This is a genomic window from Neolewinella lacunae (genome assembly GCF_014349155.1).
In the GTDB taxonomy this organism is placed as follows: Bacteria; Bacteroidota; Bacteroidia; order Chitinophagales; family Saprospiraceae; genus Neolewinella; species Neolewinella lacunae.
The window spans coordinates 1-57,671 of sequence record NZ_JACSIT010000118.1; the positions used below are offsets into that span (position 1 = coordinate 1).

Here is a 57,671-nt window from a genome sequence, read left to right on the forward strand (position 1 = left end):
ATCCAGGCGGCAACGCCCGTTTCCATGTCGGGGTGGGTTTCCCAGAGGACGCGGGCGACGGGCAGCTTGGGCAAATCGGCCGCCGGCGGGTGGGCGGTGACGGTGTTGAGGACCAGTCGGAAGCGGTCGCCCATATCCACGACGGACGCATTGAGGGCAGGACCTGCGCCGCCGGTGAAGACCAATCGGCAGGGATCGGCCTTGCCACCGATGCCCAGGGGGTGGCACTCCAGGCGGGGCTTATCCGCAGCAATGCTCGGGCAGATCTCCAGCATATGGGACCCCAGCACCCGCTGGTTGCCGGGCTCGAAGTGGTAGGTATAGTCTTCCATAAAACTGTTGCCACCGGCGAGGCCTTCGCCCATCACCTTCATGGTGCGGACGAGCGCGGCCGTTTTCCAGTCGCCCTCCCCGCCGAAGCCGTAGCCCTGGGCCATCAGGCGTTGTACGGCCAGGCCGGGGAGTTGCGGCAAGCCGTGCAGGTCTTCGAAGGTATCGGTGAAGGCCGTGTAGCCGCCTTCGCGGAGGAAATCGCCGATGCCCAGTTCGTTGCGGGCGCTGACGAGCAGGTTGCCCCGGCGGTCTCCCCCCGGCTGCACGTTGGCGGCCAGGGTATACGTTTCTGCGTATTCTTCCAGAAGGGTTTTGACGCGGCTTTCGGAGACGGCGTTGATGCGTTCCACCAGGTCCCCTACCCCGTAGCCATCTACCTCGTAGCCGAAGGCCATCTGGGCGGCTACTTTATCGCCGTCCGTCACCGCCACCTTGCGCATGTTGTCGCCAAAACGGGCCACTTTCATTTGGCGTTCACTGGCCCGGCCGAGGGCTACGCGGGCCCAGCTTCCCACCTTACTTTGCACCTGCGGCCGCGCCCAATGGCCCACAATGACCTTACGATCCAGCCCCAGTTTGGTACAAATATGGCCGAACTCCCGACCGCCGTGGGCGCTCTGGTGCAGGTTCATATAGTCCATATTGATCTGCGCGTAGGGGATGTTTTCGAAAAACTGGGTGTGGAGGTGGCACATCGGTTTGGTGAGCACCTGCAGGCCCCGTATCCACATTTTGGCGGGCGAAAAAGTGTGCATCCAGCAGATGATGCCCACGCAGTCGTCGTCCATTTCCGCGGCGCGGATGGTCTGGTAAATCTCGTCGGAACCCGTCAGCACGGGCTGCCAGCGGACCGCCGTCGGGATCTCCGGGTTTTCACTCAGTGAGTCGGCCACTTTGCGGCTGTTTTCGGCAACTTGCTGGAGGGTCTCCGGACCATAAAGGTGTTGGCTGCCCGTAAGGAACCAGATGCTTTTCTTGGAAGTATTCATGTTGAATTTTTGCTATTTCTTGGCTGCTGTGGGAGTAGCCATTGGCGTTAGGATAGGTAACAGAATGGGGCGCGGACGCAGGTGCTCCCCCCCGACCCCCCGAAGGGGGGAGTTTGTTGGACTAATGAGCGAGTTGCTCCGCTGCTTCGCCCAACTGCCGATAGCGGGCGTAGCCTTGGTCGTAGCCCGCAACGCGGTCGGCCTGGGGATGGTATTCCGCGTCGAATCCCCCGGCCATGGCAGCCACTGCGGCGGGGATATCGGGATAAAGCCCCGCCCCCACGGCGGCGAACATGGCGGCCCCCAGCGCGCAGGTCTGTTCGGAGGTCGCAATCCGGATGGGCCGGTTGAGAACGTTGGCCATCGTCTGCATGATGAAGGGCGACTTTTTCGCTACGCCGCCCAGGCCGATGATGCCCGCGACGGGAATGCCCTCGGCGACGAAGCGTTCCACGATGGCGCGTGCCCCGTAGCAAGTGGCTTCCACGAGGGCGCGAAAAACGCGGGGGGCGTCGGCCCCCAGGTTAAGGCCAGCGATGGCGCCTTTGAGGCGTTGGTCGGCGTCGGGTGTCCGCCGGCCGTTGAACCAGTCGATGGCAATGACTTCTCCGCCCGGCGGCAGCGCGGCGGCGGCTTTGCTTAGTTCGGGGATGACGGCGGCGCGCACGTTCTGGATGAGTTGTTCGCGGAGTTCGGGGGTCAGGCTTTCGTCTTTGGCCAGGATGTTCTCCAGGGGCCAGCTGATGAGGCGGGCGAACCAGGCGTAGACGTCGCCAAAGGCGCTTTGCCCCGCTTCCATGCCCATCATCCCGGGGATGACGGAACCATCCACCTGCCCGCAGATCCCCTGCACCTGCGTCCGCGCCCCTACGTGATCAGCCGGTACAACCAGCATGTCACAGGTCGAAGTGCCCATGACTTTGGAGAGGTGGAAGGGCTCGATCTGCCCGCCGACGGCCCCCATGTGGGCATCGAAGGCACCGACGACGATGGGGATGCCCGCCGCGAGGCTCAGCTTTTCCGCCCACTCGGCGGAAAGGTGGCCAGCTACTTCGTCGGAAGTATAGGTTGCTTCAAAAAGGCGGTCGCGCAGACCCGCCAGCAGAGGGTCCAGGGCCACCAGGAATTCCTCCGGCGGCAGGCCACCCCAGTCGGGATGCCAGAGGGCTTTGTGACCAGCGGCGCAGCGGCTGCGTTTCATGCTGCCCACGTCCTTGCCCCCGCTGAGCAAAAAGGGAATCCAGTCGCAGTGTTCTACCCAGGAGTGGGCCGCAGCCGCTACCCCGGCGTCGGCGCGGGTGACGTGCAGCAACTTGGCCCAGAACCATTCCGAGCTGTAAATGCCGCCTTCGTACTGGGTGTAATCCGTCGGCCACTTTCGGCAGAGGGCGTTGATTTCTTCGGCCTCCTGGATCGCCGTGTGGTCTTTCCAGAGCACGAACATGGCGTTGGGGTTTTCGGCGAAGGCTGGCAGGAGGGCCAGGGGGGTGCCGGAGGCATCGACGGCCACGGGGGTTGAGCCGGTGGTGTCTACGGCAATGCCCATGATCTGCCCGGCCACGGACGCCGGAGCCGCCGCCAGTGCTTCCCGCACCGCCGCCACCATACTTTCGGTATAGTCGAGCGGATGCTGCCGGAACTGGTTCTCGGCGGGCAAACAGTATTCCTCCCGCTGCCAGCGCGGGTAATAACTGACGCCTACGGCCAGCTCCGCCCCGTCGGCAACAGCTACGATGAGGGCCCGGACGGAGTCGGTGCCGAAGTCAATCCCTAAGGTGTACGCTGCTTTTTCGGGTGTCTCTTCCATGTCTATCAACTTTGGGGCGAACCTGCAAGCCCCGCCTCGGCACGCTTGGCGTTTTTGCGCCAAAGGATTGCTTTTCCGTGTTTCGCGGGGTGTTCTTTCGTTAGAGGCCACAAGGTAGGTAATGCTCGGGCCTCCGCAGGATGCAAAAGCAACAAAATCTATAGGGATGGGCAGTAAAATCCCTGGGCCGCTGCGGCCGCTCGGAAAGCGACTTTGGACAGACATTTATTTTCGTGCGGGTTCCTCCTTATCTTACCCGCACCCAAACCAAGATTCCATCATGCCCATTCGTTTGCTTTTTGTTGCTGCTTTCCTCCTTGGCAGCTTAGTTGCTGATGCGCAAACGCGCTTGCTTTCCAGTCCGGCCATCAGCGCCGATCACCTGGCTTTCACCTACGCTGGCGACCTTTGGATTGCCAACCGCGACGGTTCCGCTCCCCGCCGCCTTACCATCGATGAAGGAAGAGAAGGCGCGCCCGTGTTCAGTCCAGACGGCAAAACGATCGCTTTCACCGCCCAGTACGACGGGAACTTCGATGTTTACACCGTTCCCGCTGCTGGCGGCATTCCCCAGCGATTGACCTGGCACCCGTCCGATGACGTTGTCCGGGACTTCACCCCCGACGGCAAAAACATCCTGTTTTCTTCCCAGCGGGAGGCCTTCACCAATCGCTTCAACCATGCCTTCACCATCGGCCTAGGTGGCGGCGCAGCGACACCGCTCGACATCCCGACCATCAATCACGCTGCCTACTCCGCAGATGGCAAATACCTCGCCTACACGCCGCTCGGCGATCGCTTCTCGATGTGGAAGAACTACCGGGGTGGCACCATTTCCCGCATCTGGGTAATGAACCTGGCCGATAAATCCGTCGTGGAAATCCCCAAGCCCACCGGCGGCAGCAACGACACCCAACCCCAGTGGGTCAACGGAAAAGTCTACTTCCGCAGCGACCGCAACAAGGAATTCAACCTCTTCGAATACGACCCGGCGACCAAAGCCGTAAAGCAACTCACCCAGTTCACCGACTTCCCCGTTATTAGCCTGAGCGCGGGTGCTGGAAAAATCGTCTTTGAGCAGGCGGGCTATCTCCACGAGTTGGACCCCGCGACGGGTCAGCACGCACGCATCAACGTTGACGTCCAGGCCGACATCCTCGACGTGCGGCCCTACTGGATCTCGGGCAGCGAGAACGTCCGCAGCGCCGGAGCCTCCCCTTCCGGCAAGCGACTCGTCTTTGACTTCCGGGGCGAGGTCGTTACCGCCCCAACGGAGAACGGCGACGTCATGAACCTGAGCAATACGCCCGGCGTCCACGAAACCCATCCCCGCTGGAGCCCCGATGGCAAGACCATCGCGTACTTTTCCGACGCTTCCGGGGAATACGCGCTGCACCTGTACGACAACGCAACGAAAAAAGCGCGGCCCGTTGCCCTCAACGGTACGGGCTTCTACGCCTTTCCACACTGGTCTCCCGACAGCAAAAGGATAGCTTTCGTGGACAATGGCCGCAACCTTTACGTCCTCGACGTGGCCTCCGGGAAAGTGAGCAAAGTAGACCAGGATACCCACTATTCACCGGGAGACTACCGGGATTTGTTCGGTTCCTGGTCGGCCGATGGCAACTGGCTGGCCTACTCCAAAATCACGGAGACCAACTTTGAGCGGGCCTACGTTTATAACCTTTCCAATGGCAACACGCGGGCCGTGTCCGATCCGCTGGCCAACGTAACGGAGCCGACTTTCGATCCCTCCGGAAAATACCTTTACCTCGCAGCCTCCACCGATGCCGGGCCCGTCCTCAACTGGTTCCAGCAATCGAGTAACGATATGCGCGCTACCAACGGCATTTACCTCGTAACCCTGCAGAAGGAAGTGGTCAACCCGCTCATCCACCGCAATGACCTGGAAGAGATAAAGCAGGAGGAAACGAAAAAAGACGAGGCCGAGGCCGAGAAGAAGGAAGCCGTAAAAGCCGTGCGTATAGACTTCGACGGCCTGGAAACGCGGATTGTGCACCTGCCCATCGGCCAAGGGGATTTCTCCAACCTGGCAGCGGCCAAAGAAGGGGAATTGCTCTACCTCTCCCGCACCGATGAGGGGGCTAAGATCCACCGCTACTCCCTCAAGGACCGTGAAGACAAGGAACTCCTTTCCGCCAACTGGTTTGAAGTTACGAGCAACGGCGAGAAACTTTTCGTGGGCACCAACAACAGCTGGGGGGTTACCGACATCGGCGATCCAGCGGCCAAAGACCTCAAAGCCCAGGATGCCTACGGCCTGAAAGTGAAGATTGACCCGGTGGCCGAGTGGAAAAACATCTTTTACGAAATGTGGCGCGTCAACCGGGATTACTTCTACGACCCCGGCATGCACGGCGTGGACTGGGCCGCGATGAAAAAGAAGTACGAAGTCTTTTTGCCGGAGGTAAAAACCCGCCCCGACCTCTACCGCGTCATGGAATGGATGGGTTCGGAACTGGGCGTCGGCCACCACCGCTTTGGCAGCCGGGGTACCGAGTTGAACGATCCGCCTACGGTGGGTGGTGGTCTGCTGGGAGCCGATTATGAAACGGCCAACGGGCGCTACCGCATCGCCAAGATTTACGGTGGCCTGAACTGGAACGGCGACCTGCGCAGTCCGCTCACCGAGCCCGGTGTCAACGTAAAAACGGGAGAATACCTGCTGGCCGTGGACGGTGAAGAAGTGGTGGCCACCGACAACCTCTACCGTTTCTTCGAAGCCAAAGCCGACCGGCTCGTGGAGCTGAAAGTCGGCCCCAACGCCGACGGCAGCGGTGCGCGTACGGTGATGGTCACGCCCATCAGCAACGAGTACGGCCTGCGCAACCGCGACTGGGTGGAAGGCAACATCAAAAAAGTGGATGAGGCGACCAACGGGCAGGCGGCCTACGTGTACGTTCCCAACACCGGTGGCGGCGGCTTCGAGTACTTCAAGCGTTACTTTTTCCCGCAGGTCAATAAAAAAGCCATCATCGTAGACGAGCGCTTCAACGGCGGCGGGCAGATTGCCGATTACTACATTCAGCACCTGATGCGCCCCTACCAGAATAGCTGGACCTACCGCTACGGTAAAGACCAGCACGCGCCATTGGCCTCCATTCAGGGACCGAAAGTGCTGCTGGTGGATGAAACGGCGGGCTCCGGCGGCGACCTCTTCCCCTACCTTTGGCGAAAGAACGAACTCGGGCCCATCATCGGCAAACGGACCTGGGGCGGGCTGGTTGGCGTCCTTGGCTATCCAGAGTTTATCGACGGCGGCTCCGTCACTGCGCCCAACGTCGCCTTCTGGGACGAAAATGGCTACCGGGTAGAAAACGAAGGCGTTGCGCCCGACATCGAAGTGGAGCAAAACCCCGCCGATGTGATGGCCGGCAAAGACCCCCAACTGGAACGGGCCATCGAGGAAATCATGAAGGCGTTGCAGGCCAATCCGGTGCAAACGCCGAAGCGGCCACCGTTTGAGAAGCGGGGTTCGGCGGGGTATTAGGGGACTGGCGCAAAAAACACGTTCCTTGGCAAGTGATGTAGCACCGTGCCAACCCAAATTCCAACCATTTGGTTGACTTCTCCGTTTAACTGATCAAAGCGTAGACAACATGAGCGACAAGCAGACTTCCGCAGAAGAAAACATTCTTCGCGCGGCGGAGAAGATATTTATGGAGAAAGGCTTTGCTGGCACGCGCATGCAGGAAGTTGCTGACGAGGCAGGCATCAATAAAGCGATGCTGCATTACTACTTCAGGAGTAAGGAAAAGTTGTTTCAAGTAATCCTTTCCGAGGCCATCAACGAAATATCGCCGATGCTGATGCGCAGCCTCAGTTCCGATAAAAGTGTACTGGATAAACTAGAAGATCTAGTAAGTAATTACACGGCCCTCTTGCTGAAGCGGCCCCATCTACCGCTGTTCGTCATGCACGAACTCTCGCAAAACCAGGGAAAATTCGTCGCCGACATCGCCATTAACAGCCGTACCCAACCCGTGATGCTCGCTTTTTTTCAGCAAGTCACCGAAGAATGCGCAGCTGGTAAACTGCGGAACATCCAGCCCGTCCACCTGCTGCTGCACGTCATGTCCCTCATCGTCTTCCCGTTCATCGCCCGGCCAATGGTATCGCGGGTAGCAGAACTGCCCGGAGCGCTGTTCGATGAGGTGTTAGCGCAACGCACGGAGGAGGTACTGCGGTTTCTAAGGGCGGGATTGGTGCCTTAATTAAGGGTTCGTCCAAGTTGAGCCCCTCCCAGCCCATGACCCCTTTGGCGATAACCTGCTCCGGCTACGGCTTGGCTCATTAGACGGCCTACCACTAAAAGTTAGTTGCTTTTGCCAGCGGCACTACCGTTCCGCCCGCTGCGCCCGGGTTTCAGCAGGGCATTGCAAATTTCATCAAAAGGATTAACCAAACAGTTGAACCATTTATTTAGCTGTGTCGTTCGGTGAGTATGCTGACCGTACAAGAACTAAAACAAATGGGGCAAGAGCACCTCCCGGAGTTTCGGGCGCTCGCACTACAGCTCACGGCGGACCGTGACGCGGCCGAAGACTTGTTACAGGATACCATCTTCCTGATCCTGAAGTACCGGGACCAATTTGAGGCTGGTTCGAACTTCTCTGCGTGGGTAAAAACCATCATCCGCAACACCTTCATCACGGACTACCGCAAGAAAAAGCGCCGAAAAGAGTTGCTCGACAAAGCCAAATCGCTCGAATTCTGGACGGGTGACCGGATCACGTATAACCAGGCGGAAAGCAGCTTGGGCGCAGAGGAAATTATGGGCCTGATTGAAGCATTGCCATCCATTTATCGACGGGCCTTCCAGTTGTTTTGCCAGGGCATGAAATACCAGGAGATTGCCCTCCTGACCGGCGTGCCGATAGGTACGGCCAAAAGCCGGGTATTCACCGCTCGCCAGGAACTAAAAAAACAACTCAGTCAGCGCGGCGTCCACTACTACAATTAATGCCTGATATGAATCTTTTCCAATTTTCCTGCTTCTTGGGTTGCCTGTTTTTACCTGGTATTGCTTTTTCCCAGGCTACGGTACACGTTGAGCTGGCCGATATAAAAGCAGCGGGTAAAGGGCAACTTATTGCCCTGATGTACCGCACAAGCGAGGGTTTTCCCCGTGACCATGATAAGGCTGCTTACCGGATAAGTACCACGGACTATCACAACCGGGCATCCATGACCTTTACTGGCATAGTGCCAGGGGAATATGCCATCATGGTGTATCAAGACTTGAATAATAATGGGGCGATGGACACCAACTTCATTGGAATGCCAAAGGAGCCACTGGGTTTGACCAACTTGGCTTCGATGAGCAGACCTGTTTTTAGCCGGTCCCTGGTTAAAGTGGCCCCACCATCACTGACGATAACCATAAAACTGCTTAACCAATGAGAACCATAAAGGACCAGGCTTTTTACGGAACCATATTGCTGATGGCCTTCACCTTGCTCCTCAGTCTGTTACTCAGCACCTGCGTCCGCGCCCAAGAACTTTCGCTGACGCAGGCTTACGCCCTGCTGGAGAGCAACTATCCGAACCTGCGCAACGCCGGACTGAACGACCAAATCCTTCGCGCCGACCTCGACCTGCTTGACCTGGAGCGCAAACCTGAATTGTATTTAAAAGGTGCGGCCTCGCTACAGTCAGAGACCACCAGCTTTGGCGAGGCCAGCAACTTGCCCATAAGCCTCGACCTGCCGTTGTACAACGCCCGCGCCTACGGTGAGGTGAACCATACGCTTTACGATGGCGGCCGACTGGCGGCCCGCAAAAGCATAAAAGCTGCCGAAGGACAACTCAGCAACCAGCAACTTGAAGTCGAGAAATTCAGCCTCCGCAAAAGGATTAACCAGCTTTTCCTCGGTGTCTTACTCAGCCGCGAACGGGTGGCTTTGTATGAGACTACGCTGGCCGATATCGCCGCGCGTAAAGCCGCAATAAAATCGGGAGTTGAACTGGGCGTCGTTCTAGAAAGTGAACTGCTGCAACTTAGCGTGCGGGAAGTAGAAATCACCGCCGACCGCGACGACATCAATGGCAACATCCTCCGCCTGCTCGCCAACCTAGCTACCCTCACCGGCCAGCCACTGCCAGCGGAAGTAAAACTCCGCCTCCCTACCCTTCCGTATCCTTTATCGATTCCTGAGGTCGACCGCCCTGAACTTCAGCTTTTCCAGCGGCAGCGTGCGGCAATCCTGGCCAACGAAGCGCTGATCGAAGCCGATACCAAGCCGATGGTCTCCGCTTTCATTCAAGCGGGCGTAGGCGTTCCCAATCCAGTGAATTTATTCGACACGGAAATCTCTCCGTACGCGCTCGGCGGCGTCAATTTCCAGTGGAAATTCAAAGACTGGGGTAAGGCCGACCAGCAACGGCAACTACTGCAACTGCGGTCCGCCTTAGTTGACCGGCAAAGAGAAACCTTTCTCTTCAACCTCAACGCTGAAAACGAGGCATACCTAGCTGACGTCCGACGACTTCAGCAGCGCCTGCTCAACGATCGGAAGATCGTGGAATTACAGGCAAATATCCTTACCCAGCTCGCCGCACAGCTCGATAACGGCGTCATTACGGCCACCGATTACCTCAACCAGGTTAACGTGGAACTCCGCGCCCGACAAACCCTGCGTGTAGATGAAATGCAGCTGATTGAACTGCAACTCAACTTCCTGAACGAACGGGGCGGCTTCTGATCAAAACCCACCGCTTATCATTATCGCAATTTTTTTGTTATGAAATATCCAGTGCTTTTTTTCCTGTCTCTGGCCGTAAGCGGCTGCGCGGAAGAAGCCATCCGCTCAGACGCCTACGGAAACTTTGAGGCGACGACGACGACCATCGGCGCGGAAGCAAGCGGTCGCTTGCTGCAATTTAACCTAGCGGAAGGACAAGAGCTCCGGCCCGGCCAGATCGTAGGATTGGTCGACACCACGCAACTGCATTTGCAGCGGCAGCAACTGGAGGCGCAACTCGGGACTTTCGGGTCGCAGGTCCGCTCGCCTGATGCCGATATTGCCGTGTACGAAGACCAGAAAAGCAACCTCATCCGGGAGCGCGACCGGACCAAAAGACTCGTCGACGCCAAGGCTGCTACACCCAAACAACTCGACGAACTAAACGGGCAAATCGAGGTAATCAACCAGCAGATCGTAGCGGCGCGCTCGCGGACCAACGAGGCCAACCGGGGTTTGCTGGCTGGCCGCGCCCCCGTACGGGCGCAGCTGGACTTGGTTGCTGAGCAGATCGCCAAGGCCTACGTGCGTAATCCGGTCAGGGGAACGGTACTGACCAAACTGGCGGAGGCTGATGAGATCGTCGGGATTGGCTCTCCGCTCTACCGCATCGCTGATATGGACACGTTGACCTTGCGGGCCTACGCCGGTAGCGTACAGCTCCAACGCGCACGGCTTGGCCAGCGGGTGACCGTACTGATTGATGCCGGTGAAACGGGCTACGATACCTTGCCAGGTACCATTTCCTGGATATCCGAGCGGGCGGAATTTACGCCCAAAACCATTCAGACCAAGGAGGAACGGACCAACCTGGTTTACGCCCTCAAAGTGGCCGTTGCCAATCCGGATGGTCGGCTGAAACTTGGGATGCCCGCTGAGGTCAACTTTGGTGGCGCGGACGCAGGTGCAGGGGAAAAACAGCGGAGCAATGAACGGAATTGAAATCGAAAACATCAGCAAAAGTTACGGGGCAACGCTGGCCCTTGACGCGCTGACTTTCACGGTGCAGCCCGGGGAACGCTTCGGCCTGCTGGGACCCGACGGGGCTGGCAAATCCACGTTGTTCAAAATACTGACAACCTTGTTGATCCCCGACACTGGCCGGGCGAGCGTCGCTGGCTGGGACGTAAACAAAGACTTCGCCACCATCCGTCGCCACATCGGTTACATGCCCGGCAGATTCTCGCTGTACCCCGATTTATCCGTTGCTGAAAACCTCAACTTCTTCGCTACCATCTTCGGCACGAAGGTAAAAGCCAACTACGAACTCATCCGACCGATCTACGAGCAAATTGAGCCATTCAGCAAGCGGAGAGCTGGTGCCTTATCGGGCGGAATGAAGCAGAAACTGGCGCTCTGTTGCGCCCTCATCCACCAACCCAAAGTTTTGTTCCTCGATGAGCCGACCACGGGTGTAGATGCCGTCAGCCGGGATGAATTCTGGGTGATGCTGGGCGAGCTAAAAAAAGCTGGCATTACCATTCTCGTTTCAACGCCTTACATGGATGAAGCCGCGCGCTGCGAACGTGTAGCACTGCTGCAGACCGGAAAAATCCTGGCCCTGGATACGCCCGCCAACGTAGTCAACGCTTTCAACCAACCGCTCTGGGCCGTGCGGGCTGATAACTATTACCAATTACTGCTGGACTTACGGCAAGCCTCCTTCACCGAGCGGGCGGAGGTTTTCGGTGAGTTCATTCACCTGACCACCCACACGGGCACTGACAGGGAAAGCATCGTCGCTTACGCCCAAAGCGGTGGACATGGCAACATCGTCGTCGAACCCGCCAAAGCGAGCATCGAAGATGTATTCCTTGCGCTGATGTAGAAGTCAGCAAGTCAAATCAACCATTGAACCAGCCAAATATGAACGTCATCACAGCCACCAATCTCACCAAGACCTTCGGCAATTTCACTGCCGTGGACGCTATTTCTTTTGCCGTAAAAAGGGGGGAGGTCTTCGGCTTTCTCGGGGCCAACGGCGCTGGCAAGACTACGGCCATCAAGATGCTCATCGGGCTCAGTAAACCCTCCGGGGGGTCTACTACGGTAGCGGGCTTTGACCTGACAACCCAAAGCGAAAAGATCAAGGAAAGAATCGGATACATGAGCCAGAAATTTAGTCTTTACGAAGATCTCTCGGTGCGGCAGAACATCAATTTCTACGGCGGCGTGTATGGCCTCAGCCGTAAAACGATCAGGAGCCAAACTGCCCGCATTCTTGATGAGGTCGAATTGCAGGCCAACGCCAACGACAAGGTCGGGAGCTTACCCCTGGGGTGGAAACAGCGCTTGTCCTTCGCCGTGGCCAGCGTTCACGACCCCGATATTGTCTTCCTCGATGAGCCAACGGGCGGCGTTGACCCGGCTACGCGGCGGCAGTTCTGGGAAATGATTTACGCCGCAGCGGCTGGAGGGAGGACCATCTTCGTCACTACCCACTACATGGACGAAGCCGAGTACTGCGACCGCATCTCCATCATGGTCGCTGGCAAAATTGCGGCCCTTGGCACTCCCGGCGAACTGAAACAGCAGTACCAGGCCAATTCAATGGGCGAAGTATTTCTGCGCTTGGTCCGCTGACGACGGGCAGACAAACCTTGCTTCTTGAAGCCTGATATTTTGCACCTGCGTACGCGCCCCGAAAAACAAATGGCCGCTAAAAGCCGAACAAACCAACGGCAAAACAGACTAAAATGCAATCCTACCTAGCCTTCGTCCGTAAAGAGTTTTACCACATCCTCCGGGATACGCGCACCCTGGTGATCCTGTTCGGAATGCCCATTGCGCAGGTACTTATTTTTGGCTACGCCGTAACCAACGAGTTTCGCGATGCCCCGGTTGCCGTGATCGATAACGCCCGCGACGAACTGAGCCGCGAGCTCGTGCACGAGCTGGTGTCCTCCGGGTATTTCAAGCTCGTTGACCAGCCCGCAACGGCCGACGAACTGGACGCCCTCTTCCGCGCTGGCGAGGTAAAACTGGGCGTCTTTATTCCGCCGGACTTCGAATCCGATTTCTTCCGCCGTAAACAAACTACCCTACAGTTTCTGGCCGATGGGTCGGATCCTAACTACGCCACTACCCTACTCAACTACGGGTCCCAGATCGTGGGCAATTTTCAGCAACGCCACGCCGGTGGGCCGGAGAATTACCAAGTTGGCGTGGAAATGCAATTGATGTACAACCCGGAATTGATCAGCGCCTATAATTTCATTCCGGGCGTAGTGGCCATCATCCTGCTGCTGATTTCTGCAATGATGACTAGCCTGACGATCGCCAAGGAAAAAGAGATGGGGACGATGGATTTACTTCTGGTGAGCCCACTTTCACCCCTCACCATCATTCTTGGGAAAGTAACCCCTTACGTCTTGCTTTCCATGAGTAATGCTTTGTTGATTCTCTTGCTGGGCTATTTCGTCTTCGACGTGCCCGTACTGGGCAGTTTCTGGCTGCTAACGGGTTTTTGTCTGCTCTACGTGCTCACCGCGCTTTCGCTGGGTATCCTGATTTCGACCAAAGCCAGCTCGCAGCAGGCGGCGATGATGGGTTCGCTCTTCTCGCTGCTGATGCCTTCCATGCTCCTCTCGGGGTTCATTTTCCCGATTACGAGTATGCCGTGGATGTTGCAAAAGGTGTCGGGTGTTATTCCCGCAACCTATTTCATTGAGTTGCTCAAGGGTGTGATGCTCAAGGGCTTGGGAATGCAATACCTGTGGTTTCCTACGCTTGTATTGGCCACTATGACCGTAGTATTACTGTCGTTGAGCTGGTTCAATTTTAAAATAAGAACGAAGTAATCGTAAGCGTCGAACCACTGCTAACAGACCTCAAAAAAGCCACCATGCGCCGATTGTTGTACATCGTTCAGAAAGAGTTTATCCAAATCCTGGGCAACAAAGCGATGTTGCCGTTGATGACGGTGCTGCCCATCATCCAGTTGATCCTGTTGTCGTTTGCGGCCGATAACGAAGTGAAGAACGTAAACATCAGCATTACCGACCTTGACCACTCCCAGCTTTCCCGCCAGCTCATTGGGCAAATCACTGCTTCGGAACGGTTTACGCTCATCGGTGCGCCTCCAGCCACCAGGCTTGCCGACGAAGACCTGTTGGCGGGTACGGCGGACATTGTACTGAACATACCACCCGCCTTTGAGCAGAACTTCCTGAAGGGTTGGCCAGTAAAATTACAACTGCTGGTGAATGCCATCAATGGTCAGGCCGCCACGGTTGGGGCGGGGTACCTTAATGCGATCATCCGGGATTTCAACCAAGACATTCGGCTAGAAGTCCCTCCGGGCAGGCAGTTCAAGGCTCCCCAAATTGCGATTAGTGCGGCCAATTGGTACAATCCCGAGCTGAATTACAAGCATTTCATGGTCCCGGGCATTCTGGGGGAGCTGGTCATTATTTTGGTTATTCTCCTCTCCGCGATGAACACCGTACGGGAGCGTGAAATCGGCACCATTGAGCAGATTAACGTGACGCCCATCCGGAGTTGGCAATTCATTCTGGGGAAGATGATTCCTTTCGTTTTTATCGGTATGCTATTACTGACGGTAGGCCTCACGACTGGCAAGCTCATCTTCGACGTGCCCATGGTCGGCAACCTGGGCGTAGTCTTTCTCTACTGCCTGCTTAACCTGGTCGCCGTGCTGGGCATCGGGCTGTTCATTTCCAACCTGGTCGATACCCAGCAACAGGCGATGCTGGTAGCTTTTTTCTTCGTGATGGTTTTCATCCTGATGAGTGGGCTCTTCACTCCGATTGAAAGCATGCCGGAATGGGCACAAATGCTGACCATTCCCAATCCCATTGCCCACTTCGTAGCGGTGATGCGCAAGGTCCTACTGAAGGGTAGCGGCCTGGCGGACGTCGCCTGGAATTTCCGAATAACGGCGATTTTGGCGCTAGTCTTCAACGGGCTGGCGGTGTTGAGTTATCGAAAAGTACGGTGAGCGGCTGGTGGAAGGCTGTGCTTTGAAGTGGGTTGAGTGTGGATATAATCTTGTGCATCTAAAATAACTCACAGCAAACCTCGCCCCCCCAAATCCTCCGCCACAAAATCCGCCAGTTCCTCCGCCGCGTCAAAGGGACCCACCACGTAGCCATCCTCACTGAGCTTGAACAGCGCCGGGCCTTCGATTTCCACCTGGTAATTCTGCGCCAGGAAGAGCATTTTCCCCTCGACCCGCAGGACGGGAATTTTCCGCGCCGCCAACGCTTCCAGCAAGGTCTTTTGCCCTTCCTCCATCACGCCAGGTTTTCGAAAAGTACGAAGCCGCCGTAACCCACGCACAGCAGGCCCGAGGCAATCACCAGGCCATACTGCAGGGCGGGCCGTTGCAGCACCTTACGCGAAAACGGCAGGCTCAAAGCCCCGGCGGCCAGCAACATCCCTACCACGGAACCCAGTCCGAAAACCAGCAGGTACAGCAGTCCGTTCCAGATGCCCTCCACTTGGGCCAAAACGATCAGGATCAGCGCTCCTGAACCCGCTAAACCGTGGACCAAACCCACTCCGTAAGCCAGGCCGTGGGAGTGTGAGTGATCGACCAGCGCCGCCAGTCGTGCGCGGTTCTGGTAGGCGCTGTAGAGCCGGCCCAGGCCCAGCAAAATCAGCATCAGCCCCACTACCCCTTCCAGGTAGCCAAAAACGGAATCGGGGATGGCCGCCCGCCCCAGAATTACCACCATCCCGATTAACAGAATGGTGGAAGTGTGGCCGAGACCCCAAAACGCGCCATCCTTCATGGCCATATCTATCCGGTCGCGGCGCGTAACGAGGCTGCTTACGGCCACGAGATGATCCGCTTCAAAAGCGTGGGTGAAACCAATTAATGCTGCCAAAAAAATGGTGAGTTCTTCCATCGGTATTACGCGAATTTGTGAAGGATGATGCGATGATTTCCAGTATCGGCAACGGCCAGAAGACCCTCTTCAATGGCGAGGTGAAAGGGCCAGTACATGCTCTCGGGGCTTGCCTTAATGCTATTCCGGTTTTCAATGCCGACGTTAAAAGAAGCCTGGCCGAGCAGCGCGTCGGCGGCGGGATTGTTGGCCGTGGGCAGATGGGAAAAGTGCAGCACCCGGCTATTACCCGTATCGGCCACCAGCAGGCCCCCGGCGTGAAAAGCCGTATCGTAGCACCAGTTGAGGGTATTGGCCTCGGGGAACCAGCGGAACTGGTTTTGCCCGTTCGCTTCCAAGTTTTCCTGGCCAATGACGATGGGGCGCGTACGCAGGTGCAGGGCGGAGGACCAGGAAGCATAGTACAACACGCGGTAGTACTGGGTATCGGTGATGGCCAGCTCGCCGTCGGGGCCTACCTTGACGGAGTAGGGCCAGATCGCTTGCTGGTGGTCGTAGTCCCGGTCGGCAAAGTCGGCCTTGCCAATGACGCCCCGGGCGGCGGCGAAACTTTCCGTTGGGAAGGGATCGAAGACGAGCACGCGGCGGTTGCCCGTATCGGCGACGAAGAGCCGCTCTCCGTCGGAGTCAACGCCGTAGGGCCAGTTGAGGCTTTGGGCGGAAGGGGTGCTGCCGATGCCGCTAACGTTGGGCGCATTACCCAAAAAATCGGGCTGGCCGAGGACGAGGTCCGCTGGCTGTCCATCCTCGGTAGGCAGGGTATTCCAAATCAGCACCCGGTGGTTCCAGGCATCGCAGACCACCAGCCGGGAGCCGTCACTCCAGAGGCCAGAGGGGTATATCAGCGTACTGCCGCTCACTTTGCCGCCGGCGTTCCGGTCGGTGTCTCCCTTTTCAACTTGGCCTAAAACGATGTCCGGGGCCTGGTGCAGCGTCGTGGGGACCGTATTCCAGATGAATACCCGGTTTTGGCCCGTATCGGCAACGAACAAGCGTCCGCCGACCAGGTGAACGCCCCGGGGCGCGAGCAGCGGATTATGCGCATCCCCCAGAAAAACGCGGGATTGCCCGGGAATGGCACGGGCCATGGGCTGATCCCGGGCGTTGGCGCGGGCGGGTGTATCTAGCATATCCTTGGCAGTTGTTCCCCGATGAGCATATTGACGATCCGCTGGCCGCCAATGCCGGAGGTCATGACCACTTTTTTGGGGTGTTGATCCGTGAATTCCCCGATGATGCGGGCGTGGCGGCCGGTGTCCGTCCTTTGCATTGCACCGACCATTGCACCTGCGGCCGCGCCCGAAACCACCGCTAGAAAAAGGCCCTCATTGGCTACGTAAAGCGGATCGAGGCCCAGCAATTCACAGGCCCCGGCCACCTGAGGATCGATGGGTAAGGCGCGCTGCTCCAGATGTACGCCCAGGTCCCGGTCGCGGGCCATTTCGTTGAGCGCCGTCCCTACCCCACCCCGCGTCGGGTCGCGCAGCAGTTTGATGTTGTTGCCAAATTCGTCGAGCAAGTCTTTTACCAAATGGTTCAGGGGCTGGGTGTCGCTGACGATCTGGCTCTCGAACTCCAGGCCTTCGCGTACGGACATGATGGCCATCCCGTGGGCCGCCAATTGACCGCTCACGATGATTTTATCCCCCGGCATGATGCGCCGGATATCGATCTCCGCTTTTGGGTGAACGGTACCAACGCCCGTGGTATTCACAAAAACTTTGTCTCCTTTGCCGCGTTCCACCACTTTGGTATCGCCGGTGACCACACTTACTCCCGCTGCGGCGCAGGCGTTGCGGATGCTCACCAGAATATCCCAAAACTCCGTCATCGGCAGTCCCTCTTCAAGGATGAAAGCCAGGCTGAGGTAGCGCGGGATGGCCCCGCACATGGCCAGGTCATTGACCGTGCCATTGACGGCCAATTCACCGATATCCCCCCCGGGAAAAAAGACGGGAGAGATGACAAAACTGTCCGTGGTAAACGCTGTTTTGCCGCTGAGCTCCAGGATCGCGCCGTCGTGGCGCTGATCGAGCAAGTCGTTTTTCAGCACGCTAAAAACGCCGCTGTCCAGCAGTTGATTGGTCAGCTTCCCCCCGCTGCCGTGGCCGAGGTTGATGGTGTCGAAGTCGAGCTTCGGCATGGGGCACTGTAGGTTCATTTTCGTCATGCGTCCATTTCGGCTAGTAATCCGCTGAAGTTGTAGTAGGCTGCGCAGGCTCCTTCGGAACTCACCATTGGTGCACCGAGGGGGGTTTCGGGCTTGCATTTGGTCCCGAAATTGGGGCAATCCAGGGGTTTGGCCAGGCCTTTCATGATGGCTCCGGAGATACATTCGGGGTTCTCGGGGGCTTCGGCGATGTTGACCATGAATTTGCGGGTGGCGTCGTAGGCGGCGTAGGGTTCCCTGACCCGGTAGCCGCTGGCCGGAATTTCCCCCATGCCGCGCCAACTGCGGTCGGTGATCTCAAATACCTGGAAAATGGCGTCCATCGCGTTGGCGTTGCCGGCGGGACGCACCATGCGGGTGTACTGGTTTTCCAGTTTGGCTTCGCCCGCTTCCAGTTGCTTGACGGTCATCAAAATGCCCTGTAGTAAATCGATGGGCTCGAAACCCGTGACGACCATCGGAATCCCGTACTCCTCCACAAGCGGGCCGTATTCGCCCGTCCCCATGATCGTACAAACGTGGCCAGCGGCGAGGAAGGCCTCGATGCGGCTCTCGGGGTCGTCCATCACCGCCCGGATGGCGGGGGGGACCCGGACGTGGCTGGCCAGAATGCTGTAATTGCTCAGGCCCATTTTTTCGGCGTGGAGTACGGAGAGGGCATTGGCCGGAGCGGTGGTTTCGAAGCCGACCGCGAAGAAGACTACCTCCCGGTCGGGGTGTTGCTCGGCCAGCTTTACGGCCTCCAATGGGGAGTAGAGGATGCGGATGTCGGCACCGGCCGCTTTGGCTTCCAGCAGGCTTTTCCCCGAGCCCGGCACCCGCAGCATATCCCCGAAGGAACCGAGAATGACGCCTTTTTCTTCCGCCAGGTAAATCGCTTTATCGATCAGGCTGACGGGCGTCACACAAACCGGGCAGCCTGGCCCGTGGACCATGTTGATTTCCTTCGGCAGCAGGTTGAGGATGCCGTTTTTAACCAGGCTATGGGTCTGTCCGCCGCAGACTTCCATAATCGTCCAGGGCCGCGTTACGGCCTTTTTGATTTCTTCCAGGTAACGGGCGGCAACGGTGGGGTCGCGGTATTCGGTCAGAAATTTCATCTTAATTCATTTTGGGCGAAAAGCCTGGCTGCCGACGGAGCGCGGGGCATCCACCTGGCCAGGCACTTGGTAGTCTCCCTCGCGCAATTCATCGGTTTCCCCCATCGCCTCCAGATACTCAAAAACGCGTTTGGCTTCGGCTTCGTCGACGATGGAAATGGCTACGCCGACGTGGACGAGGACGTAATCGCCCACCTCGGCCGTCGGCACCATATCGAGGGTGGCGTCTTTGATGATGCCCCCAAAGGAGATTTTGGCCATTCTAATCCGCCCGTCGTATTCGTGGCGGATGGACTGGATTTTACCCGGGATAGCTAAGCACATAATTTTCTTGGTTTTGCCCAGCTGCGCAGCGCGTTCGCTGCGTCAGCGCGTAGTGGATGATTTGGCCGTAGGCGATGTTCTCGTCGTTGGGCGATAGTTGCTGATGAAAGTAGAGCTGGTATTCCGGCAGCCTTGCGCGGAGTAAATCAAGCAGCAAGGCGTTTTGAAATACTCCCCCGCTGAAGCCAATGGCGCGGACCTTCTGCGCTTCGGCGATTTCCTTTACCCAGTCCACCAGCGTAAGGTGGAAGCGGGCTGCGATTACCGTTGGGGCACGGTACGGGAGGTCTGCCAGTAAGTTTTCCCACAATTCCGGCTGGTCATACGGGAGGAGGTTTGGTTCCCGAGCCAGCCCCTCCCGCGCGGCCTGTTCGAGCAGGGCAGCGGCTTGCCCTTCGTAAGTTTGTTGCTCCATCAGCCCCAGTAAACAAGCTACCGCATCAAAGAGACGGCCCACGCTGGAGGTACGCAGTTTTGCGCGCGCCCGCAGGTGCCAAAGATTGTTGAACGGCAAAGTGCCCAACTTCGTCCGCAGAACATCCTCTGCTGGGGGTAAGTGGCCAGCAAAGGCCAGTGCGGCGTAACGAAGGTCGCGGGACATCTGGTCGCCCCCCAGGTGCGGAACGTAGGCCAGGTGCGCCACCCGCCGAAAACCCCGTTGATCAAAACGGAAAAACTCTCCGCCCCAGACGTGACCATCGTGGCCCAGGCCCGTGCCGTCCCATACCACGCCGAGGATTTCGTGGGCGGTATCGAGCAGGTCGTGTTCCCCGAGCAAGGCGGCAAAGTGTGCCTCGTGGTGCTGGACCCGGTGGAGGTTCAAGCCGTGTTTTTCGGCGTATTCCTGCCCCAGCGCATGGCTGAAGTACGCGGGGTGTAAGTCGGTAAGCACCGCCGTGGGCCGGGCGTCCAACAAGGCCTGGCTCTGCACCAGGGTACTACTGAAGCGTTGGTGGCTGCCGAAGTCCGCCAAGTCGCCGAGGAAGGAGGTGACAAAAATGCGGCCATTGGCACGCAGGGCTACGGCGCTTTTCAGGTCGGCTCCGCAGGCGAGCAAGTCGGGGCCTACAGGCTGCGCGGCGGGGGGAGCGAGAGCCGGGGCCAATCCCCTACCCCGCCGCAGGACAATCCGCTGGCCAAAGTCTTCGGTGAAGCGGACGAGGCTGTCGTCCTGGGCCTGTGCGATGGCCAGGTCGTGGGTAAGAACAAAATCGGCCAGTTGTAAGACTTGGTCTTCCTGCCCGTCCGTCAGAATGGGCTCGCCGGAAAGGTTGGCGCTGGTCGCCACCAGCGGACCGCCAAAATCATGCGAAAGGAGGGTCAGGAGCGGACTACTGGGCAGCATCGCCCCCACGTAGGCGGAGTCTGAGCAAGGCGGGAAGGCCGCCGTGCCGAGGTGTTTGGGCAGCAGGACGATGGGTGCGGCGGGCCCCGAAAGCTCCGCCGCCGCCAGCGGGGATACGCGGGCGTAGGGCTGGACTGCTGGCAAGTCAGGAAAAAGTACGGCAAAGGGTTTGTCTGGCCGCTGCTTTCTGCGCCGCAGTTCCTCCACTGCGGGGGCGTGAAGGGCATCGCAACAGAGCAGATAGCCCGCAATGCCTTTTACGGCCACAATCCTGCCTTGCCGGAGAAGACGCGCCCCCACCACCAACACGGCATCCTGCGTCCGCGCCCCACCGGGCCCGAGTAAGGTGAGGGTGATGCCGCAGTCCGGGCAGGAGTTGGTTTGGCTGAAGTGGCGACGATTGGTGGGATCTGCGTACTCGGCCCGGCAGCTGGGGCACATGGCAAAAGGAGCAACGGTCGTCCGCTCCCGGTCGTAAGGCAAAGCCGTAGTGATCGCGTAGCGCGGGCCGCAGTTGGTGCAGGTAGTGAAGGGGTAGCGGAAGCGACGGTTCTGGGACTGGTGCAGTTCTTCGCGGCAGTCAGAACAGATCGCAAAATCGGGGGCGACCAGCAGATCGGGCTTTCCCTTAGCGGTGCTGTCGGTAATGGAAAAATCGGGAAATTCTCGCCAGGCAGTGGCTTGTAGGGTGTGGGCCGTTACCAGGGCGCGGGGCGGGAGATTGGCCAGCAGGTGGTGCTGGAATTGGCGGGCCTGGAACTCCGGGGCGTTGAAGTACACCCGTAGCCCCGCCGGGCCGTTGCTGACCTCGCCAGCGAGCCCACTGGCGCAGGCCAGGCGGTATACGGTGGGGCGGAATCCCACCCCTTGCACGCGTCCACTGATGTGTAGTTCCCAGGTTTTCACATCAAGCAGTGGTGAGGGCGTTGGCTTTTTTCTCGGCGGCCCGGGCGATGAGCCACTGGCACCATTCCTCCATCCCCTCCCCTTTCAGGCTGGAGACTTCTAGCACGGCCAGGTCGGGGTTGATGTCGCGGGCGTCTTTGATGACGGCCTCGACCGAGAAAGGGAGGTAAGGCAGTAAGTCGCATTTTGAGATCACCATCATTTCGGAGGTCAGGAACATGCGGGGGTATTTCTTGGGTTTGTCGTCCCCTTCCGTCGTGGCAATCAGCGTTACGCGGTAGTCTTCGCCCAGGTCGAAAGCCGCCGGGCAGACGAGGTTGCCAACGTTTTCGACGATCAGCACGTCGGTGCCTTCCAGGTCCAGGTTGTCCATGGCCTGCCAGACCATCTGGGCCTCCAGGTGGCAGATGCCGCCGGTGACGATCTGGAGAGCATCGAGGCCCACTTCCCGCAGGCGGTCGGCGTCGCGCTCCGTTTCCAGGTCGCCCACCAGGACTTTAATTTTCAGCCGATCGCCGATTCGGCGGGCCGTCTCCTGTAAGAGTGAGGTTTTGCCGCTACCGGGGCTGGACGTCATGTTAATGAGGAGAATATTCCGCGCCGCTACCTGTTTGCGGATTTGCTCGGCCATGAAGTCATTGGCTTTGAGCAGGTGCATGGTGGTGTTGTCGCAGTTAACGGTGCCACGGGCCATGCGGTTGGATTTTTGCGTATGGGCCATAAGTTGTTTTTTTGGTTCCCCGGTGAAGATACTCCGCAGCGAGGAGAAGTGATCAGGTAGGTAGTGGGTCGGAAAATTCGACCTGATGGATGAGTAATTCGTTACCCTGAACGACGTTACTGGTGGGGCGCGAGCAGTGGGCGCAGGCAAATTTATAGTTGTCGATCTGGCTCCGGTGCCCGCAGATTTCGCACTCGACGAGGATGGGCAGCAGTTCCACGGCCAGCGTCACGCCAGCAAACTTCCCTTCGCCCTCCTGCACGGCCCCGAAGGCATTTTGCAGCAGCACCGGCTCGACGTTGGAAAGGAGGCCGACGCGGAGCTTGATGTTGGTCAGGCGCATCAACTCCTCCGCCGAGAAGGCTTCTTCCAGCGTAGCGGCGATGCTGCGTACCAGGGATACTTCGTGCATGGTGCTTATGCGTAGGCGGCCTTGAGCAGGTCGAGTTTATCCAAATGGTTGCGCGCCTCTTCCACCAGGCTCGGATCCGGGGAAATGGCGATGATTTCTTCGGCTTTGGCCTGCATTTCGGCCACCCGCGCTGCGTCGAAAGCATCTTCGGGCATCCCGAGTTGCCACTGCCCTTCGAGGTAGTTGAGTAAGGTCAGCGAGCGCTCCCGGGGCATGGTTGCGGCCGGGCGCAACTGTAGCGCCTCCTGGTAAAAGTAGAGGGCTTTTTCAACGTTGTCGGTCAGTTTGGCGGCGGGGTACTTGATCAGGGCATTGCCGTAGTGGTTGCACACTGTGGCATACTGCTGGGGGTGCGCTTCTTTGGTCAGGATGGTCATGGCTTCCTGGAAGGCGGTACTGGAGACTGCTGCCCACATCCCCTTCTTCTTCGCTTCGTCGGGGACTTCGGCGTAGATCAAGCCCAAGTGCTGCTGAATGTCGGCGTAAATCAGGGGCGAACGCTCGCGGGTAAAGGTGCGGGCGGCCTGGTGCAGGGCCTCGGCGGCTTTACGGTAAAACTGCGGGTTGCCGCTCTGGGCCCAACTGAAGAGCAAGGTCCCTTTGCGCAAGAATGCATCGGCCAGCAACTCCGGCACTTCCAGTCCTTCCAGCAGGCCAATGGCGCGACTGAGGTAGCCGAGCCCTTCACTCCAGCTTTTGTCGTAGTGGCAGATCGTGCCGGCGTCCAGCAGGATCAGGGCGGTTTCCAGGGGGCGGTTTTGCCGTTCGTAGGTCTGGAGCACCTGCCAAAGATCTTCCTTCAAGGTCGTGAGCAAGGCCTGGTCGAAGGGCTCCGCTACGGTCTGCATCCGGGCCTGGCAAAGGGTGTGGCGCAGGGCCGTTTTGCCTTCGGGGCTTTCGGCACTGGCCAGGCCTACCTGGAGTACCCGGATGGCGTCCGCCACTTCTCCCAGGTCCATGAGCAGGGTCCCAAACTGGCGGGCGGTGTAGGCGCGGTACTCTGGCGAGGGAGCCAGTTCGAGGGCCTCCAGGTAAAAGTATTTGGTCTGTTCGTGGTCCGCTTTTTCGACACCGTAGTGGCGGACGACGGCGTGATTGTGCATCAGGCGGTATTCGTCAAAGTGTTCGAGGCTGGAGCCCAGGTCGCCGGGGTCAATGGTCAGGCCGTGTTGGAGGCGGTTGTAGACGTCGAGTTCGTGGTTGAGGGCGGGGTCGAGGTCGGCCAGGTAGTGGTATACCCGTTCGTAGTTGTTGAGGCGGGCGAAGAGTAAGGCCAGCAGGTAAGCGGGCGTCAGGGGCAGTTTTTCGGCCAGCAGGTAGGGCGGCAGCACATCGAACCAATCAAGCAGGGGGTGAATGGCGTCGTCGCGGACCACCAGGTTGAGGGCGCTGGGCACCGGCCGCTCCTCAAGGTAATCCACCAGCCGGACGAGTTCGCCCAGCCGTTCTTCGCGGGCAATGACGGCGGCCAGATCGGCGTGGTATTTAGTTGGAGAATAAATCGTCAGCATCGGAGCTATTCTTGGGGCGCGGATCCCGGGGGTCGGCGCTGATTTGTCGTTGCAAAAGGTTGGCGTGCCACTCGGCCCGCTCCCGGGTGGGGTAATCAGTGATAGGGCGGACGAGTTTGCGGAGGGCGTCGGCGGGGTCGGTATAGAGCATCACTACCCAAAAGCGGCCGCTTTTTTCGTCAATGCGGTGGGTGACGATGCTGTTGCGGAGCCAGTCAGCCTCCTGGGCCAGGAAGGTGAGGTCCTCCTTTTTACCGGGTACTTCGGGCATATCATTCGTTTGTTTTCAGGAAAACCTGGAGCATTTTCCAACCGGGCCGGGCGGAAAATGCGAGGGGGCGGTCATGCTCATCCAGTTCATTGTCAATGATGATTTCCTGGAGGGAGAGGGACTTATCCCCTCCCAGATTCCGGTCTTTGAGCATGACCAGGCTGCATTCGTGGAGTGACTTGAAGGCGGTGTCGGACATGGGCGCGAGCAGCAGTGCGCCGCGCTGTGGGTAGTAAACGGCGTAAACCTGGCGCTCGCCCCCAAAAGCGTTTTCGGCCACCTGGGCGGAGAGCCACAGATGCTGGCTTTTGAGCTGCACCTGGTCGCCATCCAGGGAGGGCGCAAGGCTGGCCGCGTCAGCGAGGTGGTCTTCGTGAAAGATTTTTTCCAAGGCAGTTGAAGTTTTAGGGCGCTGCCGCAGGTGCAACGGCGGGTTGAACGGCAAGGCCGAGGCGGTCGGCAATAATCCCAACGAGGCGTTCGGCCGCCGCCAACACCGCAGGGCTCATGCCAAGGTTTAGCTTGGTATTGGTAATGGAAATGAGGTAGACGCCAACGTCCTCGGGGTAGTCGTCCCGCAGGATTTTTTTAGCGTAGCTCAGGGCCTGGTCCCACTTGAGGCTGTGGAGGAAGACCATGGGGTCATCCTGGATGGCGGCTTCCACCTCGGCGGCGGGCAGGTGGTAGAGGGTACCGTCGGGCTCGCCGGTGTTGATGACGCCGTCGACGAGGAGGATGCGCTCATTGCCCTGCAGTTGAAAGAGGACCTCGAAGGCGGAAGTCCCCATATCCAGGATGATGAGGTCCGGGTTGGCTGGCAGTCTTCGCTGGAGTTGTTCAATGACGTAGCAGCCGACACTATCGTCGCTACGTACCGGGTTGCCAAATCCGAGAAGGGCCGTTTTTTTCATTCCGCAGTGGGATAAGAGGGCGGGGAGTGGCATTGGTTTCCCTGGGCCGCTCCCCGCTCCTTAAGCTTTACAATGCACCTGCGCTCGCGCCCCCGAAAACACTCATTTTCAGGTATTTGTAACGCCTTGATTACAATTTGAACCTAGCCAGTTCTTCGCCATTTTTGGCGTCGTGGGCGTGTACAGTGCAGACGAGACAGGAGTCAAAAGAACGGGCGACCATGCCTACCTCGACGGGGTCGTGCGGATCGGCTACTTCGATGCCTTCCAGGGCGGCTTCGATGGGGCCGGCGTTGCCCTGGTCGTCGTTGGGGCCAACGTTCCAGGTGGTGGGGGCCATCACCTGATAGTTTTTGATGACGCCGTCTTCAATCTCCACCCAGTGGGCGAGTGCCCCGCGGGCGGCTTCGGTGGCACCCCAGCCTTTGCCGTCTTGCTCGGTGGGCTTGATGTAAAACTCACCGTCGAGGTCGACCTGGCTGAGCCACTCCATGATCTGGTTGTAGAGGCGTGGCGCTTCGTGTACGCGGGCCAGGGAGCGGGTGAAGACGCTGGGGCCAAGCTCCTGCATGATGTCGAGGAAGAGCGGGTCCTTGATCTGGTGGTCAAGATTGTCGGGGTTGCCCGCCATAATGACGCGGCTCAGGGGGCCGGCTTCGGCGGCGTAGCCATCGAAACGCGGGGCCTTGCTCCAGCTGTACTTGCCGCCCCAGTCGGTATTGTGCATCGTCTGGCTTTCCAGGGGCGTGGGCAGGGGCTCATTCCAGGGGTGGGCTGCCGCTACGTCCTGGTACCAGGCGTGGCTGACGTGTTCCTGAATCTTGAGGTGATCCATAGCGTGGAAGTTCTTCCCGTCGTAAAAACCACCGGGGCTGATAACGGCACGCTGCCGCCCTTCCACCGTGGGGCGGTTGTAGAGGTCTTTGTGCAGATAGGTTCCGTAGGCGATGAACTTCCCGACGCCCTGTCCGAACTTATCAAGCCCAAACTCCAGGGAAGCGCGGATGAACAGGCCCAGGTCGGAATTCTTCTGGCTCTCGTTTTCTTCTACCCACTCCATGAGGTCCTCCCAGCTCTGGATGCGGAGGTAGCGCTCGATGGAGCAACCCAGCCAGATGGTTTCGAGCCAGTCGTTGCGGAACTGGTTCATGATGGCCACCGCACGGGTGATGTCCTTCAAGGTGGGGGCGCACATGACGCCACCCGGGACCATGTAGGAAGAGTGGGGCCACTGGCCACCGAAGAGGGCGTAGACTTCTACCGGACGGCCGGACGCTACCACACCCCGCTGGAAGGATGTGCCAACGTAGGCAGAAAAGCGTTTGACCACCTCCTGGTAAAGCGGATGATGAGCGAATTTCTTATTCGCCATATCGGTGGCGAAGATGGCGTAAAACCACCGCGGAATGCTCTGGATGGTTTCCGTGGCCTGGCCGATGGCCCGTAGCAGCAGGGCGTTGGGGGTCAGTTGCGTTTTCCAGATCGTGTCGAGTGCAGAAGAAGCGCAATAGAGGTGGCTGCCACCGCAGATGCCGCAGATGCGGGGGGTAACGATGAGGCCCGACTGGGGGTCTTTGCCCGCCATGATCTGCTCAAAGCCGCGGAACATGGCGGCCTGGGTATAAGCCTTGGTCACGACGCCGCCGTCCATGACCACCTTGACGTCCAGGTCACCTTCTACGCGACCTACCGGACTGATGTTGAGTTCTTTGATTTGTGACATAATGGATTTTCTGATCGACCACTGGTCTTTGTATGCCCGGTCCGCCAGTTTCCGGCGGGCTCAGGGCAAGCGTTGTTTACTTACTCGTTTCGAAATGTTCCTGCATCGTTCCGGTCACTCTCTCCAGCCCGCCGAGGACCTTCTCAAAGCCCGCACGGGTGTAGTAGCCGAATTTGGAGACTCCGGTAGGGACGTCTTTCGGCAAAAAGCCCAGGTGCTTCATCGTTTTGAGAACGGAGCCTTTCTTGAGGTCGTGGTGCGGAAAGCCCGGCTCTGTACATCCCAGGCAGGGGTGGTTGGCGCGGGTCTTGGAACTTTGGCGGTTCCAGAGGATGCGGTTGCAGCTGGCGCGGGTCATAGGCCCCCGGCATCCGACTTCGTAAAAGAGGCAACCGCCGCGCTTGCCGAAGTGGCCATCGACTTTTTGGGCGAAGGAAATGGCGTTGGGGCAGCCCGTTTGCACAAAGTCCGTGAAGAAAGTCTTGGGGCGGTGGTAGTCGTCGATCAAGACATCGCCAATGCGGCCAGTGCTGATGGCGACCAGGATCTGGGTTACCCAGTCGGGGTGGGCGGGGCAGCCCGGGATATTGATGACGGGCAGGCCGCCTTTGCTTTTGTAGTTCGACCCCAGGAGGCCGCCTTTGGCTTTCTTGTGGAACTGGAGCCCCGTGCTTTCGCTGGGGTTGGGCGGGACGGCGGGGATGCCGCCCCAGGTGGCGCAGTCGCCAATGGCTACGACGAAGCCAGCCACTTCACTGAGTTCCCGGACCCAGTCCATCATCGGCCGCTCTGCGAAATAGTTCATCGTCCCGGTGCCGTTGGGGCCCTGGATGATGCTTCCCTCGAAGACGAGGATGTCGAGCTGGGTTTTACCCGCCTTGATGTCGTTCATCAAGTCAGTAACCTGGTCCCCAATTTCCAAGCCGATGCTGGGGTGCCAGAGAATGTTGATGCCGAAGTCGACGACCAGTTCGGGAACGGTCGGCTCTTCGGCATTAAGGAAGGACATCGTGTTGCCACTACACGCGCCCCCTTGTAACCAAAGGAGATTTGCCATGATCAAAAATTGGACAGTTGAAAGGACTCATGAGCTTCTCCCGCGGGCAAAACCAAAACTTTCGCTGCGGAAGGAAGCAAAATAACTTGCCGCAATGTAGTAAGATTTTCTTTCGTTCAAACTCTTTTTTACCAACAAAATAATCTACTGTGCAAGGCTTTCACCGTAGAAAAGTCGGACTTTCACCCGACAGAGGCTTCGGGAAACTCGCTGACTGGAGGGTTTCTGATCGTTCCTACCCACGCCTTGGCCACCCAACTAAATCATTTAAAAACTACATTTGTAGTAAATTAGCTCTCTTCGCTTACACCCCCCCTCCATGCCTAGCCTTCTCTTGCTCCTTCTGCTCTTTACCACTGCCTTTACGCAGGCCCAAGGGACACTCTCGGGCACCGTCACCGATGCACAGACGGGTGAACCTCTCGGCTTCGCCACCGTCTACCTGGATGGAACGAGCAAGGGCGACGTAACCGACGAAGCTGGTCGGTTTACCCTCGCCAACGTCGTTTTACCGGCCAACCTGGTGATCAGCCACCTCAGCTACACCAACCAAGTGCTGGCCCTGACCGCTGACCCAGGCCCCTTGAGCATCCGCATGGAGGCCCGGGAACGGGTGTTGGCTGGGGTGGAAGTCACCGACCGCAACCTGCGGCAAAAGACCTTGGCAGAGTTTAAAACCTTGTTGCTGGGGGCCGATGAATGGGGCGAGCAATCCACTTTCCAAAACGACAACGTACTCCGCTTCGACCGCGACTACCGCCCGCAAACGATACAGGTGCACAATGAGCGGATGCGCCAACTTCTGTTAAGTGCGGAGCGGAGCGACGGCCGCTGGTCTGCCGATGGCAGTACGTACACTTTTGAAGAGGCCACGAACCTCCAGGCGGTTTCCAATGGCCCGCTCACGATCCGACTCCCTCATTTAGGTTACACCCTGCAAATGGACCTCAACCACTTCGAGGCAGATTACCGGTCGGGCAGCCGGACGCTGCTTGGCACCTTTTTCTTCGCCCCCAGTGCCAAGCAAAACGCCCAACAGCGCAAAAACCGCGAGCGGGCCTACCTCGGGTCGGCGATGCACTTTGCCCGCGCCCTACTCGCCGGAACCCTGACCGAAAACGGTTTTCGGGTGCTGGAAGTCAGCAAAGATTCCACGGGGCGCGGGGAAATCGTGCAGGACATCCTACTCCGTGATTACCTCCATCCCGGCGAAGACGGTACCTGGGAGTTGCGCGGCCTGGCGGGGCGCTCCTTGGCCATTCTGTACTACGCCGACCAACAAAAACGCCCGCTCCCGCCGGAAAAATGGCGCAAACAACAGCCGGTACAGTCCCGCTGCTTCGTCCAGGAAGACCGCTGCCTGCTGCTCGCTGGCGGCGCCTTTGGTGATGCCTCCCTGACCTTTTCAGGCGACATGGGCAGTCGCGGCCTGGCGTGGCTGCTGCCGGTGGATTACGTGTTTGGCGAGTGAAAGCAGCAGGTTGGGAGAAAGGTCTGCGGTGCTGTTCCGATGCCCTACCCTACTTCTTCAAAACCCCGATAATTTCCTGGTTCATCTTCCGCACGCGTGCGATGTCCATCTTGTCCACTTTTCGGTCGTAGGTCATGAAGCCATTGACTTCCCCCTCCACGTCCGTAGTCTGCGTGTAGATGGCCCCGGAAAAACCGGCCTTTACCAGCTTTTTGAGTTCCATCGCATACTGGAGGTACTGAGCGGTGGTCTCGTCCGAATTTTTGAATTTTACGTAGCCCCAGTTGTTGTCGGGTTTCCAGAGGTGGCCCTCCAGGGCGAGGCCGATTCCGCCGTATTCGCCCAGCACATTGGTGCGCTCGGCATCGTAGAGGTACATGGCCGGCCCCGGGTAATTGTGGAGATCGACGATGTCGCCCGTCCGGTAAAAGTTGCCTCCGCTGGCGGCGTTCACCAGGCGGCTGGGGTCGTAAGCCTTCGTCCACTCGGCAATTTCTTCGGTTTTAAACTGTCCCCAGGCCTCGTTGAAGGGCACCCAGGAGACGATGCTGGGGTGGGAATCCAGGAGGTCGATGATGCCTTTCCATTCCTTGCGGTAAATCGCTTCGGAGGCCGGACTCCGCTTCAACTCGGTACCTTCAAAGTACTGGTGGTTTTGCCACTGCGGGCTACGGTCACCGTTTGGCATATCCTGCCAGACGAGGATGCCCAGGCGATCACAGTGCGTGTACCAGCGGGCGGGTTCCACCTTGACGTGTTTGCGAATGAGGTTGAAGCCCAGTTCTTTGGTCTTCTCAATGTCGTAGCGCAGGGCTTCGTCGCTCGGCGCGGTGTACAAGCCGTCGGGCCACCAACCCTGATCCAGGGGACCAAACTGGAAATAGTCCTCGTTATTCAGCTGCATCCGGATGATCCCGAATTCGTCTTTCTTCATAGCGATTTTCCGCATGCCGAAGTAGCTTTCTACCTCGTCGACTACTTTCCCGGCCCGCAGCAGCCTCACCCGCAGGTCGTAGAGAAAGGGACGCTCCGGAGACCAAAGCCTGGCATCGGCCACGGCCAGCACGAGGTCTTGCCCGGCGGCTCCCTTTGCCGTGGCCACGGTGCGGTCGCCGTCGGTGGCGGTCACTTCCACGACGTCACCAAAGCTTGCTCCCTTGAGTTGGGTGGCCACCCGGACGCTTCCTGCGTCGATGTCGGTTTCCGTTTTCAGGTCCAGGATGTACTGCTGGGGCAGGGCTTCGAGCCAGACGGTTTGCCAGATGCCCGTCACGGCGGTGTACCAGATACCCTCGGGCTTAGTGACCTGCTTGCCGCGGGGCTGGGGACCGTCGCTGGTGGGATCCCATACCTTTACTACGAGCTTTTGGCTACCCTCGGCGCTTAAAAACGGCGTCAGGTCAAAAGAAAACGGCGTGTAGCCGCCTTCGTGGGTGCCCACTTTGATGTCGTTGATCCACACGTCCGCCCGCCAATCTACCGCACCGAAGTGCAGCAAAACGTCTTTCCCTTTCCAGGTAGTGGGTACCTCAAAACGCGTGTGGTACCAGAGTTCTTTTTCGGCCCCAACTTCCTGCATCACGCCGGAAAGGCTGGATTCTACGGCGAAGGGCACCAGGATTTTTCCCGCAAACTGCTGCGGCTCGGCTTTCCCCTTTTCCAGGATGGCGTAATCCCACAAACCGTTGAGGTTCTTCCAGTCTTTACGGACGAGCTGCGGACGGGGGTATTCGGGCAAGACCTTATCCACCGCAATCTGCTCCGCCCACTTCGTTTTGATCTTGTCTCCGGCGGGTGCCCACTGGGCGACAATGGGCACACTGAACAGGCAGAGGAGGAAGAGCGGGAAGAAAAATTTTGCTACGGATTGCATGATGAAGTTTTGCGGATAAAGGAAGGAAAGGCAAGCGGGTTAAAGCTAGCGCACGGCCGGGACGCCAGTGAAAGTCATCACCACTGGCTTGATGGTGCCATCGTCGTTGAAGGCGAGTTTGTCCATGCAGGTGACCCGGTGGTCGCGGTCTTCGTTCGGAATCGGGCGGCGGTGGTAGACGATGATCCATTCGTCCTTGCCGGGGATCTGGATGACGGAGTGGTGGCCAGCTCCGGTAGCTACGCCCTCTTGCGATTCCAGGATGGTACCCTGCCGCGTGTAAGGTCCGGTGACCGCCGGTGCCGTAGCGTAAGCCACTTTATAGCTGCCGTTGGTCCAGCCGCCTTCCGACCACATGAAATAGTAAATGCCCTTACGCTTAAACATGAAAGGGCCTTCCACGTAGCCTTCCTGGGTCACTTCGTGGAAGAGCTGTCCGTCTTCCCAGGGGATAAACCCGGTAAAATCGTTGTTCAAACGCCCCAGGTTGCAACGGCCCCAGCCGCCGTAAAAGAAGTACACGGTGCCATCGGTATCGCGGTAGACGAACTGGTCAATGGGCTGGGCCATATTGTAAAATTCGCTCAGCAGCGGCTTGCCGAGGTGGTCGCGGTAGGGGCCGCCCGGGGCATCGGCCACCGCGACCCCGATGCCGCCTTCTTTGTACTTATCGTAGCTGGCATTGTAGCCCGGCCGCGCGGGGTTCTGAATGTCATTACCGGCAAAGAAAAGGTAGTATTTGCCCCGGTGCTCCAGCACGCTGGGTGCCCACATGGCTTGCTTGACCCAGGGCACGATGCTGGTATCCAGCACGCTCGGGTGCTTGGTCCAGGTGACCAGGTCTTTGCTCGAGAAAGCGTCGAGGTGGAGCTGCTTATCGAAATCATCGGAATAGGTCGGGAAGACCCAGTAGGTGTCTCCGAAGACGATGCCTTCGGGGTCTGCGTACCAGCCCGGGAAGATGGGGTTTCCGGAGCTTTTTGCGGCCGTTCCCCGGCTTACTTTTTCACTGCACGCCCCCAAAAGCAGCGGCAAAACAACGATGATGAAGATGCGAATAGCCATGGTTTTTCCTTTCGTTTAGTCGGTGATCGGCGGCTGGCCCCTAACGTCGGAACGGGGCGCGGCCGCAGGTGCAAGGTAAGGCCACAGAAAGCAGTGGACGCCCCCGGCCTCCATGCCTATTTGGAGTCGGTAATAATCATTGGCTGCGGACTGGTTGTTGGCCCAGCAACTTCCAGTTTTCCGTTGGCATCGATGGTCATTTCATCGATGAAAACGACGCGCTCTTCGCCGGTCGATTGCGTCCGGCCGTGGTATACGCTGTACATTTTCCCTTGGTCTTCGAGGAAGAGAACACTGTTGTGGCCAGTGCCAGTCACTTCGCCGCCCTCGGCTACATTCTTCTGAAGGACGGGGTTATTGTCCGCCTTGGTGTAGGGGCCGAGCGGCGCGGTGGCGGTGGAATAGCCGACGGCGTAGTTCTCACCCGCGTAAAAATTGGCCGAATACATCATGTAGTAGGTGCCCTGGTGCTTGAAGGTGAAGGAGCCTTCCGTCCACCGCCTGTTCACTTCACCGGAGGTCACCGAGCGGCTTTCCCATTCGGCGTTGGCGTCGTCCATTTTAACCGGCGGACGGAGCAAAAGGACTGGCTCGCCGATGACGGACTTAAAGTCGGGGCTCAATTCCACGCCGTAGACCCAGCTTTCTTCGATTTCGTCAAACAGGCCCTCCGCTTTGGCCCAGTCGGCCACCTCGCTCTCCACGGGGTGTTTGTAGCAGGCGCGGGAATAGTAAAGGTAAAATTTGCCGTCATCGTCCCGGAACACATTGGCGTCGATGATGGGGTAACCCGGTTCAAATAAGGGCTTATTTTGGAGGTCCTCAAAAGGGCCTTTGGGGTCATCGGCCACGGCTACCCCGATGTGAAAGTTCTCCCCTTCGTTGGTAGGATTGTGTTTCCAGTTAGCGCTGTAGAAGAGGTAGTATTTACCATCAAAAAAGTAGCACTCCGGGGCCCAAAAGGCGCTTTCGTTCCAACTATCGGCCGTATTGCCGTGGTAAACCTGATTTTCATAATTCCAATTTACCAAATCTTTGGAGGAGTAAACGGAAAAGCCGTCCACAGCCCCGCCGCCCGTTCCGTACATGTAGTAGGTTCCGCTGCCGTCGTCGAGGATGTAGGGGTCGCCAAATTCCACGTCCAGGGGATTCTGAAAAGTAGCGGCGGTATCCTGTGCAGTTTGGTCCGCTGATTCGTTAGCCTCCTTGTTGTTCTGGCAACTGCCCAGGGCGAATACCAACAGGACGAAAAAGGAGCTAAGTGATAGGGCGCGGTAGTTTCCGTTTGCTGATCGAATGGGCATTACTTGCTGAATTTGAAATCCTGGAAAATGGGTAAAGAACTAGCTGGCAACCTCGGCACCAGAGCAGTTGGGAAGAAGGAGCGAAAGTAGAAAAAATGGGCCCTTATTCCCCCTACCCTACTCCCCGGCGGGTACGGGGATCCGCTGGCCAAGGGCGGCGGGTTGGCCCAGCAGCGGAAACCCGTTGGGGGCGTAGGTGATTTTTTGCATGCGGATGCTGCGGTCGTCGCCACACCCCATGCCCTGCCGCGGGTTAGCGTGGTAGAGAATCCAGTCTTCCGTCCCGTCGCGGGAAGTGAAGAAGGAGTTGTGCCCTGGTCCGTAGGCCTGGGCAGAGGCATTGCTGACGAACAGGGGGTTGGTATCGATGCGCGACCAGCTTTCGGCCAGCATCGGGTCGGCGTTCTTGTCCATCCACAGGGCTCCGATGCTGTACCCATCCGTCCAACAGCCGCCTGCGGAATAGAAGAGGAAAACGAAATCTCCGCGTTGCAGGAACTGAGGCCCTTCCGTTACTTCCGGAGAGACGTTGTTTTTTTCCCAGTTTTCCGTGGGTTCAAGGATTTTCACCCGGTCTCCCACCACCCGGGTGGGTGTTTCCATTTCAGCCAGGTAGATGAGTTGGCGGACGTTGACGTCGCCTTCCCAGCCCGACCAGGCGAAGTAGCGTTGGCCTCCGATCTCAACGGGCGATCCGTCGATGGCCCACTTGTCGTCGGGCAGTTCCAGTTCGCCGAGGTCTTCCCAGTTGTCCGTGAGCGGATCGAGATTGTCGTTGGCCAGGACCCACATGCGGTGGTTGCGGTTTTCGCCGTCGCTGGCCGCGTAGTACACGTACCAGACGCCATTGATGCGGTGCAGCTCCGGAGCCCAGATCTCTTTAGAGTTGAAGCCCGTAGCTGGCGGGGTCCACACCACCCGGGCCTGGGCATTGCCCGTGTTCAACTCCGACATCCGCTTGGTGGCGATGAGGGTGATGTTCCGGCCCGTCGTATAGGTGACGTAATAAGTGCTGTCGTGCTGGATGACCCAGGGGTCAGGGCCCACATTGTAGACCGGGTTGGTGAAGGTCTTAGGTTGTTCAGTGGGCGGATCCACCACTACCGTAGTTTCTTCGGGGTTGGTGCATCCCCAACTGCTCAGGCAAAACAGCAAGGCTGCGGCCCAGAAGTAGGAAGAAGGGTTCGGTTTGGTCACGGCGAAAGGGTACATTGACAAGGGAAAAAATTTTGCAGCGAAAAGCGGAGCGAGGGCTTGCGCCGTTGCACAATAACAACGGGGCAAGCCCACTCCTTTTCCGCAGGACGCTTACCAGTTGGGGTTTTGGGTCAGGTTAGGATTGATGTCCAGATCGCTCTGTGGAATGGGCAACAACTCGTGTTTGCCGATCTGGAAATTGTTGAAGGCGGGGTCCCGGTCGGCCAATTGAGGGCCGAGGTCTCCCCAGCGCTTGAGGTCGTTGAAGCGGTGGCCTTCTCCCGTCAGCTCCAGCAGGCGCTCGTGCTTGATCTGCTCCAGGAATTCCGCCTGGCTCAGGTTGGGCATTACGTCCGACAGGGCCGGCAGGTTAACGCGGGCGCGTACGCGGTCAACGTACTGGTACGCTTCCGCCGTCCGGCCCAGTTCATTGAGGCATTCGGCGTACATCAGCAGGACGTCCGCAAAGCGAATGAAGCGGTAGTTGTTCGTGGAACGGAACCCTTCCTCATTCTTGTGGTGATCGTTGAGGAATTTGCGGAAGAAGACGCGGTTGTTATCCGCCCCGTAGCGCTGCGTCCAGCTGGCACCGTAAATCTGCGTGGCATCGGGACCAGCCTCGTTCGTGAAATTGTAGAGGTAGGTGGCGGCCAGGCGGGGGTCCCGCATGTCGTCCAAAGTACGCTCTTCCTCAAATTCGGAAATGGGCCAGCGGAGGGCTTCGCCGTCGGTGAAGCCAATCCCGGGAGGGGCGTAAAACTGGGCCAGGGAGGTGCCAAAGTTGTGGTTCGGCGTCTGGGTATCCTGGTCGGTGAATTCCAGGGGGTTATCCGCGTACCACCATTCTACGACCGACTCCGCATTGTTTTCGGTGAAAATCTGGAAGTTGTCCGAGTAGTCTTCGGTAAGCTGGTACACATTGGCACCTTCCCCGCTGAAAAAGAATTCCAATGCACCTGCGGCCGCGCCATAATCACCGATTTGCATGTAGGCTTTGCCCAGCAGGGCCAGCGCACCGCCCCGGGTGATGCGCCCGGCATCCGCGCCGGAGTAACGCAGGGGAAGGTTTGGTGCGGCCAGGGTCAGGTCTTCAATGACCTGAGCCCAAACCACCGCTTCCGGTGAATTCGGGGGCAAATCCGCAGGCGTGGACGGTTCGAGTTGCAGCGGCACGTTGCCCCACAAACTGGCCAGATGGTAGTAGTGCATGGCCCGGAAAAAGTAGGCTTCCCCCAGTACCCGCTGTTTGAGCGTCTCGTCCATATCAATGCCCGGAACATTGGCAATGACCTGATTGGCCCGGAAAATGCCTACGTAATTGTCTACGTAAACATCCACGACGGGGCCAAAATTAGAATTGGGTTGAATGAAGCGGCTGATGGCGTTGGCCAGCTCGCTCCAGGGGCTGTTGCTGGTGCCTACGTCGGAGCGCAAGTCATACAGCATCGGTTGCCAGCGGGAAAAACCCGGACGGTGAAGGGTGCTGTAGCAGGCGTTGACGCCCTGTACGGCGTCTATCCCGTCCTGCCAGAAACTCTCGTTGGTGATCTGGTTGGGATTCGGGATGTCCAGCTCATCGTCGCACGAAGACAGGCAGCAGACGATCAGGAAAAGGAATAATATGGAGTACTTCATTGTTTTTTATTTGTGGTGGTTGGAGTGACGGGGCGGGTTGCCCCGTCGGCAATTAGATTGTCTAAAAGCCCAGGTTAAGACCGGCGGAAACGATGCGGCTCGATGGCCAGTTTCCGGCGTCTACGCCACGTTCCAAAATGCCGTTGCCCTGTACGTCGGGGTCCAGACCGCTGTACTTCGTGAGGGTAAATAAGTTCTGCGCACTCAGGGAAATCCGCAGGCTGCTGATGTTCATCCGCGCCAGGGGCGCGCGGGGCAGGGTGTAGCCCACCTGCAGGCTGCGCAGGCGGAAGTAAGAGCCGCTCTCCAGCCAGCGGTCGCTGTTGAAGCGGGCGTTGTCGACCAGGCCCTGGTCGTTGGTGGCCACCCCGATCCGGGGATCATCCGTGTTGGTGTTCTGTGGGGTCCAGGGACTGACGTCCGCGCGGAAGTTCGTGTTCTGGTAGGAATCGAGTTCGCGGCGGACGGAGTTGAAGAGTTGGTTGCCGAAAACGCCGACGAACTGGGCGGAGAGGTCGAAGTTATCGTAAGCCAGGCCCAGCTGCCCACCGAGTTGGAGGGTTGGCCAGGGGGATTCGCCGGTGAAGGTCCGGTCCTGGTCCGTGATTTGTCCGTCGCCGTCGACGTCCACGTAGCGGATGTCACCCGGACGGGCGAAGGGTTGGATCAGGTTGCCTTCGAGGGCGTGGGCGTCGATTTCGGCCTGGTTCTGGAAGATGCCGTCGGTTTGCAGCAGGTACCATTCGCCGAGGGATTCACCGACGCGCGAGCGGGTCAGGCCGGTCTGGATGTAGTCAATGCCTTCGCCCTGGTTGCCGACGCTTTCTACGGTGTTGTTGATGGTGGTGACGTTAACGGCAACGTTGTACTTCAGGCGCTTGGCTTGCTGGGTGTAGGCGGCTTCGAATTCGAGGCCGGTATTGCGGATGGAGCCAGCGTTGACCGGTGGGCTGCCCCCCAGGTTGCCCAGGTAAAGGGCGATGGGGAGGTTGGTCACCAGGGCATCCTCCGAAAGGATGTTGTAGTAGGCCGCCGAGACCGTTACCCGGTAGTCCAGCAAGGAAGCCTGCACCCCGTAGTTCTGGGATTTGCGGTTTTCCCAGCGTAAGTCGGGGTTAACCAGGCCCGCCTGGTAGGATCCTACGCCGATACTGCCCAGCACCGCCCGGGGGTTGTTGTTGATGGTGCCCCGCCAGTCCCAGGAGCCCAGGGTTACGATGCCCAGGGTGCCGTAGGAAGCATTGATTTTGAGGTCGTTGATCCAGGGAACGTTGAAGAAATTCTCCTTGCTGATGCGCCAGGATGCGGCGATGGAGGGAAAGACACCGGTGCGGTTGTCTTCGCTGAAGCGGCTGTCTTGATCCACCCGCCCGGTCAGGGTCAGGTAGTATTTTTCGGCGTAGTTGTAGTTGATGCGGCCGAGGAAACCGATGGTGCGGTAGTCGTCCGTAATCCCGCCTTCGGCCAGGGATTCACCCGTGGCAGCGTTGATCTGATCGAAGGGTACCCCGTTGCTTTCCACGATGTCGCTGCGGGAAGCCAGGGTGTAATTGCGGCTGGTTTGTTGGTCGGAAATACCGATGACGCTGCTGAAGTTGTGGTTGCCTGCGCTACGGTCAAAGTTCAGCGTGTGCTCCTGGAGGAGACTGCCGAAGTCTACACGGACATCCTGGACAAAGCTGGGGCGCACCGCAGCGTTGAACTGCGTCACCCCGAAGCGGCGCAGGCCCTTGGCCAGGTCGTTGCTGGATTCAATCCCGACGTTGAACTTGTAGCTGAGGCCCTTGAGCAGGTCCACTTTCACGAAGGCATTGCCGATCAGCTTAAGGAAGTTCACTTTTTCGCGGAGGAGATCGGTGACGGCCACCTGGTTTTTGGAGAAAGACACCGCATCGACGGTTCCGATGCCCCAGCCGGCGGGGTTGGTATCGGAGATGTAACGATCGCCCTGTACGGGAATGACCGGCAGCATGGTGGCCATATCGAAGAAGGGGTTGCCAGTATCGAAGCTGCCCAGCGGGCGGGTGATGTTGTTGTCGGTCACCACCAGGTTTTCACCCACCGTGATGCGGCCCAGGTTGAGGGTACTGTTGATGCGCAGGGCCGTGCGGTTGAAGTCGCGGCCAATGACGACGCCCTTGTTGCGGAAGTGGCTGGCCGAGGCAAAGAAGCTCAGGGCATCGGAACCGCCGCTGGCCGAGAAGTTGGCGTCGAGGGTATTGCCGGTGCGGAGGATTTCTTCCTGCCAGTCGGTGTTGATCGTCGGGTCAAAGTCATCGCCCACGGAAGGTGGCACGGGCAGGCCGGAGTTGGTGAAGCTGGTCCGCTGCAGTTCTGCGTAGCCATTGGCATCGGTCAGGTCCCAGCGGTTGGGGATGTTCTGGATGCCGGAAGTGATGCTGAAGGAAGGCTTGATGGGGCCTTTGCGGCCGCTCTTCGTCGTGATGATGATTACGCCGTTGGCGGCGCGGGAACCGTAGATGGCGGCGGCGGAGGCGTCCTTGAGGATCTGGACGCTTTCGATGTCGTTGTTGTTGAAGGTCACGTTGGCGTCGGCAATCATCCCGTCGATGACGTAGAGGGGATTGGTATTAACGAAGCTGGCTGCGCCGCGAATTTCGATGACGGACCCTTCGCCTGGCGCGCCACCGTTGCGGACGGTCACCCCGGAGGTAAGCCCCTGCAAAGACTCCGCCAGGGAGTTGGACACCGTTTTATTGATCTCTTCGGCTTTGACGACGGAAGTGGCCCCGGTGAGGTCCGAGCGCCGTACCGTCTGGTAGCCGATAACGACGATCTCATCGATGTCGGTCGCATCGGGCACCAACTGTACGGTGAAGTTGGTTTGGCCGGCCAGCCCGAACACTTCGGTACGGTAGCCGGTGTAGCTGATGGAGAGGGAATCGGTGGGGTCAACGTTGGCCAGGAGGAAGGCACCGTTGAGGTCGGTGACGGTGCCACTGCCCGTGCCGAGTACCATTACGGTGGCCCCGATGAGCGGCTGATCGCCTTCCATTACCGTGCCGGTAACGGAGGTTTGCCCCTGCGCATACGCAGCCAGGCTGCACAGCAGGAGCAGGGTGATGAAGACTTTTTGGATGATCGACTGACACATAATAATGAGTTTTGAATTCCGGTTTGGGAGCGCCAACTGCGCTGGCCTCCGTGCTTAACCTTGTGCCGTGCAAGGTAGCGGCAGCCCGGGCGGATGGGGGAAGCGCGACCGTTCATTGTCGGGGCTATTTCGTTCAGAATCAGCCGCTTGGGCCATTTTTATTGCCTTTGCAACAAATGGTTGTGAGGCTGGCACAAATGGTGGAGGGGAAGTAGCGGCTGGCTTGCCGTTCAATCCCCGCATTTCAACGTTCTTTGCACCTGCGGCCGCGCCCTGCTTCACTTTTTGGGACATTGGGCGCGGACGCAGGTGCTCCCCCCCGACCCCCCGAAGGGGGGAGTTAGGACAATGAGCAAAGCCCCCCAACGCCCAAAGGGGGAGAAGCAACACAACTTATGAAAAGCATTCACCCCTTCCGTTCGGGACTTCTGCTGGCACTTCTCGTGCTGACCACCGGCGTGGTGGAGGCCCAGGAATACTACTTCCGGCAGTATGAGGTGACGGACGGGCTTTCGCACAACACGATCCACTGTGCGGCGCAGGATGACGATGGCTTTCTCTGGTTCGGCACCAAAAACGGCCTGAACCGCTTCGATGGCTACCAATTCAAGTGGTACCAATCCGACGAGAACATCCCGCAGAGCATTGGCAGCAACTTCATTGAGTGCATCGACTTTGCGGAGGGGAAACTCTGGGTGGGCACCGACAGCGGCCTGTACTCCGGAGACCCGAAAAACGGCCGCTTTGCGCTGGTGGCCACCACGGCCAAGCAACCCATTCTCGACGTGGCCAACGACGCTTCCGGCCAACTCTGGTTCATTGCCGACGACACCCTGCGGCAGCTGAACAAAAGCAGCGGGGAATTGCGCAATTACGCGGCACCCGAATTGCACGCCGCGCGTAAAATTGCCCTGTCTCCCAGCAAGCGCCTCTGCCTGGCCACCGCCGGGGGGGTGTTTTTGCACCAACCCGTTACCGACGACTTCCTGCGGCTCGAGCTGCAGGCCGGTTCCAACGGCTTCCCCCTGGTGATTTCCAGCATCTATTTCCTCAACGAGAGTACGCTGGCCGTCGGTACCGTCAGCCACGGCGCTTTCCTCTACGACCTTCCGAACCGGACCTCGATGGCCATTCTGGACCAGAAAGACAACCGCTTGTACGTCCGCGACTTCCTGCTGCGCGGCAATGACCTGTGGATTGGCACGGAGAATGGCGTGTACGTCTACAACGTCTACGGCAAAACGACGGTGCACCTGCAAAAATGCAATGCCTGCCCCTTTTCGCTTTCCGACAATGCGATCTACAGCCTCTTCGAAGACAGCCGGGCGGGCGTGTGGGTGGGGACTTACTTCCGGGGCCTCAACTACTACAGCGAGGCGCTGACCAGCTTCCGTAAATTCCAGCCCGTAGCTGGGCAAAATTCGGTGGGCGGCTCGGCCGTCCGCGAATTCCAGCAAGACAAATACGGCAACCTCTGGATCGGGACGGAAGACGAAGGGCTGGACCGCTACAACCCCCGGACTGGCCAATTCGATCACTTTCCCCTGCGGACGGCCGATGAGCAAATTGTGGCCACCAACGTGCACGGCCTCTTGGTGCGTGATAACGAACTCTGGGTAGGAACCTTCCAGAACGGCCTTTTCATTCTGGACATCCAGACGGGACGGGTGAAACGGCATTTGGTGGCGGGTGCGGAGAGTGGCTTGCGGAGCAACTTCGTCTTTTCCCTCAAAACCACCATCGACAGCACGATTGTGGCCCTGACGGCTTCGGGGATCCACCGTTACCGCCAGGACCTGGGGAAATTTGAGGCGGATACCCTCTTTGCGCCCAACTATTTCTACACGTCCTTTCTGGAAGACCGCGACGGCGGGCAGTGGGCCGGGACGTACTGGGACGGGCTGTTTTACCACCACCCTGCCAAAAATACCGGCCGGATCTACAGCAAGGGCTCAGCACCCCAATTCCGCATCAGCAACGATGCCATCAATGGCATTTTTCAAAGCTCGGATGGTACGGTGTGGGTGACCACCGAAAATGGCCTGAACGCAGTTTCCCCCGACAGCGGGACCATCGCGCAGTACGGGAAAAAGGACGGATTTCCGAGCAATGTATTTTACTCGGTGCTGGAAGACAAACTGGGGAAATTCTGGCTGAGTACTGCTAACGGCTTGGTCCGTTTCGCCCCCGGCAGTAAGCAGCTGGACAAATACACGACGGAGAACGGGCTGCTGAGCAACCAATTCAACTACAGCTCTGCTTTCAGAGATGCCAACGACCGGATGTACTTCGGGGGCGTGGAGGGTTTCATCTCTTTCGACCCCTACGATACCCGCTTCAGCAAGCAGGCGCCGGGAGACCGATTGGTGCTCACTGACTTTGCGGTGCTGGCCTTCGGGGATCGGCCGGCGGAGCACCCCACGGCCGAGAAAAAGGCGGGAGAAGCGACGGCGGTGGTCCGGTTGGGCTACGACCAGTCCACTTTTAACGTCTCCTATTCCGCGCTCGACTACGTTACGCCCGGGCTGACGGAATACAGCTACCAACTGCGGGGGCTGAACGATGGCTGGATCAGCACCGGCAATACCAACAAGGTTTTCTTCACCTCCTTGCCGCCGGGGCAGTATACCCTGAGCGTTAAATCCCGCATCCACAACAGCGACTGGGGGGCACCGGAGGATTTACTGCGCATTTACATCAGCCCACCCTTCTGGAAAAGCAAGGTGGCCTATTTGCTGTACGTGGTGCTGGGTGCCTTGCTGCTGTTGTACGCCCTGCGCTTTTACCACCGCTACAACAAGGCCCGGACGCTGCAAAAGATGGAGTTGTTCGACAATGAAAAGGAAAAGGAAATCTACCGGGCCAAGATTGAGTTTTTCACCAACGTATCCCACGAGATCCTTACACCGCTGACGCTCATCAAAAACCCCGTGGAAAAACTCCTGAATGAGGCTGCGCCAGGTACGGTGTTGGCGGATAATTTATCGTTGGTCCATAAGCATACCCTTCGGCTGGTCAATCTGGTGCAACAGTTGCTGGATTTCCGGAAAACGGAAATGGAGCACACTACCCTGTCCTTTGTGCTGGTGGACATCAACCGGGCCTTGACGGACACGATTGCGCAATACACGGCAACGCTGGAGGAAAAAAATATGGAGCTTATCCATAACCTGGCCGAGGAGGCGGTGCTGGCTTACGTAGATATGGAGGCCTTTCGGAAGATAACGGGCAATCTCTACCAGAATGCCATTAAGTACGGCGAGCAGCAAGTGCGGATTACCCTTTCCGCTACCGAATCCCAGCTGACCATCCGCTTTCAGAACGACGGAATGCTCATCCCTTCCAGTGAAAAAGAGAAGATTTTCCAGCCCTTCTACCGCTTGCCCGACCACGAGGCGCTGCCCGGAACCGGTATCGGGCTTTCTCTGGCTTACTCGCTGGCGGAGTTGCACGAGGGCAGTTTGCAGCTGGACCTGAGCACTCCGCAGTACAACACCTTCGTCCTGACGCTCCCCCTTTTCCAAAAAGATAATTTTGAGCTGACGCCCTCTAAAAAATGGGTAAAGGTGGAAGACCATTCCACGCAGCACCCGGCGCTGGGGACCCAGAACCTGCGCTCCACCATCCTGCTGGTGGAGGATAACCTGGATCTGCTCGATTTCGTTGCTAAAGACCTGCTGCCCCATTACCCCGTCCTGAAGGCCACCACGGCCGAGGAGGCCCTGCAAATTCTGGAGAGCCAGAACATCCAGTTGGTCATCAGCGACGTGATGATGCCGGGCATGGACGGTTTTGAACTGTGCCGCATTATCAAAAATAACCTGGAGTGGAGCCACATCCCCATTATTCTGCTTACTTCCCGGAACAACCTTACCTCCGAAATGTCGGGCCTTGAGGCTGGTGCGGATGCTTACATCGCCAAGCCGTTTTCGATGGACTACCTGAAAACGCGGGTCAGCAACCTCCTCACGAACCGTAAGCACATCCTCGACCATTTCTCTAGTACGCCGCTGGCCCACATCCAGAGCATTGCCCACTCGCCGGTAGATGAGCAGTTCCTGCAAAAGCTCGACGTCATCATCCAGGAAAACATCACTGACCCGGAACTCAACGTGACGGACCTGGCCGAGCGCATGCACATGAGCCGTTCCACCCTCTACCGAAAAATCAAGGACGTCTCCGGCTTCAGCCCCAACGAACTCATCAACATCACCCGTCTGAAAAAAGCGGCCAGCCTCTTGCGCGGCAAGCAATACAAGATTTACGAAATCGCGGAAATGGTGGGGTATAATTCAGCGACCAGCTTCGGGAGGAGTTTTCAGAAGCAGTTTAAAATGTCGCCGACGGATTATGCTAATGGGGAAGGGGATTAAGGGGGGAAAGGAGTAAGGAATTAAAGGGGCTGCCGCATGGGGACAGGGATTGACCGCCGATAGGCAGCAGCGTGGCTAGTAATTGAATAATTAAATAATTGAATAGTCTGCTGCACGGGTTTGAGTAAAGACCGAACATCCCCGCCCATAACCACCGTTTCACCGGGGACTAACCACCTAATCTTCAGTAAAGTGGGCGGATGAGATCCGCAGCCAGGCGATTGGCCAAATACACGTTGGTGCATTGGGGCCAGGTAGAGCGTCCAAAATCATCTCCCCCCATGATTCTCATCATCGCCCGCACGGGAGATAAGCCGGAATTTTGGGGAAAGAAAATACCCTAACCATGCAGAAGATTATTGTCCCCATCGATTTCTCCGGCACTTCGGCAGACGCCCTCCGCTTTGGTTGTTACCTGGCCGACGTGACGGGGTACGACCTTGAGGCCGTCCACATCCACGATGGTTACGACGGAGATGAGGCCTTTGTCATCAAGAAAGGTAGTGCCCGCATCCGGGGCCGGGTGCGGGAGCGCCTCGAAAAATTTGTTGCTGAGCACACCGATGCGCAGACCTTCACGGGCAGCCTCGGGGCGGACGGCGACTTACCCTTCATCAAGTGCCGCGAGGAAGTGGGCAGCGCCATCGCCCAGCTCGTCAGGTTAGGCAAAGAGGAAGACACGGCCCTCATCGTAATGGGCGGCGTAGGGTCCGGCATCCCGAGCCGGGTTACGCCCGTCTTCGGTAGCGTTGCGAAGGGCGTAGCCACCCAGGCGGAGTGCCCGGTATTGCTCGTTCCCCAGAATGCGGGCGTACCGCAAATCAAACAGGCGGCCATTGCCTTCGATGAGGTGCGTAACCTCGTGGTACTGAGCGATAAGACCGCCTTCCTCCAAAAAGGACTCGCCCCGCACATGCGGTTCACCCACGTTTTGTACCACGGCGAAAGTGCCAGTGAGGTGCCGGAGCTGAACCTGCTGCGGGAAGTCCTGCGTAAGGACTTTCCCCACTACGCCGTGGACTTCGATCTCCTGCCCCCGGGAAACGTGACGGATACCCTCATTGATTATTCCCTTGAGCGGGATATTGATCTCCTGATTCTGGGCCGGCACCAACGAAGCTTTTTTGACCTTCTGATTAATGGCTCGGAAATACCCGAGATCATTGGTTCTTGCGGTATTCCTTTATTGATCGTGCCGCTAACTGGTGAAATTTAATCAGCAGGCGCAGTAGGTTTTTAACCATAAGAATCATCTGACCATAAAGAGCGGTCAAGGGGCATTTTAAATATATTGCAGTGGAACCACCTTCCGCATTTTAAATTATTCTGTTATGCAAAATTTTCCCGCTCGCTATGCTGAGCTTAAACAATCCATGGGCCGCATCGGGCAGGCCATTCCTGATACGATGCAAGGCTTCGGGGCCTTGCACCGGGCAAGTACTGCCGACGGTGCGCTGAATGCCAAAACCAAGGAACTCATTGCCTTGGGCGTTGCTATTGCCGTACGGTGCGATGGTTGCATTGCCTTTCACGTCCACGATGCACTACAGGCCGGTGCCAGCCGCGCCGAAATAATGGAAACCATCGGCGTGGCCGTATTGATGGGTGGCGGACCGGCATTAATGTACGGCTGTGAGGCCGAGGAGGCCCTTCAGCAGTTCAGCGCGGTGGAAAAAATGTAGCGCGGGCGGTTTAAATCCAGGTAGTTTCTGTACTTTTTTTGGCCATTTCATCGCTCGTTTTACCGCCATTGCTTCCTGTATTTTTCCCTGCACCTGCGGCCGCGCAAAAAAGCGGATAAAATACACCGGAATAAGGCAAGCAGGCCTGGAGGCCAAATTAAAATGTCCGCTCAGGGCCGTTCCTGGGCGCGTTCGCAGGTGCAGGCAAATCCTTGAAGGCAATGTTTGGCTTAGGGCCAGCGCTATAACTTCCCGCTCACCCTGAAATAGTCGAAATCGACGTATCCGCCCCTTTCCAAGGTGGCGTAATTAAAAAGACCGAAGCGGTAGCCCATGAAATGCGGAAGCGTATAGGGCAAGGGAAGCGGAGGGCCAAATTCGGTCCATTTTTTACCGTCGAGGCTGTAATAAAACTGCCCCGTATCCCTGCGCTCCCGAAAATCACAAGAGGCCTTCAGGAAAATAATTTTTCGGCGCAGGGGAATGCGTGCCATTTCCACCGGAACGCCCGTGGCGGCGCTGACCACGGTGAGGTATTTCTGGCCCTCTTCCGCCTTTACGCCCAACAGCCCATAATTTTTCTGTAGTAAGGCCAGTCCGGCGAAATCTCCCGGCCGCATCGCCGATACTTTAATTTTGGTGATGCCACTGGAGCTTGGGCCAAATGTCCGTTGGGTAAGCGTATTGCGGGCCATGACAAAGCTCGTATCCCTTCGGCCCGTACTGAGCCGCAGGTGGCCCTTACGGGCGGTGAGCGACCAATTTTCCGGCACGGGATTATGGTTCCATTGCCAGACGAGTCCCAATTCCTTTTCCTCAAAATCATCGGAAGCAATGATTCCGGGCACCAGCCCTTCACTGGCGGGCAACGCCAGCCGGAGCGGTACCTTGCCCTCTGTTCCCAGGACGGGCCAGCCGGCCTCCCACGTTACCGGCACGAGATAGGGGATGCGCCCCACCCCACCGCTGTCCTGAAAAAGGTAGGCAAACCAGCGTCCGTCGGGGGACTGCACCAAGCCCCCCTGGGCCACGCCCATATCCTGTAGGCCTACCCTACCCTCCCACGGCCCGGTAAGCCGATCGGCCCGGTGGATGACCACGGTGCGCATCCCACCCCGGGGCCAGGTGATGTTGAAAAGGTAATACTTCCCGTTTACCTTGTACAGCTGGGAACCCTCCGCGCCCAACATGATGTCATCGCCGGCCGGAGCACTGGCGTTGTCGATTAAGACCTGGTCCAGCCCCCCTGGCTTCACCCCGCTGAGGTCGGCCGCTAACTCCAGCAGGTGCAATTTGCCCGCGCCGTAAACCATGTATACCCTGCCATCGTCGTCGAAGAAGATGCTGTGATCGTGGTAGGCCGGGGCAAAACTTTGCTCGCGCCAGGGCCCCTTTTCAATGTCTTTGGTACTGTAGACGTGGGTTTTGCCGGAAGTCGCCGAAAAGGTGGAGGCGTAGAAAACGCCCGCGTGGTAATTCAGGCAGCTGGCCCACGAACCCCGTCCGTAGGCACTTTGCCCGTTTTCCAAATTCATGGCGTCGTTTTCCACCAGGCGTTCATAGGCATAGCCGATCAGCTGCCAATTGACCAGGTCCTGCGATTTCATGATGGGCAGCCCCGGACTTAAGTGCATCGTGGTGCTGCTCATGTAGTAGCTATCGCCCACCCGAATGATCGACATATCGGGGACATCGGCGTGGATGATCGGATTTTGGGCCTGCCCCACCAGGCGGCAAACGGCCAAGCCCATAAGAAGAAGAGAAAAAAGAGAAGGTTTCAATTAGTGAATGGGTGGATACGTGAACGAGTAATATGGTCTCAAGCCCTGGCGTCTGTTGGTGACCCTACGGCCTAAGTGTGAAGAAAACTGTGCAGCGGCTACTCTTCCCGGCACTCCTTACAACTCCCGGAAACGGCGATGTTGTAGTTGTCCGCCCGGTAGCCGGCCGGGAGCTCAACGCCCAGCGGCCCCTGCAGGCACTCTACGCGATCGCAGGAAGTGCAGCGAAAGTGAAGGTGGTTGTGGGCTGCCAGGTCGTGGGCGCAGTTTTTCGCGCAACTGGCAAAGTACTGTCGCCCATCGTCGGCCACAATCCGGTGAACGAGGCCGTCTTCCACGAAACGGTTGAGGATGCGATAGATCGTCACCCGGTCGATGGGCTCCTCCAGCTTGGCGGTGATCCCCTCGTGGCTCATAGCGTATTGCTCCTCACGCAGCAGGGTCAGGACGGCTTCCTGGGTCTTCGTATTTCGTCGGGACATACCGGGCATAATTTTATTGCAACACTGTTGCATTATTTGAAAAGGGGTGTACCTTTGCGTGACCACAAAAAACCAATCCGTATGTTTAATCCATCCAGATTCTACCCTCTTCTCCTATTGTTGCTTGTTGTTTTCGTTGCTGGTTGCGACGATGATGATGACCCCGTAATCCCCAACGAAGAAGAGGTAATTACCGACCTGACGCTGACCTTGACTCCAAACATCGGCGGTCCCGAAACGGTTGTCTTCACCTTCAAAGATGCCGACGGAGACGGCGGCCAGGCACCCCAGATTACCTCTACCGGTACGCTGGCCCCCAACACTACCTACACGGGCAGCCTCGAACTGCTCAACGCCTCTGACCCTACCAATGTGGAGAGCATCACGGCGGAAATTCAGGAAGAAGATGAGGAGCACCAGTTCTTCTTCCAGGTGGCTGGCGGCCTCAACCTGACCTTCGCCTACGCGGATGCTGACGATGACGGCAATCCCCTCGGCCTGGTTACTACCGTGAACACGGGCGCTTCTTCCAGTGGAAATTTCACCGTCATCCTCCGCCACGAGCCCAACAAAACGGCTGCTGGCATCAGCATCAACAACCCTGCCCCCGCCGGTGGAGAGACCGATATTGAAGTGACTTTCCAGGCGAGTTTTTAAAAAAAAACGAATAGCCCAAATTATTCGCAGCCCCCCGTACGGATTTTCCGTGCGGGGGGGTTGTGTTGGGAGGTGCCGCAAGGGACAAACTTGTACCTTCGTAGCCAATGGATTTCACCATATCTTTCCAAACCGCCGCCCTCCTTTTCTTCTTCGTTCAAGGCCTCCTTTTCGCAGGCCTCCTCCTGGCCCGCGGCCAGGAATACGCCCACCGGCCCAGTCGCTGGCTGAGCCTTTTTCTCCTTTTGTGTTCCTTGTACCTCGTGCCCTTCATGCTCGGGTACAGCGGCTGGTACGGGCGGGATGGCTACCGGGAATTCCTGTTTTTTGTGCCCTTCCAACACTTTTTTCTCATCGGACCGGTCATCTATTGCTACACCCGCAGTTTGTTGGACGCCGATTTCCGGATCCGCGGCCGCAGCTGGCTCCACTTTCTGCCCGGCGGACTCTATCTGCTCTACAGTTTGGTGGTTTTTGTGGTCGACGTCTGGGTGCTCCAGGGCGATTACTATTTCTACGCCGACGGGCGCGACAAAGACCTTGCCCCCTGGTACCAAATCACGGGCCTGCTGGCCATGATCGCGTATACGGGCCTGAGCCTGCGGGCCTACCAGCAGTACCGAAAGCGGATTTTTGCGGAGCTCAGTTACGCCGATAGCGTAGTGTACAGCTGGGTAAAACAGTACCTCGTTGCCCTGCTTTTCATCATGGTGCTGCGCATCGTTTTCCTGTTGCTCCTGCCCAATTTCGGCAGTTTTGGCCGCTGGTTTTGGTATTATCTCTGCTTCGGGGCGCTCTATTATTTCATCGCTTTGGCGGGCTACACCAACGTCGTTAAGGCCCTGGCGCCGCTGCACTGGCGGGGAGAAAGCAAGCTGTTGTCGTCGGAAATTCCCGCGCCAAAGTCCACCGCTGAAACGCTGGAAGACGAAGACCTCGAACCCTGGAAGCAGCGCGTGCGCGACCTCATGGAGCGGGAAAAGCTCTACGAAAACCCCACCCTGACGCTCAGCGACGTGGCCGGGCGGCTCGGCGTCACGAGCAAACAGGTCTCCGGCATCATCAACCAGGGCTTCCGGCAAAACTTCAACGACTTCGTCAACACCTACCGCGTCGCGGCCGTCCGGGAGCGTTTCGCGCGCGGGGAACACGAGCGCTTCACCATCCTCAGCATCGCGCTGGCCTGCGGTTTCAATTCCAAAACCACCTTCAATCGGGTCTTCAAGCAGTTTATGGCGCGGACGCCGGTGCAATATTTGGCCGATAGGAGCAAGGGAAGTAGTACCACATCGTGATCTGGCGCGCCGGGCGAGGGTAAAACGGACACTTTTGCCCCCCGAACCAAAGGCCATCCGCCCCTACCTTTTCCGATGAAAACTTTCTCCCTGCTTTTCCTCCTTTTCTCTTGCGCAGCTCATCTGCTGGCCCAGCCGCTGACCCCGGAACAGTCTGCCGCCATCGATCAATTGCTGCTGGCTGACATCCCCGCTGGCGGTCCCGGCGGAGCCCTCGGCATCATCCGCAACGGCGAAATCATCTACATCAGGTACGCCGGCCTGGCCGACCTAGACACCCAGCGGCCCATCGACGCCAGCACCCGCTTCAACGTCGCTTCCAACGCCAAGCAATTCACTGCCCTGGCCGTCCTCCGGCTCGTCGAAGCCGGGCAGCTTAGCCTGGAAGACGACATCCGCAAGTATTTCCCCAAGCTGTTCCCGGCCATCGAAGCACCCATCACCATCGCCCAACTCATCAACCACACCAGCGGCATCCGCGACGTCTACAACCTCTGGAGCTTCCAGGGCATCACCTGGTGGAAAAAGACGCTGGACAACGACGCAGCCCTCGCCCTCCTGCACCGCCAACGAGACCTGAACTTCGCCCCCGGCAGCCAATACCTGTACAGCAACTCCAACTACCTCTTACTCACCCACATCGTCGCGCAAGTCAGCGGCCAAAGCTTCCGCGCCTACACCGACCAGCTCTTCCAGGACCTGGGGATGACGGCCACCCGCTTCGCCGACGACCACCGCGACCTGGGCCCCAACATCGCCCGGCCCTATTTCAACTTCGACACCTGGACCACCTTCAAATGGCGCACCGACCTGCACGGCGACGGCGCACTCTTCTCTACCCTACCCGACCAACTGGCCTGGGAACTGGCCCTCCAACGCGGCGAAGCCCCCAAATTCTCCGACGCACTACTTAGCCGCAGCCAGCAAATACTAAACGCCAGCAGCGACTACGGCTTTGGCCTGGAACACGGCCGCTACCGGGGCGTGGAAGCCAGCTGGCACAACGGCAGCACGGGCCCCTGGGACGCTTCCTTCCTCCGCTTGCCGGCGCAGCAGCTCAGCATCGTTGCTTCCGACAACAGTGGCAAATTCGGCACCTCCGCGCTCGTCCGCGCCGTAGCAGATGTCGTCCTGGCCGACGTCTTTACCCAGGCGGCCTACCCTACGGCTCCCAGCGAAGTTGGCCCGGAGATCCCCGTCGAAAAACTCCTGGGGACTTACCTGACCGACAACGGCTTCGCCTTCAAATTCAAACTCGTCGATAGCAACCTGGTCCTGGAACGCAACGGCCGCAACGACGTGGTGCTGGAACTGGAAGCAGGCAACGTCTACCACCAAAAGTTCGACCCCGCCTTCAAACAGGAATTCACCTGGGATGCAGCGCAAGGTATGCAGGTCACCGCCTACTACCGGGCCCACGCCCCCTACACCCTCACCCGCGCCGACGTCGACTGGGCGGGCTACGACTACGAGGAATTGGCCGGCCGCTACCACAACGATGAGCTAAAGGTGAGCTATCAGATCAGTCACCTCGGGCAAGGGCGCTACGCCCTCAAGGCGGGCAAAAACCAGCGGGAAGGCGATCTCTACGGCCGCGATAGGTTGCTCGTCCAAGGCTACAACATCCGCTTCAGCCGCAACGCTGCGGGCGAGGTAGTGGGCTTGCTGGTGAGCGATGATCGGGTGAGGAATTTGTGGTTCGCTAAGGTGCTGCGGCGGTAGGTCCCGCATTGCTCATTTAGCTGTTCATTGCACCTGCGGCCGCGCCCCGGTTGTGCTCATTGTACCCTTAGCGCGGTGCTTTTCTGCAACGATTTCTGCCCGCGTCCGGTCATTCCGGGCGGGTTTTGCTTGTAAGGAAGTGGGAAAAGAATCTTTAATGCAATTAAGTTGCATTAGTGAAGTCTTCCGCTTACCTTTGCCCGCACATCAGATCAGAATTGCGAAAAATACCTTCAGCCATGGCCAAATCTACCCTATCCCGGCCTGATTTTATCGGTGCATTCGCCAGTAGCCTATGTATTGTGCACTGCTTATTGGCCCCCCTGTTTTTCGTTGCCCAACCCGTGGTATACCACCAGGTAGTCAGCCACCAGGGTCACCACCACGGGGAAGGGCTGTGGGGCTGTCTTGATTACGTTTTTCTTCTGGTCAGTTTATTGGCGGTCTGGTTTGCGCACAAGCCCCAACGGAGCGGGTGGGTGAGAGGTGGCCTCTGGGGAGGCTGGGCCTGTTTTGCGCTCGGTCTTTTCCTGGGAGAACGCCTGGTGGGCGGGGAAGGGATGATGTACCTCGGCTCGGGGATATTGGTGCTTACCCATCTGAGCAATCTCCGCTGGCGCAACGGCCATTTACCCACGGCTGAGCCAGAAAAAATCCCTGCATGAGCAACACCATTCCTTCAGCCGTACTTTCCGCCAGCCAGCTATCTTATCAGTACCGGGGTGGCACGCTATTGTCATTTCCAGACCTCCACCTGGACCCCGGCGAAGTACTGCTGGTGTTGGGACCTTCCGGCTGTGGCAAGACGACCTTGCTGCACCTGCTGGCCGGACTTCTCCCTCCCCGTACGGGGTCTATCGCGCTGGCTGGCCAGTCCTACAACTATACCCAGCCAGCGGTGCTGGACCAGATCCGGGGGCGGAACCTGGGGATCGTTTATCAGCAACCACACTTTATTGACACCCTGACGGCCTGGCAAAATCTCCGCCTTTCGCCCTTTGCCCAGTCTAAAGAAGAACTTTTGGAGCTGGCTCAGCAAATAGGTATTGCGCACTTGCTCAAAAAATATCCGCAGGAAATGAGTGCCGGAGAGCTCCAACGGCTGGGTATTGCCCGTGCCCTGGCCCACCGCCCGGGTTTGATTCTGGCCGATGAACCAACCAGTGCGCTCGACCGGCGACACTGCCTGGCCGTACTGGAGCGCCTGCAAACCCACGCCCGGCAATACAATGCCGCGTTGTTAATCGTCACCCACGATGATCGCCTGATGACCGCTATCCCGCAGCAGATTACCCTGGATTACCAGCCCGCTGCGGCGCAAAACCAGCAAGTATGATCACCCGCGTCGCCTGGGCTAGCGTCACCCGCCGTCCTCTCACCACCATTTTATGTGTCCTGCTGATCACTTTTGGCACCAGCATCACCTCCCTGCTCCTGCTGGTCAATCAGCAAATGGAACAAAAATTTGCCAATGATCTGGCGGGGACGGACCTCGTTTTGGGCGCTAAGGGCAGCCCTTTGCAACTCGTACTGTCGGCAGTTTATCACCTTGATGCGCCGACGGGAAATATCTCCCTTGCCGAGGCAGCGCCCTACCTGGAAAGTCCTTTGGTAAAGCAGGCCATTCCGCTTGCCTACGGGGATACTTACGCGGGCTACAGGATCCTGGGGACTACGGCAGATTTTCTGGATAAATACGGTGGCACCCTGGCCAGCGGCCGGGTATTTACGGAGCCCATGGAAGTGGTGGTTGGGGCGGAAGTTGCCCAACAGACCGGGCTAAAGGTGGGAGACACCTTGCTGGGGGCACACGGGGAAACGGCGGATGCCGACGTGCACGCCGACCACCCCTATACTGTGGTTGGCATTGTCGGGCACGCAGGAAATGCCCTGGACCGCCTCCTACTCACCCCCGTAGCCAGTGTCTGGGAGGTTCACGGAGAACACGCCCACGAACACGGGGATGAAGAGCAAGGAGAACACGCCCACGAACACGGGGACGAAGAGCATCCGGAGCACGAGGCGCACGCAAACGAACCCGAAGAAGAGATTACTGCCGTGCTTCTGACCCTGCACAGCAAACGCAGCGTCCTCACCTTACCGCGCGTCATTAATCAAAATACCCGCATGCAGGCGGTCCTCCCCGCCCTGGAAATAAACCGCTTATTTTATTTATTGGGCATCGGGACAGATGCGTTGCGCTTATTGGGGGGCGGGATTATGCTCGTGGCCAGCATCAGTATTTTCATGGCCCTATTAGACCGAATGCGCGAGCGTAAGCACGAATTGGCCATTTTACGGGTGACGGGATATTCCCGTTTCCAGTTGTTTTTATTACCCGTAATTGAGGCTGGTCTGCTGGCGCTGTTGGGTTACGTTTTCGGTTTGTTACTCAGCCGGGCCATGCTGTGGTGGGTTAACTTCCGGGCAGCGGCTGACTTTAAACTGATCTTTTCCCAAACCTGGCAAGGAAACGAGGTATTTGTCTTGCTGGGAACCATCGCCTTGGCCGTAATGGCGGCATTATTTCCGGCCTGGCGCGCAATGCGGGTTGACGTAGTAGCGGCGCTAAGGAGATGAAAAAATAATTGCGCGGCCGGAGGCGATAGTCCCGAAGTATTTCGGGGTGCAAAGCAATTTGGAAGAGCAATGGGAGTCCCTAAGCTGCCACTGCTCCCACCAAGCTAATCGCCCAAAATACCTCAGCGCCTTACTTCTGCTAATTGATCCATATGCTCCACCATTCTCCAAAACACCAAATAATTCGCAAGGCAATGAAAAGTCCGGTCTACTTCGTCGCCCTCGTCCTGCTGGCCACGGCCGCATTTATCTTCGGTACCGATCCCAAAAGTGAGACCGAAGAATATTGCCCACCTGACATAGTCAACACCAAGTTCCCGGAACCCCTCGTTGAAAAAATTATTCTTGAAGACTCCGTTTGCATCTGGGATGATGCGGTGGCGGATCTGCGCCCAGACCGGCCCTACCGCAGGGGGGAAGAATTGCCCGCGCCCAGTACCAACGTCAGCTCAGATGTTTTGGCCGACCAGGAACCCATAGCCATCAGCTGGAATTTATTGACCGATATTCGCTACGTACTCACCTACAATAAAAAAATGAAAATGGAAGTATACGCTCCCGTTTTCCCCGACACTCTAAAAAATCTCAATGGCCGCCTGGTCAGCATCCGTGGCTACGTTATTCCCTTCGAAGAGGAACAAACCAGCGTTGCCCTTTCGGCCTTCCCATTTGCTGCTTGTTTTTTCTGTGGCAAGGCCAGCCCCGCCTCCGTAATGACGGTGACGTTCGACCAGCCCGGTAAGCGCTACAAGATCGACGCCCGGCGTAACTTCTCCGGGAAGCTTCGGCTCAATTACGACGATCCCGAACAATTTTACTACGTCCTGGAAGCAGCGGCAGAGTATTAGGAGTTTCTCCGGTTTTTTTACCACCTTTTTGAAATACAATGCTATGAAAGGCGACCACGACTTTGAAGTCATCATCATCGGCGGCAGTTATTCCGGGCTTTCAGCGGCAATGGCCCTGGGCAGATCACTTCGTAAGGTGCTGATTATTGACAGCGGAAAACCCTGTAACCGCCAAACACCCCACGCCCACAACTTTCTTACCCACGACGGGAAGGCGCCCGGCGAAATAGCCAGCCTCGCCCGGCAGCAAGTGGAGCAATACCCTACGATCCTGTTTCACGAAGGCCTTGCGGTCAATGGGGTCCCAAAAGATGGGGGCTTTGCCATTACGACGGATGCCGGGGAGGAATTCCGGGGCAAGAAACTGCTCTTTGCCTCGGGCGTAAAGGATCTGATGCCCGATCTACCGGGCTTTGCCGCCTGCTGGGGCATCAGCGTGATCCATTGCCCCTACTGCCACGGCTACGAAGTAAGACAGGAAAAAACCGGCATTCTGGCCAATGGCCACGAAGCCTACCACTATGGCCAACTGCTGCGCAACTGGACGCAGGAACTGACCATTTTTACGAACGGTGTTTCCACCCTGACGGAAGAACAGCACGCGGCCCTCGCCATGCACGATATCCCCGTGGTGGAAACTGAAATTGCCGAACTCCTGCACCGCCAGGTTGCCCTGCACGACCTGCTTTTCGTGGATGGGACGACCTTCCCCCTCCGCGCACTTTACTCAAAACCAGCTTATGTCCAACATTGCCCCATTCCGGAACAACTCGGGCTGGAGTTAACGGAACAAGGCTTGTTGCAAGTCGACGCCTTCCAGGACACCACGCTGGCCAATGTACTGGCTTGTGGCGATTGTGCAAGTCCGTTCCGGGCGCTGTCTTATGCCATCGCCACGGGTACCATTGCCGGCGCAATGCTCAACCATGGCCTGGTCCTGGAGGCTTTTGACGGAGGAGGGAAAGGGTAAAGAGAGAAAGGGAAAATTTTAACGCAACTTAGTTGCATTAGATGATCCTAAGGCTTATCATTGCCAGGAATTTAACATTTGGGGTGATGATAGAAGCACAAGCACTCACTAAGGCCTACGGAGGCCACAAGGCAGTTGATAACCTTAACCTTAAGATTGCTCCGGGCGAACTCTACTGTTTGCTGGGAGCCAACGGGGCGGGAAAGACGACGACCATCAACTGCTTTTTGGGCTTTTTGCCCGTCACTTCCGGCCGGGTGTTGATTGACGGGCTGGATGTGGCCGAGAAACCCCTCGAAGTCAAGCGTCGGCTCGCCTACTTGCCGGAAGTGGTAATGCTTTACCCCACCCTCTCCGGTTTGGAGAACCTGGATTATTTCAGCCGGCTGGCGGGTTTCCGGCACCGCACCGCGCAGTTGCTGGAATACCTCGAGCGGGCTGGGTTACCTGCCGCCGATGCCCAGCGGAGGCTGGGGGATTATTCCAAGGGCATGCGGCAAAAAGTGGGCATTGCGATTGCCCTGGCCAAGGAAGCCAAATGCCTGCTGCTGGATGAACCCACCAGTGGTCTTGACCCCGGTGCGAGTAACGATTTTTCGCAGTTGCTCCGGGAATTGACGGCCCAGGGCATGGCCATCCTGATGGCCACCCACGATATTTTCCGGGCCAAAGACGTGGCTACCCACATCGGCATTATGCGCGCCGGGAGGCTGAGGGAACAGTTAGAAAACCGGGGCGATTTTGAGGCAAAGGAACTCGAAGCCCTGTATTTACAGACCGTTTAAACGAAGAAACTCATGCTTTTGACCATTGCCAGGCATACCATTCGTGGGACCGTGCGGGAGGGGCGCTTCCGGGTTCTTTCCATTGCGCTTTTGCTGTTGTTTCTGTGCGCGCTGTACGGGACCTACGATTACTACGCTTCCCTGCGGACACAGCACGCCCAGGCCTCCGAAATGGCGCGTGGGCAGTGGGAAAACCAGGGCGATAAGAACCCTCACTCTGCCGCACATTACGGCACTTACGTATTCAAGCCCATTTTCCCGCTGGCCTACTTCGATCGGGGGGTAGACAGTTATACGGGCAATACCTTGTTTTTGGAAGCCCACCGTTCCAACCAGGCTAAATATGCCCTGGCCCAAGACCAGGTAGCGACTACTCGCCTGGGCGTACTAACTCCCGCCTTCGTGCTGACGCTGCTTTTTCCCTTGTTTATCCTGACGCTTGGCTTTGGTGTAGCCGCCACTGAGCGACAAAATGGCAACCTCCGCATGATGCTTGCCCAAGGCCTCCGGCCAGCAACATTGTTCTGGGGTAATGTACTGGGCTTGTGGGCGCTGGTCCTCCTGCTCGTACTTCCATTCTTTATCCTTGGTGGCCTGGGACTGGTATTTGCGGGTGCGC

At 58.0% G+C, this 57,671-nt stretch carries 49 protein-coding genes (1 of these 49 running past the window's edge); 24 read left to right on the forward strand and 25 right to left on the reverse strand.

Annotated elements, in window-relative coordinates:
- Together araA and H9S92_RS12980 are read right to left on the reverse strand one after the other, a co-directional pair.
- A partial coding sequence (araA, locus tag H9S92_RS12975) for an L-arabinose isomerase (protein WP_187467138.1) occupies positions 1-1,322 on the reverse strand: 1,322 nt, incomplete at its 3' end.
- A 121-nt stretch (positions 1,323-1,443) separates the two neighbouring features.
- Positions 1,444-3,129: a ribulokinase gene (locus H9S92_RS12980; RefSeq protein ID WP_187467139.1), complete on the reverse strand. Its 1,686-nt coding sequence runs from the start codon at positions 3,127-3,129 to the stop codon at positions 1,444-1,446.
- 280 nt (positions 3,130-3,409) lie between these two features.
- On the opposite strand from H9S92_RS12980, the gene H9S92_RS12985 reads away from it, so the two are divergent.
- From H9S92_RS12985 to H9S92_RS13030, 10 genes are all read left to right on the forward strand, one after another.
- A complete protein-coding gene (locus H9S92_RS12985) occupies positions 3,410-6,640 on the forward strand; it encodes a S41 family peptidase (protein WP_222936094.1) in 3,231 nt (1,076 codons plus the stop codon).
- 109 nt (positions 6,641-6,749) lie between these two features.
- Positions 6,750-7,364, forward strand: coding sequence for a TetR/AcrR family transcriptional regulator (locus H9S92_RS12990; protein WP_187467140.1), 615 nt, complete (start codon positions 6,750-6,752; stop codon positions 7,362-7,364).
- A 230-nt stretch (positions 7,365-7,594) separates the two neighbouring features.
- Positions 7,595-8,113: an RNA polymerase sigma factor gene (locus H9S92_RS12995; protein WP_187467141.1), complete on the forward strand. Its 519-nt coding sequence runs from the start codon at positions 7,595-7,597 to the stop codon at positions 8,111-8,113.
- A gap of 8 nt (positions 8,114-8,121) precedes the next feature.
- Positions 8,122-8,553: a DUF2141 domain-containing protein gene (locus H9S92_RS13000; protein ID WP_187467142.1), complete on the forward strand. Its 432-nt coding sequence runs from the start codon at positions 8,122-8,124 to the stop codon at positions 8,551-8,553.
- The gene (locus H9S92_RS13005) at positions 8,550-9,854 is read left to right on the forward strand and encodes a TolC family protein (protein ID WP_187467143.1); all 1,305 of its coding nucleotides are present in this window, start codon (positions 8,550-8,552) and stop codon (positions 9,852-9,854) included. Before H9S92_RS13000 ends, H9S92_RS13005 begins: the two co-directional genes overlap by 4 nt.
- A gap of 39 nt (positions 9,855-9,893) precedes the next feature.
- Positions 9,894-10,835 carry an HlyD family secretion protein gene (locus H9S92_RS13010; protein WP_187467144.1) on the forward strand — a complete coding sequence of 314 codons (942 nt, stop codon included), beginning with the start codon at positions 9,894-9,896 and terminating at the stop codon, positions 10,833-10,835.
- Entirely contained in the window at positions 10,822-11,721 is a 900-nt protein-coding gene (locus tag H9S92_RS13015) for an ABC transporter ATP-binding protein (protein WP_187467145.1), read from the forward strand. The genes H9S92_RS13010 and H9S92_RS13015 overlap by 14 nt, the downstream gene beginning before the upstream one ends.
- A gap of 38 nt (positions 11,722-11,759) precedes the next feature.
- The gene (locus tag H9S92_RS13020) at positions 11,760-12,476 is read left to right on the forward strand and encodes an ABC transporter ATP-binding protein (protein WP_187467146.1); all 717 of its coding nucleotides are present in this window, start codon (positions 11,760-11,762) and stop codon (positions 12,474-12,476) included.
- A gap of 113 nt (positions 12,477-12,589) precedes the next feature.
- The gene (locus tag H9S92_RS13025) at positions 12,590-13,693 is read left to right on the forward strand and encodes an ABC transporter permease (protein WP_187467147.1); all 1,104 of its coding nucleotides are present in this window, start codon (positions 12,590-12,592) and stop codon (positions 13,691-13,693) included.
- A 44-nt stretch (positions 13,694-13,737) separates the two neighbouring features.
- Entirely contained in the window at positions 13,738-14,853 is a 1,116-nt protein-coding gene (locus H9S92_RS13030; protein WP_187467148.1) for an ABC transporter permease, read from the forward strand.
- 68 nt (positions 14,854-14,921) lie between these two features.
- Here the strand turns inward: H9S92_RS13030 and H9S92_RS13035 are convergent, their stop codons facing one another.
- The 15 genes from H9S92_RS13035 to H9S92_RS13105 form a co-directional block, all read right to left on the reverse strand.
- Positions 14,922-15,149: a hypothetical protein gene (locus H9S92_RS13035; RefSeq protein WP_187467149.1), complete on the reverse strand. Its 228-nt coding sequence runs from the start codon at positions 15,147-15,149 to the stop codon at positions 14,922-14,924.
- A complete protein-coding gene (locus tag H9S92_RS13040; RefSeq protein ID WP_187467150.1) occupies positions 15,149-15,766 on the reverse strand; it encodes an urease accessory protein in 618 nt (205 codons plus the stop codon). The genes H9S92_RS13035 and H9S92_RS13040 overlap by 1 nt, the downstream gene beginning before the upstream one ends.
- Before the next feature lie 5 nt (positions 15,767-15,771).
- Positions 15,772-16,896 (reverse strand): NHL repeat-containing protein, encoded by a 1,125-nt coding sequence (locus H9S92_RS13045; protein WP_222936095.1) that lies wholly within the window; start codon positions 16,894-16,896, stop codon positions 15,772-15,774.
- Positions 16,890-17,909, reverse strand: coding sequence for a hydrogenase expression/formation protein HypE (hypE, locus tag H9S92_RS13050; RefSeq protein ID WP_187467151.1), 1,020 nt, complete (start codon positions 17,907-17,909; stop codon positions 16,890-16,892). Before hypE ends, H9S92_RS13045 begins: the two co-directional genes overlap by 7 nt.
- 23 nt (positions 17,910-17,932) lie before the next feature.
- Complete coding sequence (hypD, locus tag H9S92_RS13055) at positions 17,933-19,036, reverse strand: hydrogenase formation protein HypD (RefSeq protein WP_187467152.1); 1,104 nt, start codon at positions 19,034-19,036, stop codon at positions 17,933-17,935.
- Positions 19,037-19,042: 6 nt separating this feature from the next.
- Positions 19,043-19,360, reverse strand: coding sequence for a HypC/HybG/HupF family hydrogenase formation chaperone (locus H9S92_RS13060; RefSeq protein WP_187467153.1), 318 nt, complete (start codon positions 19,358-19,360; stop codon positions 19,043-19,045).
- Positions 19,338-21,611, reverse strand: coding sequence for a carbamoyltransferase HypF (gene hypF, locus H9S92_RS13065; RefSeq protein WP_187467154.1), 2,274 nt, complete (start codon positions 21,609-21,611; stop codon positions 19,338-19,340). Before hypF ends, H9S92_RS13060 begins: the two co-directional genes overlap by 23 nt.
- Position 21,612: 1 nt before the next feature.
- A complete protein-coding gene (hypB, locus tag H9S92_RS13070; protein ID WP_187467155.1) occupies positions 21,613-22,332 on the reverse strand; it encodes a hydrogenase nickel incorporation protein HypB in 720 nt (239 codons plus the stop codon).
- A gap of 52 nt (positions 22,333-22,384) precedes the next feature.
- Positions 22,385-22,744 carry a hydrogenase maturation nickel metallochaperone HypA/HybF gene (locus H9S92_RS13075; RefSeq protein ID WP_187467156.1) on the reverse strand — a complete coding sequence of 120 codons (360 nt, stop codon included), beginning with the start codon at positions 22,742-22,744 and terminating at the stop codon, positions 22,385-22,387.
- A 5-nt stretch (positions 22,745-22,749) separates the two neighbouring features.
- The gene (locus tag H9S92_RS13080; RefSeq protein ID WP_187467157.1) at positions 22,750-24,255 is read right to left on the reverse strand and encodes a tetratricopeptide repeat protein; all 1,506 of its coding nucleotides are present in this window, start codon (positions 24,253-24,255) and stop codon (positions 22,750-22,752) included.
- On the reverse strand, positions 24,230-24,526 hold the full coding sequence (locus H9S92_RS13085) for a hypothetical protein (RefSeq protein WP_187467158.1): 297 nt from the start codon (positions 24,524-24,526) through the stop codon (positions 24,230-24,232). Before H9S92_RS13085 ends, H9S92_RS13080 begins: the two co-directional genes overlap by 26 nt.
- Before the next feature lies 1 nt (position 24,527).
- Entirely contained in the window at positions 24,528-24,917 is a 390-nt protein-coding gene (locus tag H9S92_RS13090; RefSeq protein ID WP_187467159.1) for a hypothetical protein, read from the reverse strand.
- A gap of 13 nt (positions 24,918-24,930) precedes the next feature.
- Positions 24,931-25,437, reverse strand: coding sequence for a hydrogenase maturation protease (locus H9S92_RS13095; RefSeq protein WP_187467160.1), 507 nt, complete (start codon positions 25,435-25,437; stop codon positions 24,931-24,933).
- A 130-nt stretch (positions 25,438-25,567) separates the two neighbouring features.
- Positions 25,568-27,160: a nickel-dependent hydrogenase large subunit gene (locus H9S92_RS13100; protein ID WP_187467161.1), complete on the reverse strand. Its 1,593-nt coding sequence runs from the start codon at positions 27,158-27,160 to the stop codon at positions 25,568-25,570.
- A gap of 76 nt (positions 27,161-27,236) precedes the next feature.
- Positions 27,237-28,217, reverse strand: a complete 981-nt coding sequence (locus H9S92_RS13105; RefSeq protein ID WP_187467162.1) for an NADH-quinone oxidoreductase subunit B family protein — start codon at positions 28,215-28,217, stop codon at positions 27,237-27,239.
- Between the two features lie 319 nt (positions 28,218-28,536).
- Between H9S92_RS13105 and H9S92_RS13110 the strand changes: the two genes are divergently transcribed.
- Positions 28,537-29,688, forward strand: a complete 1,152-nt coding sequence (locus H9S92_RS13110) for a carboxypeptidase-like regulatory domain-containing protein (protein ID WP_187467163.1) — start codon at positions 28,537-28,539, stop codon at positions 29,686-29,688.
- 49 nt (positions 29,689-29,737) lie between these two features.
- Here H9S92_RS13110 and H9S92_RS13115 read toward each other — a convergent pair whose 3' ends face one another.
- The 6 genes from H9S92_RS13115 to H9S92_RS13140 all read right to left on the reverse strand — a co-directional run bounded on the left by H9S92_RS13115 (position 29,738) and on the right by H9S92_RS13140 (position 39,877).
- Entirely contained in the window at positions 29,738-31,561 is a 1,824-nt protein-coding gene (locus tag H9S92_RS13115) for a glycoside hydrolase family 2 protein (protein ID WP_187467164.1), read from the reverse strand.
- A gap of 45 nt (positions 31,562-31,606) precedes the next feature.
- A complete protein-coding gene (locus H9S92_RS13120) occupies positions 31,607-32,620 on the reverse strand; it encodes a glycoside hydrolase family 43 protein (protein WP_406612183.1) in 1,014 nt (337 codons plus the stop codon).
- Positions 32,621-32,742: 122 nt separating this feature from the next.
- The gene (locus H9S92_RS13125) at positions 32,743-33,930 is read right to left on the reverse strand and encodes a glycoside hydrolase family 43 protein (RefSeq protein ID WP_187467166.1); all 1,188 of its coding nucleotides are present in this window, start codon (positions 33,928-33,930) and stop codon (positions 32,743-32,745) included.
- Between the two features lie 117 nt (positions 33,931-34,047).
- Positions 34,048-35,142, reverse strand: a complete 1,095-nt coding sequence (locus H9S92_RS13130) for a glycoside hydrolase family 43 protein (protein ID WP_222936096.1) — start codon at positions 35,140-35,142, stop codon at positions 34,048-34,050.
- Between the two features lie 96 nt (positions 35,143-35,238).
- The gene (locus H9S92_RS13135) at positions 35,239-36,762 is read right to left on the reverse strand and encodes a RagB/SusD family nutrient uptake outer membrane protein (protein ID WP_187467168.1); all 1,524 of its coding nucleotides are present in this window, start codon (positions 36,760-36,762) and stop codon (positions 35,239-35,241) included.
- Between the two features lie 61 nt (positions 36,763-36,823).
- Positions 36,824-39,877, reverse strand: a complete 3,054-nt coding sequence (locus H9S92_RS13140; protein WP_187467169.1) for a SusC/RagA family TonB-linked outer membrane protein — start codon at positions 39,875-39,877, stop codon at positions 36,824-36,826.
- 395 nt (positions 39,878-40,272) lie between these two features.
- Between H9S92_RS13140 and H9S92_RS13145 the strand changes: the two genes are divergently transcribed.
- The 3 genes from H9S92_RS13145 (at position 40,273) to H9S92_RS13155 (ending at position 45,932) form a co-directional block, all read left to right on the forward strand.
- The gene (locus H9S92_RS13145) at positions 40,273-44,250 is read left to right on the forward strand and encodes a hybrid sensor histidine kinase/response regulator transcription factor (RefSeq protein ID WP_187467170.1); all 3,978 of its coding nucleotides are present in this window, start codon (positions 40,273-40,275) and stop codon (positions 44,248-44,250) included.
- 346 nt (positions 44,251-44,596) lie between these two features.
- On the forward strand, positions 44,597-45,466 hold the full coding sequence (locus H9S92_RS13150) for a universal stress protein (RefSeq protein WP_187467171.1): 870 nt from the start codon (positions 44,597-44,599) through the stop codon (positions 45,464-45,466).
- A gap of 115 nt (positions 45,467-45,581) precedes the next feature.
- Entirely contained in the window at positions 45,582-45,932 is a 351-nt protein-coding gene (locus tag H9S92_RS13155; protein WP_222936097.1) for a carboxymuconolactone decarboxylase family protein, read from the forward strand.
- Between the two features lie 242 nt (positions 45,933-46,174).
- On the opposite strand, the gene H9S92_RS13160 is transcribed toward H9S92_RS13155, so the two are convergent.
- Together H9S92_RS13160 and H9S92_RS13165 are read right to left on the reverse strand one after the other, a co-directional pair.
- Positions 46,175-47,683: a glycoside hydrolase family 43 protein gene (locus H9S92_RS13160; RefSeq protein WP_187467241.1), complete on the reverse strand. Its 1,509-nt coding sequence runs from the start codon at positions 47,681-47,683 to the stop codon at positions 46,175-46,177.
- 128 nt (positions 47,684-47,811) lie between these two features.
- Positions 47,812-48,195 carry a Fur family transcriptional regulator gene (locus H9S92_RS13165; RefSeq protein WP_187467172.1) on the reverse strand — a complete coding sequence of 128 codons (384 nt, stop codon included), beginning with the start codon at positions 48,193-48,195 and terminating at the stop codon, positions 47,812-47,814.
- Between the two features lie 81 nt (positions 48,196-48,276).
- On the opposite strand from H9S92_RS13165, the gene H9S92_RS13170 reads away from it, so the two are divergent.
- The 10 genes from H9S92_RS13170 to H9S92_RS13215 form a co-directional block, all read left to right on the forward strand.
- The gene (locus tag H9S92_RS13170; protein WP_187467173.1) at positions 48,277-48,852 is read left to right on the forward strand and encodes a type 1 periplasmic binding fold superfamily protein; all 576 of its coding nucleotides are present in this window, start codon (positions 48,277-48,279) and stop codon (positions 48,850-48,852) included.
- Positions 48,853-48,959: 107 nt separating this feature from the next.
- Positions 48,960-50,147 (forward strand): helix-turn-helix domain-containing protein, encoded by a 1,188-nt coding sequence (locus H9S92_RS13175; protein WP_187467174.1) that lies wholly within the window; start codon positions 48,960-48,962, stop codon positions 50,145-50,147.
- Between the two features lie 75 nt (positions 50,148-50,222).
- Complete coding sequence (locus H9S92_RS13180; protein ID WP_187467175.1) at positions 50,223-51,869, forward strand: serine hydrolase domain-containing protein; 1,647 nt, start codon at positions 50,223-50,225, stop codon at positions 51,867-51,869.
- Between the two features lie 239 nt (positions 51,870-52,108).
- Positions 52,109-52,534, forward strand: coding sequence for a MerC domain-containing protein (locus H9S92_RS13185; protein ID WP_187467176.1), 426 nt, complete (start codon positions 52,109-52,111; stop codon positions 52,532-52,534).
- Positions 52,531-53,205: an ABC transporter ATP-binding protein gene (locus tag H9S92_RS13190; protein WP_187467177.1), complete on the forward strand. Its 675-nt coding sequence runs from the start codon at positions 52,531-52,533 to the stop codon at positions 53,203-53,205. Before H9S92_RS13185 ends, H9S92_RS13190 begins: the two co-directional genes overlap by 4 nt.
- Positions 53,202-54,449: an ABC transporter permease gene (locus tag H9S92_RS13195; RefSeq protein ID WP_187467178.1), complete on the forward strand. Its 1,248-nt coding sequence runs from the start codon at positions 53,202-53,204 to the stop codon at positions 54,447-54,449. Before H9S92_RS13190 ends, H9S92_RS13195 begins: the two co-directional genes overlap by 4 nt.
- Positions 54,450-54,643: 194 nt before the next feature.
- Positions 54,644-55,297 carry a hypothetical protein gene (locus H9S92_RS13200; RefSeq protein WP_187467179.1) on the forward strand — a complete coding sequence of 218 codons (654 nt, stop codon included), beginning with the start codon at positions 54,644-54,646 and terminating at the stop codon, positions 55,295-55,297.
- A 43-nt stretch (positions 55,298-55,340) separates the two neighbouring features.
- Complete coding sequence (locus H9S92_RS13205) at positions 55,341-56,267, forward strand: NAD(P)/FAD-dependent oxidoreductase (protein ID WP_187467180.1); 927 nt, start codon at positions 55,341-55,343, stop codon at positions 56,265-56,267.
- An 86-nt stretch (positions 56,268-56,353) separates the two neighbouring features.
- On the forward strand, positions 56,354-57,052 hold the full coding sequence (locus H9S92_RS13210; protein WP_187467181.1) for an ABC transporter ATP-binding protein: 699 nt from the start codon (positions 56,354-56,356) through the stop codon (positions 57,050-57,052).
- Between the two features lie 12 nt (positions 57,053-57,064).
- On the forward strand, positions 57,065-57,671 hold the 5' portion of the coding sequence (locus H9S92_RS13215; protein ID WP_187467182.1) for a DUF3526 domain-containing protein. 806 nt of this gene lie beyond the right edge of the window; 607 of the gene's 1,413 nt are visible here — the first part of the coding sequence; it begins with the start codon at positions 57,065-57,067; its stop codon lies beyond the right edge, outside the window.

What these genes read in the sequence shown, in the direction of transcription:
- H9S92_RS13095 (WP_187467160.1), bottom strand. Translation starts at nt 25,437, where the DNA reads ATGAAAAAAACGGCCCTTCTCGGATTTGGCAACCCGGTACGTAGCGAC.
- H9S92_RS13105 (WP_187467162.1), bottom strand. Translation starts at nt 28,217, where the DNA reads ATGGCAAATCTCCTTTGGTTACAAGGGGGCGCGTGTAGTGGCAACACG.
- hypB (WP_187467155.1), bottom strand. Translation starts at nt 22,332, where the DNA reads ATGGCCCATACGCAAAAATCCAACCGCATGGCCCGTGGCACCGTTAAC.
- H9S92_RS13210 (WP_187467181.1), top strand. Translation starts at nt 56,354, where the DNA reads ATGATAGAAGCACAAGCACTCACTAAGGCCTACGGAGGCCACAAGGCA.
- H9S92_RS13145 (WP_187467170.1), top strand. Translation starts at nt 40,273, where the DNA reads ATGAAAAGCATTCACCCCTTCCGTTCGGGACTTCTGCTGGCACTTCTC.
- H9S92_RS13180 (WP_187467175.1), top strand. Translation starts at nt 50,223, where the DNA reads ATGAAAACTTTCTCCCTGCTTTTCCTCCTTTTCTCTTGCGCAGCTCAT.
- H9S92_RS13045 (WP_222936095.1), bottom strand. Translation starts at nt 16,896, where the DNA reads ATGCTAGATACACCCGCCCGCGCCAACGCCCGGGATCAGCCCATGGCC.
- H9S92_RS12980 (WP_187467139.1), bottom strand. Translation starts at nt 3,129, where the DNA reads ATGGAAGAGACACCCGAAAAAGCAGCGTACACCTTAGGGATTGACTTC.
- H9S92_RS13205 (WP_187467180.1), top strand. Translation starts at nt 55,341, where the DNA reads ATGAAAGGCGACCACGACTTTGAAGTCATCATCATCGGCGGCAGTTAT.
- H9S92_RS13170 (WP_187467173.1), top strand. Translation starts at nt 48,277, where the DNA reads ATGTTTAATCCATCCAGATTCTACCCTCTTCTCCTATTGTTGCTTGTT.
- H9S92_RS13010 (WP_187467144.1), top strand. Translation starts at nt 9,894, where the DNA reads ATGAAATATCCAGTGCTTTTTTTCCTGTCTCTGGCCGTAAGCGGCTGC.
- H9S92_RS13000 (WP_187467142.1), top strand. Translation starts at nt 8,122, where the DNA reads ATGAATCTTTTCCAATTTTCCTGCTTCTTGGGTTGCCTGTTTTTACCT.
- H9S92_RS12985 (WP_222936094.1), top strand. Translation starts at nt 3,410, where the DNA reads ATGCCCATTCGTTTGCTTTTTGTTGCTGCTTTCCTCCTTGGCAGCTTA.
- H9S92_RS13030 (WP_187467148.1), top strand. Translation starts at nt 13,738, where the DNA reads ATGCGCCGATTGTTGTACATCGTTCAGAAAGAGTTTATCCAAATCCTG.
- H9S92_RS13160 (WP_187467241.1), bottom strand. Translation starts at nt 47,683, where the DNA reads ATGGGCTTGGCCGTTTGCCGCCTGGTGGGGCAGGCCCAAAATCCGATC.
- hypE (WP_187467151.1), bottom strand. Translation starts at nt 17,909, where the DNA reads ATGCCGAAGCTCGACTTCGACACCATCAACCTCGGCCACGGCAGCGGG.
- H9S92_RS13085 (WP_187467158.1), bottom strand. Translation starts at nt 24,526, where the DNA reads ATGCCCGAAGTACCCGGTAAAAAGGAGGACCTCACCTTCCTGGCCCAG.
- H9S92_RS13140 (WP_187467169.1), bottom strand. Translation starts at nt 39,877, where the DNA reads ATGTGTCAGTCGATCATCCAAAAAGTCTTCATCACCCTGCTCCTGCTG.
- H9S92_RS13165 (WP_187467172.1), bottom strand. Translation starts at nt 48,195, where the DNA reads ATGTCCCGACGAAATACGAAGACCCAGGAAGCCGTCCTGACCCTGCTG.
- H9S92_RS13005 (WP_187467143.1), top strand. Translation starts at nt 8,550, where the DNA reads ATGAGAACCATAAAGGACCAGGCTTTTTACGGAACCATATTGCTGATG.
- H9S92_RS13060 (WP_187467153.1), bottom strand. Translation starts at nt 19,360, where the DNA reads ATGTGCTTAGCTATCCCGGGTAAAATCCAGTCCATCCGCCACGAATAC.
- H9S92_RS13195 (WP_187467178.1), top strand. Translation starts at nt 53,202, where the DNA reads ATGATCACCCGCGTCGCCTGGGCTAGCGTCACCCGCCGTCCTCTCACC.
- H9S92_RS13135 (WP_187467168.1), bottom strand. Translation starts at nt 36,762, where the DNA reads ATGAAGTACTCCATATTATTCCTTTTCCTGATCGTCTGCTGCCTGTCT.
- H9S92_RS13200 (WP_187467179.1), top strand. Translation starts at nt 54,644, where the DNA reads ATGAAAAGTCCGGTCTACTTCGTCGCCCTCGTCCTGCTGGCCACGGCC.
- H9S92_RS13080 (WP_187467157.1), bottom strand. Translation starts at nt 24,255, where the DNA reads ATGCTGACGATTTATTCTCCAACTAAATACCACGCCGATCTGGCCGCC.
- H9S92_RS13150 (WP_187467171.1), top strand. Translation starts at nt 44,597, where the DNA reads ATGCAGAAGATTATTGTCCCCATCGATTTCTCCGGCACTTCGGCAGAC.
- H9S92_RS12990 (WP_187467140.1), top strand. Translation starts at nt 6,750, where the DNA reads ATGAGCGACAAGCAGACTTCCGCAGAAGAAAACATTCTTCGCGCGGCG.
- H9S92_RS13100 (WP_187467161.1), bottom strand. Translation starts at nt 27,160, where the DNA reads ATGTCACAAATCAAAGAACTCAACATCAGTCCGGTAGGTCGCGTAGAA.
- H9S92_RS13035 (WP_187467149.1), bottom strand. Translation starts at nt 15,149, where the DNA reads ATGGAGGAAGGGCAAAAGACCTTGCTGGAAGCGTTGGCGGCGCGGAAA.
- H9S92_RS13020 (WP_187467146.1), top strand. Translation starts at nt 11,760, where the DNA reads ATGAACGTCATCACAGCCACCAATCTCACCAAGACCTTCGGCAATTTC.
- H9S92_RS13185 (WP_187467176.1), top strand. Translation starts at nt 52,109, where the DNA reads ATGGCCAAATCTACCCTATCCCGGCCTGATTTTATCGGTGCATTCGCC.
- H9S92_RS13155 (WP_222936097.1), top strand. Translation starts at nt 45,582, where the DNA reads ATGCAAAATTTTCCCGCTCGCTATGCTGAGCTTAAACAATCCATGGGC.
- H9S92_RS13015 (WP_187467145.1), top strand. Translation starts at nt 10,822, where the DNA reads ATGAACGGAATTGAAATCGAAAACATCAGCAAAAGTTACGGGGCAACG.
- H9S92_RS13075 (WP_187467156.1), bottom strand. Translation starts at nt 22,744, where the DNA reads ATGCACGAAGTATCCCTGGTACGCAGCATCGCCGCTACGCTGGAAGAA.
- H9S92_RS13025 (WP_187467147.1), top strand. Translation starts at nt 12,590, where the DNA reads ATGCAATCCTACCTAGCCTTCGTCCGTAAAGAGTTTTACCACATCCTC.
- H9S92_RS13130 (WP_222936096.1), bottom strand. Translation starts at nt 35,142, where the DNA reads ATGTACCCTTTCGCCGTGACCAAACCGAACCCTTCTTCCTACTTCTGG.
- hypD (WP_187467152.1), bottom strand. Translation starts at nt 19,036, where the DNA reads ATGAAATTTCTGACCGAATACCGCGACCCCACCGTTGCCGCCCGTTAC.
- H9S92_RS13110 (WP_187467163.1), top strand. Translation starts at nt 28,537, where the DNA reads ATGCCTAGCCTTCTCTTGCTCCTTCTGCTCTTTACCACTGCCTTTACG.
- H9S92_RS13125 (WP_187467166.1), bottom strand. Translation starts at nt 33,930, where the DNA reads ATGCCCATTCGATCAGCAAACGGAAACTACCGCGCCCTATCACTTAGC.
- H9S92_RS13190 (WP_187467177.1), top strand. Translation starts at nt 52,531, where the DNA reads ATGAGCAACACCATTCCTTCAGCCGTACTTTCCGCCAGCCAGCTATCT.
- H9S92_RS13040 (WP_187467150.1), bottom strand. Translation starts at nt 15,766, where the DNA reads ATGGAAGAACTCACCATTTTTTTGGCAGCATTAATTGGTTTCACCCAC.
- H9S92_RS12995 (WP_187467141.1), top strand. Translation starts at nt 7,595, where the DNA reads ATGCTGACCGTACAAGAACTAAAACAAATGGGGCAAGAGCACCTCCCG.
- H9S92_RS13175 (WP_187467174.1), top strand. Translation starts at nt 48,960, where the DNA reads ATGGATTTCACCATATCTTTCCAAACCGCCGCCCTCCTTTTCTTCTTC.
- H9S92_RS13115 (WP_187467164.1), bottom strand. Translation starts at nt 31,561, where the DNA reads ATGCAATCCGTAGCAAAATTTTTCTTCCCGCTCTTCCTCCTCTGCCTG.